This window comes from Lacicoccus qingdaonensis (assembly GCF_900101075.1).
GTDB classification, from domain to species: domain Bacteria; phylum Bacillota; class Bacilli; order Staphylococcales; family Salinicoccaceae; genus Lacicoccus; species Lacicoccus qingdaonensis.
In genome coordinates this window covers 115,344-173,014 of the sequence record NZ_FNFY01000002.1, presented here as the reverse complement: position 1 = coordinate 173,014, position 57,671 = coordinate 115,344, and the positions used below count along the sequence as shown (strand labels likewise).

The window sequence follows — 57,671 nt, the reverse complement described above, 5'->3', positions numbered from 1 at the left end:
GAGTGAATCGGAATGAAAGACAAACTGATTGAGAGACTGACGCGGTATGCAAAATATGATACGCAGTCGGATGCATCCAGTGAAACGACGCCTTCCACTGACAAGCAGTGGGACTTATTGAAAGCATTGAAAGAAGAGCTTGTTGAAATCGGACTGGAAGAGATCACACTGGATGACGAAGGGTATCTGTTTGCATCACTGCCTGCAAACGTGGAAAATGTGCCGGTCATCGGATTTTTGGCGCATGTGGATACCGCAACCGATTTTACGGGTACGGATGTAAAACCGCAGGTCGTTGAATACGAAGGCGGGGACATCGTTTTGAATGAATCTGAAAATATTGCCCTGTCACCGGATGAATATCCCGAATTGAAAAGGTATATCGGGCATACACTGATTACGACCGACGGCACGACGCTGCTCGGTGCGGACAACAAGGCGGGCATCGCTGAAATCATCACTGCGGTGGAGCATCTGAAGAACAATCCTGAAATCAGACACGGCAAAATCCGCGTTGGATTTACGCCTGATGAGGAGATCGGACGGGGACCGCACAAATTTGATGTGGAAGCTTTCGGAGCTGAATATGCCTACACCGTCGACGGCGGCCCGATCGGCGAACTGCAGTATGAAAGCTTCAATGCTGCAGGTGCAGAAGTGACGTTCACAGGCAACAGCGTCCACCCGGGCACCGCAAAAGGCAAAATGATCAACGCGGGCAGAATGGCTGCGGAATTCATCGGCAAGTTCGATGAACATGATACTCCTGAATACACATCCGGCTATGAGGGCTTTATTCACCTGGTCGGCGTAGAAGGCGACGTGGAAAAATCAAATGCGCAGTTCATCATCCGTGATTTCGATAAGGAAAATTTTGAAGCTAGAAAGACATTGATGGAAACGAATGTGAAGATGCTGCAGGAAAAATATGGTGAGGGCCGTGTGGATTTATATATGGAAGATCAGTACTACAATATGAGAGATAAGATTGAACCGAAGATGCATATCGTGGAAAACGCAAGCCGTGCGATGGAATCGCTGAACATTACGCCGGATATCAAGCCGGTGAGGGGAGGAACGGATGGTTCCCAGTTATCCTATAAGGGGCTGCTGACGCCGAACCTCTTTACAGGCGGTGAAAACTTCCACGGTAAATTCGAATATGCTTCGGCTGATGATATGGAAAAATCAGCACAGGTCATCGTTAAAATCGCTGAACTGGCTGCGGGAGAATAGAAAAGAAGTAGAATCCGGTGCGGATTCTACTTCTTTTTGTTGAGTGTGTCGGGTTCGATGACCCTTGCCCGGGTCAGCCCTGGCTGGATCGTCTGTTTGGCTGTCACACGTTTCAGCATGAACGACAGCACCATTGAGATGAACAGCAGCACGGACGCGATGAAGAACGAAAGATTGATGCCGTCGAGCATCGCCTGGTTCATCTGTGCCGATGTCGGTTCTGCGATTCCTGAGAGCCTGAAGTTCGTCCAGTTCTGCATGATGGTGATCAGGAGTGCTGTGCCGACTGCACCGCTGACCTGCTGCAGCATACTGTTAAGGGATGAGCCGTGTGGCGTCAGGCGTGCCGGCAGGTCGTTCATGCCGTTTGTCATGACTGGTGTGTTGACGAGTGTCAGTCCGACTGCCCGGATCGCATAGACGGTGAGCAGATATCCAAATCCGGTATCGATTTCAAGACGGCTGAAGAAAAATGTTGTGACAGCCGCCATGGCAAGGCCGGTGACCGCAAGTCTCCGCGGACCGAATATATCAAAAAGTTTCCCTGACAAAGGACTGAGCAGACCCATTATAAGTGCGCCCGGCAGTAATAAAAGCCCTGTCTCTAGTGGTGAAACGTCCTGGATCTCCTGCAAGAAAATCGGCATCAGTATCATACCGGAGAAAAGCGCCATGTTGTTTACGCCGATGATGATGGCGGACAGTCTGTACATCGGAAAAGTGTACACTTTGAAATCGAGCATCGGGCTTTCCATCTTCGTCTGTCTCATGACATATATATAGACGGCAATGATTCCGACAAGCAATGTGAGCATCACGTCAAATGAAGCCCAGCCGCTGTTTCCGGCAGCACTGAAACCGTAAAGGATACCGCCGAAACCGATGGTGGAGAGTATCACTGAAGGAATGTCCAGTTTGGCATTATATTTGTTCCCGACTTCAGGCAGCTGGAAATATCCGACTGCAAGCACTATAAGCAAGATGGGAATCATCATATAAAAGAGCCAGTGCCACGATAATGTCTGGACGACAAAACCTGAAAGTGTCGGACCGATGGCTGGGGCAAAAAACATGACGAGACTGAATACGCCCATCGCTGTTCCGCGTTTCTCCGGTGCGAAGCTCGTAATCATCACATTCATAAGCAGCGGCATTAAAATTGCAGAGCCGGATGCCTGCAGCATGCGTCCCAGAATCAAGACCGTGAATGTCGGTGAGAAGCCCGCAACTGCCGTTCCCAGGAGAAACAGGAGTATGGAAGTCAGAAATAACTTACGGGCACTGAATTTCTGCATTAAAAATGCGGTCGTAGGGACAACGATGCCCGAGACCAGCATATACGCCGTCGTCACCCACTGGACGGTCGACGTCGTTACGCCGAACTCATCTTTGATCGACGGCAGCGCAACGTTTAAAAAAGTATTGGATAAAAAAGCGACAAAAGCGCCGGAAAGCAGAATGATGATCAGTCTGTAATCCGGTCTCTGTTCATTGTGTGATGACATAGATACCTATCCCCTAAATAAATAGAATACCTATAATTATATTCCGATTGCCGAAATAATCAAGCGTTTCCGCCTATCCGATCCTGTTGTCTATCAATGTATATATATAAAATCCCAAAGAGATTCCAAGAAACAGTGCAAGCGGCAGACTGTATCCGGCAATCATCGGGATCATTCCGAAGACGAAATTGAGCACAAAAACCAATACAGCCATGAGTATTAGAACCAGTAAAGTTTTAGTCATAAAATCAACCTCCTCGCTTCATGCTTAAATAAAGGTATAATATAAATAAATACTGTCACTATGATAAAGAAAGAGGGATTATTATGCAAAAAGAGTTACTTACATTTCAATTAAAATCAGTCAGAGGATGGATCAAGTATCACCTGGAAGATACAGACGATGATCTGATGGATATCGTACCTGCCGGATTCAATAACAATCTGCACTGGCAGTTCGGCCATGTCATCGCGCTTATGGAATCTGAACTCGTCAGGCTGCTGGGTAAAAATGATGATGTGGAAAAACGCTTTAAAAAGTATTTCGGCACCGGCACGAGCCCGGATGACTTCGATGATGAAACGCCGTCGGTGGATGAGATCAAAACATTGCTTGATCAGCAGCAGAAAGAATACGGAGGGCTGAGTGAAGACAGCCTTAAAGAACCGCTGCCAGAGCCGTTCATGGGCATGAAGACAAGCTATGAGCTTGCCGGCTTTGTTATATTACATGAGGGCCTTCATGCCGGAAAAATACAGGAAATGAAGCGATTGCTTGAAAACCAGTATTAATTTACAATTTTAATGTGACCTTTACATTATGATAACAATATTAATGATGATATTATAATGTTGAGGTGAAAAGTATGAGTGCGATATACGATGGTATTGCTGCAGAATATATCAGTAATCGTGAAACGATCCCGGATGAGCTTCTTTCAGGTCTGAAAGCCAGAGGCATCGATTTTTCCGGTGCGAAAATTGCCGACTTCGGTTCAGGTCCGGGGTTTTTGAGTGATCTATTGAGTGCAGAAGGCGGCATTGTGGATGCAGTCGATCCGGTGGAGAAATTCATCGATTACGGCAAAGAGAAATTTAAAGATAATAATAAAGTGAACTTCAACTTAAAACGTGCCGAGTCATCCGGACTGCCTTCAAAAACATATGATATCGTTTTTGTCCTCAGCGGGTGGCACTGGTTCAGACGGACAGAAGCAATCGCAGAAGTGGAAAGAATTTTGAAACCGGACGGCTGTCTGATCATCGCAGATATCCATTTTGAAAGAAAAACCGACGTGATCAAAGAGACGATGAAAATCATCAATCATAAAAGAAAAAAATATAAAGTGGATTCCAGATTATATAAAGAAAAAAATGAAAATCTTATCAGCAACTTTCCTGTCCGGTGGATAAAGGAATGGCAGGACCATAATTTCGATATCAAAGATCTGTATAAGAGAAATTACAAGGTTGAATATGACCGTTGGGAATTGAGCCGGAGGCTCGGGACATACCGCGGTCTGGTGGAATTCAAAAAGAAACACCGTCAAAAAACGCTTAAAAAGATCGACAGGCATCTGAATGAGAATTATAAGGATAAAAAATTTAAAATCGGTCATGAGCTGAGTGTGGCCATTCTTAAAAATAAAAATTAGTAGATCCGGATGAGGCAGGTATGCCTCTTTTTTTGTGGAAATATATGATGGGAACGATTCCAATTGTCTACCAATTTCATCGTTTGAATGAATGGGAAACGACGGCTGAATCTTTAATTCACTCAATAATACATGAAAACGATAACAATATGAATATATATCCACAATACGGTAATAATTTAAATGTAGCGGATTTCGAATGAAATATTTTTATAAAAATTTCTTTTTTATATTTGAATTATCTTAATATTATAAATAGAATAACTTTAGGAATTAAATCACATAAAACTTGAAAAGCATTGGTGTTACTGATATTGTAATAAGTGAAGATAAGTCGTACAAGTATCTGTGAGTAAAATTAATTTCAAAATAAGGAGTGTGAATCAAATGTTCGCATCAGATCGTTATTCAGCAGATTTAAAAATCAAAGAGTATAAGACAATCGCTATGAACAATGCAAAACTTGATAATAAGAAAAAGACTAAAAAGTCTTTCGTAGGCAGACTGGTAAGCATCATCAACTTGTAATCATAAAATGAACCGCCCCTGAAAAGAGGGGCGGTTTTTTATTTGCTGAAATTGAGCTGCCAGGATAATCCGAACCGGTCCTGGACGTGGGCGAAATGGCGGCCGGGGCCGTATTCGTCGAGCGGCACCAGTATTGCGGCATTCCTTTTTAATTTTCTGTAATACAGTTCTATTTCATTCAAATCCCTGCATTCTATATAAAATGACATGCTCGGGGTGAAGTTGAACTCTTCAGGCAGGCTGCTGTCGTTCAGCATAATCTGCTGCCCGTTCAGGGAGATGACCGCCTGCATTATTTTCCCCGTCAATTCCGGAGTTTCCGGCCCGTACTCCTGCAAATATTCAACATCCAGATCATAGAAAACTTCCTTATAGTAATTCAGCGCTTCCATCGCATTGCCGTTGAATGTTAGGAAGGGTAAAAGTGACTTCATGCCATCATTCCAATCTTGTGATTTCACCGTTTTACAGTAACTTATGCTGCATATATATATGGTATACTACAAATGAAGTTTATGTAAAACCGTTTGAAATTTTACGCCATAAATTGTATGGAATTGGGACATGAAAATGAACAAAATTTTTATTTCAGGTGTCATCACAGGCACGATAACAGGATTGCTGCTTGTACTGATGTTCGCATATATACAGATGCAGTCGGGCATTCCTTTGATGGATTTATTATTGAATGTGGATTTCATCTATTCGGGGCCATTGAATATTGTGTTCGAGATTGTGCTGCATTTGATCGTCTCGATCATCATCGCGGTACTGCTGAAAGCAGTGTTTGTATACAGACGGTCATGGTATCTGGCCATTACAGTGATTTTCTTTCTGATTACCGTGGCATTGTATTTCATACTGCAGGCAATCGGCTACAGCGTAACCATCTATGACAACAGAATAGGGTTCACCCTATGGACGATATTCCACATCGGTTATTTTCAGTTGATCTATTATATGTATAAAATCGGCTATTGATTACCTGCACATGTGAGGGCGGGTATTTTTGAAATTTGAAATGGAGGCTAGATTATGCAGAACAGAGCAATGGAAGTGTTGAACGAAATTTTACAGGTGAGGGCGGATGTTTCAGAAGAAGGGGAAAAGCTGTATAATTCCTGGCTTCAATATGATATTCGCGGGCCTTATCAGGACAGTGCACAGAATTTGGCAAACTACATGGCCTTCAGACAGAAAGATATGAGACACCTTCAGGAGGAACTGATCCCCTGGGGTGTCTCCTCACTCGGACGTCTCGAAGTCGATGTGATGGGCACTCTGAACGCCGTCACTAAAACATTGAGCCTGGTCGCAGGAAGCGAGCTGGAAGATGAATCGATCGATTACCGTTCAATGAAAACATTTGAAAACCGTTATAATCTGCTGAATAAACACACTGATGAAATATTCGGCGCAGGCAGCGACGACCGCAACACCCACATCCTGGTGACGATGCCTACGGAAGCGGCGAATAATAAAGAAATGGTCAGTGATCTGATAGAAGCAGGCATGGATATGGCACGCATCAACTGTGCCCATGATGATGAGAGCGTCTGGAAGAAAATGATTGAAAATATCAGGGAAGCGTCAAAAGAGAGCGGGCGGAACTGCCAGATTCTGATAGATATCAGCGGGCCGAAAATCCGTATAAAAAATCTGCTCACATCCAAACGCAATCCGAAGCTGCAGGTCGGGGAGAAATTTCTGCTGTCCAACCAGGAAGCGATGACCTTGTCGAACGGTATAGAAATCGCCATCAATACGACCGTACCTGAAGTGCTGTCCAATGTGGACAAAGGACAGCTTGTGAAACTCGATGACGGACATATTGAAGCGGAAGTCGTTGAAATCAGGGACGCCGGCCTTGTCTGTGAAACGGTGAAAACCGTCAAGGAAAACGGCGTCAAAGTGAAGACGGAAAAGGGGATCAACTTTCCTGACCTCGACATCAGACTTTCCGTTCTGACTGAAAAAGACTACGTGGATTTAAAATTCGCAGCGGCAAATGCAGATGTCATCGCCTTTTCCTTCATCAAATCAGATGAAGATATCGCGACGATTGAGGCAGCTCTGGAAAAAGAATTGACAGAAGAGAAGGCGGAGCTGCCTGTGGTCGCGAAGATCGAAACTGCCGAAGCGATAGATAATATACCGAGCATCATCGCGAGCGGCAGTGCGAGAAGACCATTCGGTGTCATGGTTGCACGCGGCGACCTGGCTGTCGAGATCGGTTATGAAAGACTGAGTGAAATTCAGGAAGAACTGCTGTGGATATGCGAAGCGGCGCACGTTCCGGTAATCTGGGCGACCCAGGTTCTGGAATCACTTGTCAAAAGCGGCATCCCGACACGCTCTGAAATTTCAGATGTGGTTGCAGGATCAAGAGCTGAATGCATCATGCTGAACAAGGGGGACTATATCGTGAGCGGCGTAAACGCTGTCGACGATATTTTAAAGAAATTTGAAAACCACCACCATAAGAAAACCTCGATGCTGCGTGCACTGAATATTGCAGAACAGCAGTTTCAATAGTATTCAGACACAGTCCAGAAGAGGACTGTGTCTTTTTTAGAGCGGACCTGCCGGTGAGGCGATCAAGTCGGTGAGAATGCATGATATGCTCGGAATATGTGGTGGAATCCGATCAAGTCGACGGGAATATGGCATATGCTCGGAATATTTGGCGGAATCCGATTAAGTCGGTGAGAATATGGCGTGTGCTCGGAATATGCTTGATTACCCGATTAAGTCGTCGGGAATGACTTACTTAATCGTACGGGAATTTTATTTTCTTAGTCCAGAGGGGGGATTTTATGAAAAAAGCGTTGGCAATCATAAATAAAAAAGCCGGACAGCGGCGTAATGGTTCTCTTGAAGAGCAGCTGATCCGTCAGTTGAATGCTCAAAATTTTGAGGTGATGATCAAATATACACCTGAAGATGGAGCTGAAGGAATCACCAGGCGGTATGCGTGCGGCAAGGATCTTATCATCATAGCCGGCGGTGACGGCACGATCGGCGAAGTCATCAAAGGCATGTGCCTGGAAGAACTTCAAATACCGATAGGCATCATCCCGACGGGGACGGTCAATGATTTGGCGCGTGTTCATAAGATTCCGCTGGATGCGAAAAAGGCCATCGGCAGGATTGATGCCGAAAATACATATTCTTCAGATACGATTAAAATGAATGATACATATGCAGGCTACTTGATCGCTCTCGGGTCTTTTATGACAGCTTTCGCAAAAATCGGTTCCGGTATGAAAAGTAAGATTGGCAGATTTGCCTATCTTTTTGCCGGAATCAACATGCTGCTTAAATTGAAAAAATATAAAGTGAATATTAAAACCGATAATGAGGAATTTGAAACAGACGCACATCTGACGATAGTGACGACGATGTCTTCTGTCGGCAGTTTAACCCGGCTGATAGAAAACGCTGAAATTGATGATGGTCTGCTGCACATCATCAATATCGAACCGGTCAATCTTGTTGAAGCGGTTCATATCATGTTTCTCGCCGTGACCGGTAAAATTGCCGACCATCCTAAAGTGAACTATTTAATATCTGAAAATGTGGAGATTAGCGTAATCGGGCTGAAGGATATGAATATTGACGGAGATCTACATGATTATGCCGATGCGTCGATTACAGTCATGAAGCGCAGAATCACTTTATTGGACCTTGGCAAATAGTAAGAATAATTCAACATAGGCTCACCGTGTTGAAATATTATACTGAAGGCTATATGATATACCGGTGATTACAAATAAAAAGGAGGCATATCGATGAAGATCAGAAAAAAACTCAGAAAAACCAATTTTGAAAAGAGAAAGTTATCCTGGAACCCCAAGATAACGATGCAGACTTTAATCAACTTCGTGACAATTATTGTGGGTTCCTTTTTATTTGCAATAGGTGTCAACTCATTCATGATTGCCGGCAACCTCGGTGAAGGCGGCTTCATCGGTATTTCGATCATCCTCTACTATGCTTTCGGAATCTCGACGGCAGCGAGTAACCTTGTGCTCAACTTTTTCATACTGATTGTTGGATTTAAATTTTTGGGCAAACGTTCGATGTACTATACGATACTTACGATTCCAATGACTTCATTGATGTTATGGATTACTGAAGACTGGCAGGTCCAGTCCGGGGAGATTCTCGTCAACACGGTCTTCGGCGGCCTGTTCATCGGACTCGGTATCGGACTGATCATCCGTATCGGCGCGACAACTGCGGGGACGACGATCTTAGCCCGCATGGCCAATAAATTTCTCGATGTCAATGTCTCTTATGCACTGTTATTCTTCGACGTCATCATCGTGACCATCGGTGTGCTGACGGTGCTGACGCTTGAGCAGGGGCTGCTTACAATCATCGCGCTGTATGTTGCGACCAAGGTGATGGACTTTATTATAGAAGGTATGAATCCTAAGAAGGCGATCACCATCATTTCGGAGAAGCCGGAAGTGCTGGGTAAAATGATCAATACGGAGATCAGACGCGGCGTGACGATCATGGACGGCAGAGGGTTTTATTCCAAACGGGATAAAGATATTTTATATGTCGTCATCAATAAATCACAGCTGACAAGGCTGAAACGTCTGATCAAGAGATACGACGAAAATGCGTTTGTGGTCGTCCACGATGTGAACAGCGTTCTCGGAAATTACTTCATATAAAATGGAAAAGACAGGCAGATAAGCCTGTCTTTTTTGATCGATTTTTTAAGTGAATCTAAACATTCTCATCTTCTTCAAATAATTTTTGTTCAATTAAATCCTTCTTGGCAATATCTTTTGTGCCTTTGTTCACCCATTTCAGCAGACCTTCCTGATAATGTTTCATCAGCCAGCCGACAATTTTACCGACAAAATATGCGGCCGCCAGAGTACCGATGCCGATCGAGCCGAGCGACCGTACGAAGATAAGACTGATGATGCCGGCGACAATAATATTTAAAAGATCGCTTGTGATTTTGGCTTTACTGAACTGTATATTGAACCGTTCACTGATGACATGAGTGAGTTCGTCATAAGGCATCAAAGGGAATTTCGCATTGAAATAGGCGAGCAGCCCGAGTGAAATGACAAACAGGCTGATGATCAGGAACACCCATCGCATCACCATGGATTCAGGTGCAGGCAGGAGCTGCACGAGGAATAATGTGAAATCCATAAAGAAGCCAAATAAGAATGTAATCAGTAATTGCATGAAAGCTTCTTTCAAATAAAACCGTCCGCTTAAAATCACCTGTATCGTAATAAAAATAATATTCGCTGCAATCGTCATCAGTCCGATGGATATGCCTGTAGATAAAGTGAAGGCATAGGCGAGTGACGACACCGGTGAAACACCGAGGTGCGCCTCGATCGAAAAACTGACCCCGAGCGCCAGCACGAACAATCCAAGAATGTAAAGAAAAAGACGTTTGGCAGTCATAGTAACGTGATTGATAGTAATTATCCTTCTGATATAAAACACTATGTATACAATTTTATCATTAATGGAGACCGGACGGCTGAATTATGTTTTATGAGGAGCCGCATGGGGCGGGATTTGGGTGAGGTGCGTTCAGATAGGTAATGATTTGGCCTTATCTGCACATGGATGGCGGTCTTTTGTGCAGTTGGGGTCGGTTCGGCGTCTATCTGCACGGCAGAGGCCGTTTCCCGTTTAGATGGCAAAGGATTACTCCCCATCTGCACAGCTTGCCGTCTATGCACCTGCTCACTTACGCCGGAAAAACTCCCTGAGTGAGCAGTTCTGAATGAAATCTGCTCACATGAGAGTCAAAATCACCTTGAGTGAGCAGGCGGCGGCAATACCTGCTCACTTACGTCGGAAAATCACTCTGGATGAGCAGGCAAAATAAAAATCTGCTCACTCACAGGCATGAACCGGTGACAAGTGAGCAGATCCTATTGTTTACTTCTTCGAAATACATGAAAGTTATCGAGGGAAGTGATTTGTTCGAAGCCTTTATGAAGATACCAGTTGATTGTGAAAGACTTTGTCACTTTTCTGCCGGAGATGATGTAAACATCATCGACATCCTCCGTTTCCTGCAAATATAGATTCAGCATTTTGGATGCGATGCCTCTTGAAACATAGTCATCATGGATTAAAAAATTATTAATATATTGGGTGAAAGTATTGTCGCCCGAGGAGCGGAGGATTCCAATCAGTCTGCCGTCTTCCCATGCTGTGACGACATAATCTGAATTTTTAATGGCATAATGTAATTCATCATAACGGTCTTCGTACTTTTTAATTTGTTTTGGTTCGAAAAACTCTATTAAAGACGCTTTGGAAATATATTTGTCTGTCGATAAATGAACGATCGCAATCACCCCTCTATTAATACCATATTAATCGAATAGACTGAAAAATGAAAGAAGTAATTGTATTTTAAGAAAGCGTTTTCTATAATTGATATAATATATGTAATTTTGATTGAAAATTGAAAATTTATATTTATTTGGGGGATGCTGATGTTTTTAGCAATATTTAAGGAGACTGCGAAGAAAATTGTACGCAATAAGAAGAACAGGTTGATGCTCATATTGTCTGTCATCGGGATTGTGCTTTATGTATCTTTGGCAGTTACCAATAATGAAAATGTCCTGACCATCGACAAGGAACAGATTGAGCTTGAAACGTATGCCGAATATGGTCAGAAGGAATCGAGGCTGGATGCAGGGGATATTGCGGTCAATTCTTTTACAGGCGTGGATACATACTCTTTGGCCAAACAGAATTATGAACTGAATCAGTCTTTTTTAAAAGCCATCGATGAAGGGGACATCAACCGGCTTGTCGATCTGCAGACATCCAGGACACCGTCATTTCAGATGGAGAATGTCAATGAGTATCTGGATGATGAATATGCCGGTGATTTTCAGATGAAGGAATTTGAACGGGTGGCGATTTTTCAGCAGATGGATGCGCTGGGCGAGCTTGATGATGTGAACACTCATATTTACAACAATAAAAGTGCGTTCCAGCAGCTGCATTCGTTTTTCACAGGTTTCGGCCCGCTGATCATTTTATTCCTGACTGTTTTTGTGGCAAGTGAGATTTTGACCGACGACAGAAAGCACCGGACAATAAAGGCCGGTCAGCCGGTGGGTTTCAGACAATACATTTTTTATCAGTCGGTTACGGTATTCATAATTATGACGGCTGCGACGGCTGCTTTGATTACTTTATTCATATTGGTGACCGGGCTGCTGCACGGCTTCGGACCGCTGTCCCTGGATGTCACGCAGTATGCCTACCAGGATGGATACCGCGGGGAGGAGACGAACTTCTTTAATATTCCTTTGAGCACATTTCTGATTCAGTCCGGTGTACTGACAGTGATTCTGATCTATTTGTTCGTCCGCATCAATGCAGTGCTGTCACTCGTATTCAGGCACGACATCGTTGTCATGATCATCGGATTTTTACTGGTGGCTTTCAACAGAATATATTCGGGCGGCAGTGAGGAAACGGTGCTCGGGCTGCCTGCACATATATTTCCTCAGAATTATTTTGAGTTTGGAACGGTTTTGAACGGTGTGCAGAACTACTTGACGATGTCGGATCAGTTTACTTTCGTGAACGGGATCACAGTGCTGGCAGTGACGATTGCCGTCACAGAAATCATTTTATTCGTCATTGTCTTCTGGATGGACCGCCAGAAGTTTGAAAGGGCGGTGGGCTGATATGCGTATGTTCAAATGGGATTTATTGAAAATATTGCGGGACTGGAAAGTACGCATCCTCCTGATCGCGCTGTTCCTATTCATAGCGAGCTTTTCGACGTTGTATCAAAACCGCTCGATTGAACTGCCGCTTGAAGAGACACGGGAACAATATGATCAGACTTTCGCAATTTTCAATGTTCTGCCGGATGAGGATTTCGAGTCGGAAGCAGGACAGGAAATTTACGATAAGCTTGCCGAACAGCAGGAGATTCTCGGCAACCAGCGCTATATATTGAATCAGAAAGAAGGCAACACGGTTGAAGGGCTGGAGGACATTGTCGACGACTATGTCGAGCAGGGCATCGTGATGACTGAGAACCAGTTGTCCTTTTATGAGGCGGATGATTTTGAATCGCAGGAACTGCTGCTCAGTTTCATCCCGCCTGAAGAAACGCTTGAAGAGGATTTAAGGTTCTTGAATTATCTTCAGGAGGAAAATGTGGAAATCGACTGGAATCCGATGTCACCGTCCCTCGTGCTGTTCAACCTGGTGAACCTGATTTCCGGTGTCGTGACGTTCATCATTGCTGCGATACTCGGCGCAGACCGGTTCTCAAGGGATCAGGAACACAACTGGAGCATCACGCAGGGAATACCGCTGTCCTGGGCTGCCCAGTGGCGGATCAGAACGTTCATTTCCTGGGTGCTGATATGGCTCACAGTCATAGCGGGGGTATTTATTTCCTACTGGATCAATACATTGTCTGCCGATTCTGGGACAATCCGTTATCCCGTGTCGATTCTCGGCGGGGACAATGCTGAATACATCAGCATATTGGAATATTCGCTCCTGGTGACCGGGCTGTCGATGATACTGAGTTATATCATCGTCAAACTGTCCACTGGACTGAGTTTTGTCTTCAGAAATATATATTTGACGATCACTATTGTGATTGCAGTCTTTTATATCCCGGTGCTGATGCTCCAGTTTCCAGCCATGGCGGAGTGGAATCCGCTGACATACATGCAGATTCAGCCGCTGATCAGCGGGGAATATGCGATTTCAGAAAATATCAGCGTGCCGAGAATCATCATAAACTTCATCATTTTATATATCATTTTGGAAATCATTTTTAATTTCATATTCAAGTTGATACCGACACGGTCGGGCAAGCTTGAAAGGAGGAAAAACTAATGACACTTGATGTCAGAAATTTGACCATTAAATATGGTGACCATACGGTTTTAAGCGAAGTGAACTTCAATATCGAAGACGGGTCGATCATCGGCCTGGTTGCGCCGAACGGCACCGGCAAGACGACGCTGTTCAATGCGATCATCCGTTTCATACCGATTCATGAGGGCAGCATTACGATAGACGGCAGGGAGTATAAAAACACTTCGAAAGATATTAAGGCACTGCATAAGATCGTCACGTTCTTCCCGGACCAGGCTGAGCTTTATGAAGATTTCAACGGCTATGAACATATAGAAATGTACCGTGATATTTGGAATAAAGATAAAAAGAACATTGATGACATCATCACGAGGCTGAATATGGACAGCTATGTGAAGAATAAGGTGAAGACGTATTCCCTCGGGATGAGGCAGAGGCTGTGCTTTGCGATGATGATCGCAGCGAACACGAAAGTGATGTTCATGGATGAGATAATGAACGGACTGGACCCGGTGAATGTCGAGCTTGTGAGCAGCGTATTAAGGGAAATCAAGGAAGATGGCAAGATTATCATCGTGGCGAGCCACCTGCTGGACAACCTTGATGAGTATGCGGATGAGATTTTCTTTTTAGATCAGAAAGACGTTTATTATACTTACAACCGTGAAAAGGAAACTGATGAATATATCAAGGGATTCATAGGCAAAGAAAATCTGGGGCAGCTCGGCACCCTGCCTGAGCACACACTCTACTTGAACAATGACCGGATCTGTATACCGACTTCGGGACTGGACAGGGACACGGTGAATGCCGTGCTCAATACATTAAGAGATCTGAGTGACCGGTCGGTCAGCCTCGGGCCGCTCGGGACGAATGAGCATTACCTGCGGATTTATAAAGGGGAACAGTCCCATGAAACAAGTTAGTGTACTGCTCATGACATTATTTCTTGCAGGGTGCGGGTTTTCAGGCATCATGCCCGAGAAGTATGACGGGGAAGCGCTTGAGATCAATGAAGAAGCCGCAGAACTTTATGAACAGGACAATAAACTGCTGCATGCCGGCATGGAGGACCGTTTCCACTTTTTGAATGCGACTGTAGAAAGCACGGCGGATGAAACCGGTGAAGCGGTAACGATTTCCTCAGGCAGCTATGAAATAGGCGAAGACATCGAAGAGGGCAGATACAGAATCGGCGGTGGTGACACCAGTGCCGGCGCACTCGTTACGTATGATCCGGAAGGCACACGTCTGATTGAGATTGCCATGGGCATTTTTACGTCTGATTTAATTTTGAATCTGTCGGACGGTATGCAGCTGGATTATAAATCGAGGGACGCAGAAATCGAACTGGTCCCCGCTGAAGAAGAAATGATGAATGCCGCCCGCAATGAGAGTTTTATCATACCTGCCGGCATTCATGAAGTGGGCAGACATCTGGAAACGGGTGAGTATTCACTTGTCACCGACTATCTGCCTGTTCAGCGGGCTGACGGCGAAAAGGACGTTTATGCCAATTATTCATCGGTCTCTTCTTTTATTGTCAATGAGCCGCTGCTTGAAGAAGAAATGATGGATATTGAGGAATTACTTGTCACATTGAATGAAGGTGATATGATTATTACAGAGTATCCAATAACAATCAGGAAAGAGTGAATCGGTAATGGAAATTTACAATTATCAAAAGCAGGATGTTGAGGCAACACCTGAAAGAGTGTTTGAATTTGTGAACGACGATGCAAAACTGCAGGAAATCTTCAGCATACTGGATAATATTGAATACAGTTCAACAGATAAAAGAGATGAAGGCACCAAATTCCGTACAACTTTGAATGTTAAAGGGAAAACGTACCGCTTCCGCAGTGAAATCATCGAGTATGAGGCGGACAGGAGAGTCACCGTCCGCTCAAGGCTGAAGCAGGGCGATATTCTGACGCAGTTCACTGTCGTTCCGAATAACGGCGGTGTTGACATTTCAGTCCGCTCGGAACTCCGCAACAGCAAGATGGGCGCGAAAGTGCTCGTCACGACGATGAAGCCGGTTGTCGGCATCGTCATGAACCGCGAGCTGAATAAATTCATCGATCACGTTGAAAAATAGATGATCATCTGAAAAACAGGCCTTTATGAAGGCTTGTTTTTTTATTTTGTGCCTGACGAAGTATTTTACTGCTGATTCCAGTACCCCGCCAACTCACCTTAGTTAAAATATTTGACGAAAGGGTGAAAAAATTTTAGAAGCCTTTAAATTTTTATGGTTGTCTATTCAACTTATTGGTATAGTAATGATATAGAAAAAGATTGAATGGAGGTTTACTATGGAAGTCGTTACAGCTGAAGATTATGATGGTATGAGCAAAGAAGCAGCAAAATTTATATATGAGGCAATTGAAAAAAAGCCGGATATCACACTCGGTCTGGCAACAGGGTCCACACCACAAAAAATGTATCAGTATCTGGCGGAAATGCTGAATGAAAACAATATAGACCTGTCGAATGTACACACAGTGAACCTGGATGAATATGTCGGGCTCGACGGGGATGATAAGCAGAGTTATCACTACTTCATGCTTGAGGAATTTTTCAGCAAAGTGAATATTCCTTTGGAGAACACACATATTCCGGATGGTAAAAGTGATGATCTGGATGCGGAAGTGGAAAGCTACGAGAAAATCATCGCAGACCTCGGCGGCATCGATCTGCAGGTGCTCGGCGTCGGCCGTAACGGCCATATCGGCTTTAATGAACCAGGCACTCCGTTCAACAGCAGAACGCAGGTCGTCGATCTGACGGATGTGACGATCAAAGACAACTCAAGATTCTTCGATAAGATTGAAGACGTGCCGACACGCGCACTCTCCATGGGACTTGAGACGATCATGGATACCAAATCCATTCTTTTCCTCGCTTCCGGGGAGACAAAAAGTGAAGCCGTGGACGCATTGCTCAACGGTGAAATCACAGAAGAAATCCCGGTGACAATTTTACAGAAACACGATAATCTGACAGTCATGCTCGACAAAGACGTCCTGGGCGAATAAAGATCATCGGCTGAAGAAGAACGCAGGCTCATTATGAGTCCGCGTTCTTTTTTTATGTTGGTTTTTGAGCGGTGCCCGACATCGTTTTCGTGCCATGTCGGGATAACGCCCCTGCCCCGACATCGTTTTTGCACCATGTCGGGATAACGACCCTGCCCCGACATCGTTTTTGTGCCATGTCGGGGTAACGCCTCTGCCCCGACATCGTTTTCGTGCCATGTCGGGGTAACGCCCCTGTCCCGACATCGTTTTTGCGCCATGTCGGGATAACGCCCCTGTCCCGACATCGTTTTTGCGCCATGTCGGGATAACGCCCCTGTCCCGACATCGTTTTTGTGCCATGTCGGGGCTGGCCCGTGCCTTCGTTTTTCCGCCATGGCACGAGATGCGGTCTATCGTGTCTTCGCTATCCCGCGATGGCACGAGCCGCCCATAAACTCCCAAAATCAAGCAAAAGAGAGCCGTGCCCAGACACCGGGACGGCTCTCTTCAAAATGCTACTCGCCTTTATTAAATTTCCTGATGTTTTTAATGATGCCTTTATCCGTCGACAGGATGCTGCCTTTATAGATGCGTGCGGCAAAGTAGACGGCGATAATGACGGTGATGATGACAATCACCATGCCGATCCAGACGGTCAGGTGTGATGTGTCCGGGTCGAGTACTCTGAGCGGCATGACGAATGGTGTAAAGAACGGGAAGTAGCTTGTGATTATGACGAGCATGTTATCCGGATTGAACAGGTTGAACATTCCGAGATACATACCGCCGATTGACATCAGTGTGATCGGCAGCAGTGCCTGCTGCAGGTCTTCCATCCGGCTCACGAATGAACCGAGCAGGGCGGACACTGATAAGTACAGCACAAGCCCGAGTAAAAGGAAGACCAGGCTGTAAATGATCATCGGCAGAGTGCGGTCATTTGCCTCAAGACCGAACTCTGAAATGATGGCGCCGATGTCCACCAGATAGATCACCGCAATGATTGTTGCGACAAAGAAGAATAACTGGGTCAGACTGACGCAGATGATTGCCAGTATTTTCGCAAACAGATGGTTGACCGGTGATACACTCGAAACGATCATCTCGATCACCCGTGATGATTTCTCCATCGCAATTTCGGTGCCGATCTGACTGGCGTAGTTGATGACGACGAAGAACATGACAAACACGGTGACGTAGAAAATAACGATGTTCAAATAGTTTGGTTCGTCCATTTCTCCGGCCGCGCCGGAATCTCCTTCCTCCATCGATTCCGCCGTCTGGAAGTCGACATCGATTTCAGCTGCCATCAATCCGGCTTCCTCTTCGGTCAAATCCAGTGAATTGACAACCATCTCGCGGTTGACCGAATCGAGTGCCAGTTCAATTTCCGTCTGCTGGGCGCTGCTGATTTCAACTTCGCTTTCGACTGTCGCAGTGATAGGCACGGAATCTTCCACCGTAAGCACTATATCGCCGTCACTGTCCGTCATACTGATATCCTCACTGATTTCAGGGAGGACTGCCGAAAACTGTTCCGTAAATTCTTCGGTCGCCTCGACTTCAACAGTATTGATCGCCTCTGATGAATCGAACAAGTTCATGATCTTGTCGAAATTTCCTGCAAGTACGATCAGCAACATGACGATGATGGTTGTGATGATGAACGACTTCGCTTTGACTTTGGATAAATATGTGTGCCAGAAAGTAGTCTTGAATTTATTCATATTGACGACCCACCTTCGCAATGAAGATATCGTTCAGTGAAGGTTCCATCACCTGGAACCGTTTGAAGTAGCCGATCCTGATGATCTCATTGTAAATATCTTCGGCATACTTCTCCTCTGCGATTTTAATGACATTCTTGTTCCTCTTCTGCTTAAAGTCGAGCACGCCGGGAAAGTCTTTTAAAAATGAAATGTCATGTCTGCCTTCGATGACCAGTTCTTTCTGGCCGAAGTCGGATTTGATATCATCGATGTTTCCGTTGACGACCTGCTGGCCTTTATTTAAAATACATAACTCTTCGCACAGTTCTTCAACATGGTCCATGCGGTGTGTACTGAACAGAATCGTCGCACCGCTCTCATTCAGATTTTTAACCGCTTTTTTCAAAATCTCCACGTTGACGGGGTCGAGTCCGCTGAACGGCTCATCAAGGATGATCAGTTCCGGTTCATGAATGATGGATGCGATCAGCTGGATTTTCTGCTGATTCCCTTTGGATAATTTCTCGATCTTCTTCTGCTTATTTTCAGGGACTTCAAATTCCTCCAGCCAAAAATCAAGCTGTTTATCGATATCCGCTTTCTTCATGCCCTTCAGTTTCGCGAGATACTGGATCTGCTCATCGACCTGGAGCTTCGGATGCAGCCCCCGTTCTTCAGGCAGATAACCGATTTTATCGGTCATCGAATAGTCGATTTTCTTATCATTATATGTAATATTTCCGGCAGTCGGTGTGAGCAGGCCTAAAAGCATTCTGAAAGTGGTCGTCTTTCCTGCGCCGTTGCCGCCGAGAAAACCGTACATGCTGCCGGTTGGCACTTCAATATTTATATCATCTACAGCTGTAAAATCGTCAAATCTTTTTGTTAAATTTGAAAGCACAAGACTCATTTTTATTCCCCCTCGCTAGAAACTAGTTTATCATATCAGGGTATGGTCTAAACAGTTTTAACGAAAATATATATGATAGAGGAATTTATTATGGAAAATAAAGAACGCACAGCTTCCTTCAAGGATTTCATGGGGCTGATGAATCAGACGAAAGTGAATAAAGGCATGTTCATTGCAGGAATCGCACTTTCATTTTTCGGCATGATCGGTTCATTGATCGTCCCGCTTCTGACACAGTCGTTCATCGACGGCTTCAACACCGAAATGTTCACTGCAGGCATCGCAGCCGTCATCATCGCGCTGTTTCTCATAAGCGCCGTGCTCGACGGTTTCGCGTATTATATACTGGCGAAAGTCGGTCAGACGATCATCATGCGCCTCCGGGAACTTGTATGGGATAAATTTTTAAAGCTGCCGGTGAAGTACTTTGATGCCACTAAGAGCGGCGAGTCGGTCAGCCGTCTGGTCAACGACACCGCAATCATCAAAAACCTGATCACTTCCCATTTTCCGCAGGTCATCAACGGCACGCTGTCGATCATCGGTGCGGTCATCATCCTGTTCATACTAGACTGGAGGATGTCACTCATCATGTTCATCGCGGTGCCGATATCGATCGTCATCATCCTGCCGCTCGGCCGCCGGATGGGCAGAATATCAAAACAGCTGCAGGATGAAACGGCATCATTTACAGGCACATCACAGGAAACACTGAGTGAAGTCCGTCTGATGAAATCGTTCAACGGGGAAGGTTATGAACGGCAGACCGGGCAGAAAGGCATCAATGTGCTCTATAAATATGGTATGAAGGAAGCGGTGATCAACGCGCTTCTTTCGCCGATCATGTCGACTGTGATGATGCTGGTCATCATTCTGATCATCGCCTACGGCGGACTGCGCGTGGCGGACGGAACGATGACCATCGGTACGATGGTCGCCTTTTTGCTGTATCTGTTCCAGATCATCATGCCGATGACGATGTTCGCGATGTTTTTCACCGAACTGAATAAAGCCCTCGGCGCCACTGAAAGGATCATTAAAATTCTCGATATGGACGACGAACCGGATGCAGGTACACTCTCTGAAAATACTGTGAACTTCAACAGCCTCGAGTTTGAAAATGTGAGCTTTGGATATATTGAAGATACACCGGTCATTCAGGACATCTCATTCAGGGCGGAGCCGGATCAGAAGGTCGCCTTCGTCGGACCGAGCGGCAGCGGTAAATCGACAATATTTTCACTCATTGAAAGATATTATGAAACAGATTCGGGCCGTATACTGGTCGACGGCACGGATATAACTGATATTCCGCTGCATGATCTGCGCAAAAATATCGGCTATGTCGCACAGGAAAGTGCCATCGTCTCCGGAACGATCCGTGATAACATCACCTATGGTCTGAATGAAGATGAGTATACGGAAGAAGGAATCAGACATGCGGTTGAAAGCTCTTATGCTTCTGAATTCATAGAAGAACTGGATGCGGGCATGGATACAGAAGTGGGCGAGAGGGGCATCAAGCTGTCCGGCGGCCAGCGCCAGAGAATCGGCATTGCACGGGCATTTTTAAAAGACCCTGAAATATTGATGCTGGACGAGGCGACCGCAAGCCTCGATTCTCGTTCCGAACGGTTTGTCCAGGAAGCGCTGGATGAACTGATGGAAGGGCGTACGGTTCTGGTCATCGCCCACCGTCTCAGCACCATCATCAATTCAGATAATATTTACTTTATTGAAAATGGATATTTGACCGGCAGCGGCACCCACGCCGAGCTGATGGATACCCATTCAATGTATAAGACATTTACCGACCAGCAATTTACACAGGATAAGAGGTAATTATTTTGATAGAACTTTATCATGCGTTTGCACCGATTCTGCCGATTTTCATACTGCTGATGATGATCATTGTCATCGTGTTTTTATTTCTGAACAGATCGGCCGGAAAGGATGCACGCAATTTTAAAAGAAGAATGACTTTGATAATCTATATCGGATTTACGGTAACGATCGTCGGGATGATTCTCGTGACATTGATGCCGACGGATTATCCGAATCAGATGATCCAGCTGGTGCCGTTTTCAAGCATCACCGAAACTCTGGAGTACGCGACACCGAGGGCCATCGTCAATTCGCTCCTCATGAACATCATACTGTTCATACCATTCGGTTTATTTTTGTATATATTGACAAGAAAGCCCTTTTTGACGACTGTACTCGCATGCCTGATGTCCATATCCATCGAAGTGCTGCAGTACGTCCTGCCAATCGGACGCATTTCCAACATCGATGACGTCATTTTAAACACTTTGGGCGGAATTATAGGAATGTTGTGCGGGGTACTTGTTTTAAAGTTACAGATTGTTTATAATATTCTCACAACGGGAAAAGGCAATACAAATAAATAAAACAAAAAGGGGTTGTGCAATGTGTATGCAAATTTAACAAATGTTGCACTTTTAGAAAATGAACGTATTGGACCCGGCTTGATCGGAACAATTGAATTTGAAAGCGACGGACAATATATTTTCCAGGGTGCACTGATACCGACGACCGAAAGATTATTCGTAAATCTGGAGAGGGGCGACGAAGGGGTGACCCGTCACGAAATTGATTATACGGATATATCGATTGTCACTGTAGAGCGAAGGGCGCTGTCAGGCAAGATCTTAAATTTTTGGATTGATGATAAAGTGGAAGTCTCCATGAACATATCTTCAGAAAAGAATTTGAACAAATTTTTGGAGTTCTACAGAAAACACAGGGCACGTGCTTTGAAGTTTGAAAAAATGCGTTATGAAAAAACACATCAAATATAAAAAGGACCGGTTATCAACCGGTCTTTTTATTGTATAATGGAGGAGATATTTTTTAGGAGTAGTGGATATGAAAATTAAAGGTTTACTGATAATCATCCTTGTCCTGGTTTTGACCGGCTGCAGCAATTTCAGGGAAGTCAGCGTTTCAGAAGACGGGGAAACCCGGCGTATCATGGTCGATAACTCCGGTGAAATGGAAATTCCCGCAGATCCTGAGCGTATGGTCCTGCTGAGACCGGTGGATGTGTTGAATGCGCATCTTCTCGGTGCTGATATTTCTGCAGTGACAGCCGCAGTCGAGGATAACACTTTTGTAAATGAACATCTGGATGATGTGGAATACATAGAATATGAGGATTTTGAAGCGGTGAGGGATGCCGAACCCGATGTCATCGTCACGAGCAGTCAGGATAGTCACAGTACAGATTATGAAAAAATAGCCCCGACACTGCCTCTGAACTACAGCGGTGAGCTGCTGAGTACATACAGGGACAGGATCTATCTGATTCAGCTGAATAAGATGGGAGTCATTCTCGGAGAACAGGAAAAGGCGGCTGAACTTGCCGACGGCTGGATGGAAAGGATGACCGAGCACCGTCGGGAACTGTCTTTCGATCCGTCCGCCCATGAAGCGGCGGTGCTTGTTGAAGGGGACGACGGCTTTTATCTGTATGATGAATATTCCGCCTATGGGACCGAAGTGATGTATGATGTTTTAAATTTCAATGTGGCTGAAGATGTAGAGGATGCGATCGGCGAAACGCCTTTTGACCAGTTTGAGGTTTCGGAGCTCTCAGGCATCGGCACTGATTACATTCTGGTGAATAAAAGACCGGAAACCGATTCAGAAGCGCTGCGAAAGGAATTGGCCGATGCTATGAATGTGGACAGCGGGAATATATTGATCGTGTCCGCAGATGACTTTATTACGAATGATCTGATGTCCCTTGAAGGGCAGACGAATATCATAATGGAGGCGCTTGAGTAAAGTGGATGCCGTGACGGGTCCGCTTTTTTTATGTATGATGAAATTATTAAGGACGGTGATATGATGATGGAGCAGAATATATATCCGGAAGAGTTCGGATACCATTTCTCATTCAAAAACTTTGAGAAGATATACAGGCAGACGATATCGGCGTTTAAAAAGCAGATGACCTTGGAGGATTTCGTAGAGGCCGCTGCAGATTTTGAGGAAGGCACCGAGCAGTTCACTCTGAAGCACCAGTCGCAGCTGGAACCCGGGGTGAAGCGGTATTGCTGGGTGGACGGCAAAACTGAGCGGATGATCGTGACCGCCTTTAATAATGAAGGTGAAATCATCGGTGTACAATTTGATATTTATGAGAAATTCAAGACGGACCGGGAGCTGACGATCAACAGGTATCAGCTGCCGTTTACCGAGGAATGGTTCGTTCTGTGGGGCGGCACGAACAATTTTGTCAATTATCATTATCCGCACAGACACCAGCGCTATGCGTATGACTTCATCCGTAAAAAAGACGGCAGGGCCCATGACGGCGATCCGGAAACATTGAAGTCGTATTATGCTTTCAACAGCCCGGTTTCAGCCCCGCGGGCGGGAACAGTCGTCAGAATACTGGACGGCATCCCCGACAATGAGACGTTGAAGATGAACCTTGATGCGCCTGAAGGCAACGCCATCATCATCGAACATGATAACAATGAGTATTCACTCCTTGCCCATCTCAGAAACAATTCGATACTCGTCGAAGTGGGTGATACGGTCGAAACGGGCGATATGATCGCCCAGTGCGGCAACAGCGGTGCATCGGATATGCCACACCTCCATTTTCATGTGATGAATGATATTGAACCGCATGAAGCCGACTCCATCCGAATCCAGTTCGCCTCCGGCCGAGAACCCGTGCAGGGTGATACGGTGAAAGGCAGAAAATGATGGAAATAAAAGCGAACGGTCCTTACCGCTTTGGTGAAACGCTGGATTATATGGAGCATCAGGATGACTGTCTGTATAAAGTCATCGGTGATGAAATTTATAAGGCGGAGTGGTTCGACGGCAGGAAGGTGCTGATGAAGCTGAGTGAGTCTGCGGGCGGCGGAGTGATTATAGAGACACCTGTAAATGAAGGCGCGGGCATTGATGAGATTAAAGGCTACTGTGAAGACTGGCTGGATCTTGATTATGATCTGGATGGTTTTTATCAATTTGCGGGGAAGGATAAACGTCTCAGCGGGCTGATCGATGATCACTACGGCTACCGGATGGTCGGAAAAATGGATATTGCCGATGCTTTTCTGTGGTCGATACTCGGTCAGCAGATTACGAAAAGCTTTGCCTACGTATTGAAAAGAAGAGTGGTCGAATACTGTGGCCATCATATTGAATATGAAGGTGAGAAGTTTTATTTGATGCCGGATGCAGGCGAGATTGCCGCTATCGACAGTGAAGTGCTGCGGGAGATGCAAATTTCCACAAGGAAAACCGAGTACATCAAAGACGTGCTCGGAAGCGTCGCGTCCGGCGAGCTGTCGAAATCATATTTGGAAACTTTCGATGATTACGATGAAGTATTCAAACATCTGACTTCATTTCGCGGCATCGGGCCGTGGAGCGCAAACACTGTCCTGATGCGCACGTTGAAATTCAGAAACGCCGTCCCCGTCGGAGATGCAGGCATAAAAAATGCCATCAGACTGGTGGACGGTCTGGACGCAGCTCCAAGCAAAAAATATATAAATGAAATTACAGACCAGTGGGGCCGGTTCGGCATGTACGGCACTCTTTATATGTGGAGCGCTCTACCGGCCAAGTGAGAAGCGGTTTGCCCGATAGGAACGCTCTATCAGCCAAGTGAGATGCGGTTTGCCCGATAGACAGGTCTATCAGCCGTTATTCATCTTTCCCGATCACCATCATCATCATCTTTACTCCGTGCCGGCGTTTCGCGTCTGAAAGCGACGATCAGACTCACGACGACGATGATGACGAGTCCAATCATCAGCGGGATTCTGAAATATTCAGGTATGCTGTCATGCAGGAAATAGTAAATTGCGATCACGGCGATGAAAGTGAGTATGAAATTGAGCCATTGAAAAGCTTTAGTGTCCATAAATCCTCCAATATAATTTTTATGCATTATGATTATTAGTCATCCATTTTTAATAATGTTATCATAAAAGCAAGTCATTTAATTATACGAGGAGGATTTAATCATGAATTATATTATGAGCGTTCAATTACTTCCGCAGCATCCTAGTCAAAGTAAATCATATTCCTATATTGACAGTTCTATCGATATCATTGAAAACAGCGGTCTGACGCATTTCGTCGGCCCGATGGAAACGACGATCGAAGGTGACATCGACGAGCTGCTGAATCTGGTGAAGAAGCTGAACAGCCACCTTAATGAAGAAGGCTGCGACAGTGTCATCACCAACATCAAGCTGGTCCAATCCGATGAAAAAGTGGCGATCAAAGATATTTTGGCAGACTATTATGAGTTTGATGAAGAAGAATAAAACCGATTAAACATGTAACGGGGTGGAAGTGTGGCAAAGTGTCCGATGTGCGGTCATCAGTGGACTTACAGGCAAAAATTGCTGGGATATGCATTAAAGCCCAGAACACGGATAAAATGTCCGGATTGTAAAGAATATATAGAGCCTGCCACAGTATCAATCATTTTCGACTATGTGGCGGTCATCGTGCTGGCGCTCCTTGTCTTCATAGTTATCCCGTTCATGCACCTGCCTGTGGCAACTTCGGTGCTTTTTACAGGGGTGCTGATTGCACTGTATATATTCCTGTTCATACCGCTGACGGTCAAATTCAAAAAATATGATTATAATATGAAAACACCCGGTTGACGGGTGTTTTTATTTTTCGTAATAAACTTCGCCTTTTACGATGGTCGTCGTAAGCGACTGATCTTCGTCATATATAACCAGATTCGCCGGGTGACCGGGCTCGATCAATCCTCTGGAATCCAGCATATCAAGGGATTTCAGTGCATTGTAGGAAGTCATCCTGACTATGTCCGTCCAGCCGCAGTCCGTAAACTCGAACATATTTTTTACGGCCTGTTCCATGGTCAGTACACTGCCTGCCAAAACACCACTTTCAAGCCTGGCTTCGTTGCCGTTGACATAGACATTCTGGCCGCCGAGGTCGTATTCCCCGTCCGGCAGTCCCTGGGCGCGCATGGCATCGGTAATCATGATTATTCTTGAAGAAGTGATATTATCATATGCGAGGCGTACCATTTCAGGGTTCGAATGGATCCCGTCGGCAATGATTTCAACGTAAGAATCGCCTAAAAAGCTGTAGCCGACGACACCGGGTTCTCTGTGATGGAGGCCGCGCATGCCGTTATAGAGATGGGTGATGTGTCTGAGTCCATGGCCCGTGGCATCCTTCAGCTGCTGATAAGTGGCTCCGGTGTGTCCGGCGGACGGCAAGATGTCCAGGTCTCTCAAAGTACCCAGAAATTCAAAATCCGGGTCTTCTTCCGGTGCATAAGTCAAGATACGGATCTGGCGGTTTGATAAGGCCTGCAGCCTGCGAATTTCATCTGCGTCCGGAGGCAGTATGAATTTTGGATCCTGGGCGCCGGGGTGTTCTTTCGAAATGAACGGACCTTCCTGATGGATGCCGAGCATTTCGGCGCCGCCGCTGTATTGATAATCCGCTAAATTTTCAAGGGATGCACTGATATTTTCGAATGTGCCGGTCATCGTCGTCGCGAGGAAAGAAGTCGTTCCCGTTGACGGCAGATGATTGCTGATTTTTTCGATGAAATTTTCATCGGCGTCCATCGCATCCACACCGTCTGCCCCGTGGATATGAATTTCAAATGCTCCCGGCAGAAGGTAATTGTCGCCGCCGTCGATGATTTTATCCGCCTTCGGCACATCAGGCATATGTCCGACAGATGAAATCCTTTCCCCCTCGATCAGCAGCCATCTGTTTTCAAATTCAGCCTCATGTGTAACGATCGTTATATTTTCTATAAGTAAAGACATTGCAGACTCCTTTTGAAATAAAATTCACAAAATAAATTGAAGAAATGAAATATGTGTATTTATACATTTTACTCTATGTGGTATATTTGTGTAAGAAATATCGTATTACATAGTATTTTATCATTTAATTAATTAGGGGGAAAACAATGTTACGCTACATTCAAAACATGGGCCGTTCATTTATGTTACCGGTTGCAGTATTGCCAGCTGCGGCAATTCTGCTCGGTGTCGGATATGCGATCGACCCGGACGGCTGGGGAGAGAATAATTTGGCAGCAGCCATTCTGATCAATGCGGGTAACGCCATCCTGGATCATCTTGCTATGATATTTGCAGTGGGTCTGGCATTCGGAATGTCGAAAGATAAAAGCGGGGCAGCCGCCCTGTCGGGACTGGTGTCATTTCTGGTCGTCATCACACTGCTCGGCCAGGACGCGGTTGCGATGTATACAGGCGCTTCGGCAGATGCGGTGGATCCCGCTTTCGGTGTCATTGAAAACAATGTTCTGATCGGTATCATCACCGGTCTGATCGCTGCTGCGCTGTACAACAGGTTCAGTGATGTGAAGCTGCCGGAGTACCTGGCGTTCTTCAGCGGACGCCGTGCGGTTCCGATCATCGCTTCATTCGTCATGATCTTCGTCAGTCTGATTTTATATTTCGTGTGGCCGTTCCTTTACGGTGCGCTCGTATCATTCGGTGAAGGCATCCTCGGCCTGGGGGCAGCAGGTGCCGGGATTTATGGTTTCGCAAACAGACTGCTCATACCGACGGGGCTGCATCACGCCCTGAACTCCATCTTCTGGTGGGAAACTGTAGGCATCAATGATATTCCGAACTTCCTTTCCGGTACCGGTGAACAGGGGATTACCGGCCGTTATCAGGCGGGGTTCTTCCCGATCATGATGTTCGGCCTGCCGGGTGCGGCACTTGCGATGTACCATACGGCAAAATCCAAGTATAAGAAGGCGGCGGCCTCGATGCTTCTGACACTGGCATTGACATCGTTCTTGACAGGTGTGACGGAGCCGATGGAATTTTCATTCATGTTCCTGGCACCGGTACTGTATGTCGTGCATGCACTCCTGACGGGTGTTTCAATGTTCATCGCAGCTTCATTTGAATGGACCGCAGGGTTCGGCTTCAGCGCTGGGCTCATCGACATGCTGCTCAGTCTGAATAACCCGATTGCGAATCAGCCATGGATGCTGCTTGTGCAGGGTCTGGTGTTTTTCGTTCTGTACTATTTCATTTTCAGGGCTCTGATTCCTGTAATGGACTTGAAAACACCGGGCCGTGATGATTCAATCGTCAGCACTGAAGGTGAAACGGTGGATTCCGATGATGTTCAGGTGAGAGAATCCAGTGCCGATGATAAATATACACAGAAGGCGGATAAACTGCTTGTCGGCCTCGGCGGCAAGGAAAACATCGACACGATCGACTACTGCACGACGCGTCTCCGTATCAACGTCAATGATGATTCGAAAGTTGATGAAGGACAGTTGAAATCGGCAGGTGTCCACGGCGTCGTCAGACCGGGTAAAAACAATATCCAGGTTGTTGTCGGCACTGAAGTGGAACACGTGGCCGAAGAGATGAAAAAACTCGTATAGATCCGAAATTCAGGCACCTCGGATGAGGTGCTTTTTTATTGCTGGTGGATTAAAAGTGATATTATAAGATTTAAGAAAAGGGGAGTGTGAATATGTTTTCATTTCAGCATCCCGTCCAGATCCATTTTGGACAGGGCATATTTTCGGAATTGAATGATGTTTTATCGTCCTATGATCATTCATCTTATATTATAGTGATGTCGAATTCCCAGATTGAAAACGGCCTGGACCGGCTGGTAAAGTCCCAATTGGGAGACAGGATAAAAGATGTCGTCACGGATATCAACCCGAATCCGACGCTCGACAATGTGCAGAAAATCGTCAATGTCATGGAACAGCATGAAGCGGACTGTGTCATAGCGATCGGCGGCGGTTCGACGATGGACGCTGCGAAGGCGGCATGTGCAGTTTATTTGCAGAGCATTGATATCAACCATCTGCTCGAACATGAGGATTTCAGCCGTGCGCTGCCGCTCATTGCGATTCCGACAACGAGCGGATCGGCTTCGGAAGTGACACCTGCAAGTGTAATCAGCGATAAATCGAACGGTTTGAAAGTGCCGCTCATCGGCCAGGGGCTTTATCCGGCAGCAGCGATCGTCGACCCTGAACTGACTTTGACCTGTCCGCCGCGCATAACTGCGACATCCGGCATCGATGTGTTGTGCCATGCACTCGACTGTCTCGGTTCGGCGAATAAAAATCCCGTATCCGATGCGATCGCAATCTCAGCTGCGAAACTGGCGTTTGAAAATCTGGAGCGTGTGTATCACGAACCTATGAACATTGAAGCACGTGAAAACATGGCGCTCGCAAGCATGATGGCCGGCGTGGCATTTTCCCAGACAGGCACTGCAGCGGCACATGCCTTCAGTTATTATCTGACTTCAAATTACGATGTGCCGCACGGGGAGGCGTGTGCATTCACAATGGATGCATGGTATGTGGTCAATGCGGGTCTTGATCCGAGGCTGGATGAACATGCGAAAATGATCGGCTTTTCTGGTGCGGAGGCTTTGAGTGAACGGTTCAACAGCCTGAAAAAAAAGCTGGGACTTGCCCTGACATTTGATGATCTCGGCATCGACCGCGCAGATATGGAAACGATTATTGGACGGGGCCTGGAAGCAGCGAACATGAAGAACAACATTGCACAGCCTGATAAGGAAGAGGTCTTACAATTTTTAAGTGTAAAGTAAGTCTGGTATAATGATTGAAAAATGGAAAAGGAATTGAAAAATGACGGACAAAAAGTACATCAGGGTCGTTGGGGCGGTCATCGTCAATTCGGATGATGAAATATTATGTGCCCAGCGTCCCGAAGGTAAAAATCTCGCCTTGAAATGGGAATTCCCGGGAGGCAAGATTGAAAAAGGCGAAACTGAAACAGAGGCGCTTTTGCGCGAGCTGGATGAAGAGATGGAATGCCGGATCGACGTACTGGATAAAATAACAACGACAGTATACGAATATGATTTCGGCATCGTTGAACTGACGACGTATTACGCAAAAATACTTTCCGGTGAAATCAAAATGCTGGAACATGTGGACATGAAATGGATGAACCGGGAAAATATCGGTGCACTTGACTGGGCACCGGCGGATATACCCGCAATCGAACTGATCCAAAACTACAAGGGAGCTATAAAATAAATGAAAGTCGCAATTATAGGCGCAGGCAATGGCGGCATTGTCGCAGCAGCAGATTTAACGGAAAAAGGGCATGAAGTCATTTTATACCACTCGAAAAGTGCACTGAAAGATCCGCACCCCAATATCATAGACGGGAATGTGAGCTTCAAAGGCAAGCTGATCCATTTCCATCAATATACACAGGATCCGAAACTTGCCGTTTCGGAGGCGGATGTCATCATGACATGTCTGCCGACCAACATCCTGCTTGAGATATTCAAGGAGATCGGTCCGCACCTTAAAGACGGACAGATGATCTATATCAATGGTGCAAGCTCGATGTTCAGCATTCTGATCCATCAGTATTTAAAGGAAATAAGACCCGAACTTGAAGTGTACATCGGTGAATCGATGTCACTGACATACGCTGCAAGATATGACTATACGGCAAATGAAGCGGAAGTCATTTTATACAGTGAACACAACTTGTTCAGTGCGTACCCGGCGGCTCACACGAAAATCATGCTTGAGAAACTGAACACGATGTATGACTGCTTCGTGCCGGCGATAAATATCATGGAACCGGCTTTGAACAACGGCAATCCGGAAAGCCACCCGGCGCCTGCGATATTGAATACAGGCTTTATCGACAACCATGGCGATGAATTTTATTTGTATAAGGACGGCGTGACGGAGCATACGATCAAAGTGATCGAGGAAATCGATGTTGAGCGCCAGCAGATCTGTAAAGCGCTGGGCTTTGATGCGGTCGATAAATCCGAGCGCTCGATCCGGAGCAAATACTTTGAGGAAGGTGCGTCGCTGCAGGAGCAGTACAATACGAGCCCGATTTTAAAAGACCTGCTCGGCCCGACACACCTCGAGAACCGATATATCGTTGAAGATGTGACGAATGGTCTGATGCTGTGGAAGAGTATCGCGGAGGCGGTCGATGTGACAACACCGACCATCGATTCAATCGTTCATCTGACGCGCCTGATGCTGGAAGAAGAATACTTCAAAGACCCGCTGACGCTCGAAAGGCTCGGTCTCGATGCCGGCAAGGATTTAAACGGGCAGGTTTAAAAATATATTTTGATTGAGCAGCCAACCTCTGGATGAGGTTGGTTTTTTTATGGAGTTTTTGACGGTGCCCCGACATGGCGGAAAAACGAAGTCGGTGCAGCGGTGTTCTCCCGACATGGCAGTAAAACGACGGCACGAGGTGAAGCTTCTCGTCCACAATCGACCATTAAATCGCAAGTTTTCCCGCAGTCTTGACCTGGGTCAATTTAATAGAACGAAAAACGTCCTATACTTAAGTCAATAAGAAATACAAAAACTATTTGGAGGTCATTCATTTATGAAAACTAATTTAAGAACAGACGATTTAACGTGTCCGAGCTGCATTAAGAAGATAGAATCCGGGGTCGGCAAGACAAAAGGTGTAAGCGATGTCAGCGTAAAATTCAACTTGAACAAGGTGACGGTGGAGCATGATGACACGGTCAAAGCTGATGATTTGAAATCAATGGTCGAAAAACTGGGCTATCCGGTAAAATCAGTCAATACTTTTGCATAAACGTAAAATATCAAGGAGGGGCTAATAATGGCTTTATGGTTTAACAAACATTTGAATACATTGATGTACACTTCGGGTGCTCTTTTGGTAATCGGGCTTGTGTTCCTGGTTCTCGGGTACTCGGTCGTCAGAGATATAACATTCATTTTGGCGACGCTTGTCGCAATCGGTCCGATACTGCAGCGTGCATGGAGTGCGCTGACGGTGAAAAGTTTCAGCATAGAACTGCTGATCACCATCGCAGTCATCGGGGCACTGATCATCCAGGAATATACCGAAGCGGGTATCGTCACATTCCTGTTCCTGTTCGGTGCATATCTTGAAAAAAGGACACTTGCCAAAACGCGCAGCTCGATCCAGTCACTTCTGGACATGGCGCCGAATGTCGCAAAAGTCATGCGCGACGGTGAAATTGTCGAAGTCGATATCGATGAGGTCGAAGTCGGGGAGACGGTAGTCGTCCAGCCGGGCGGTAAAATCCCTGTAGACGGAAAAATCGTCAAAGGTAAGGCGCAGATCAACGAATCCGCAATTTCAGGTGAATCCATCCTGCAGAATAAAACGCTTGAAGACGAAGTATTCAGCGGCAGCGTCATCGACACAGGATACATCGAACTGGAAGCGACGAAAGTCGGCGAAGATACAACGTTTTCGAAAATTATCGAACTGGTCGAGGAAGCGTCGGAACGTAAGAGCGGCACCGAAAAATTCCTCAACCGATTTGCGCAGTACTACACACCGGCCATCGTCGTTCTCGCGATACTGGTGGGCTTTATTACACAGAACGTCCATCTGGCGATCACATTCCTCGTCATTGCGTGTCCGGGTGCCCTGATCATCGGTGCGCCGGTCGCATATGTCGCTGGTATCGGGAACAGTGCAAAAAAAGGTGTACTGGTCAAAGGCGGCGACACGGTCGACAGGTTTGCGAAGATCGATACGGTCATCTTTGACAAGACGGGTACTTTGACGGAAGGGCGTCCGAGCGTTACGAACATTTCAGTCTATAATGATATGACAGAAGATGAAATGCTGGCATTGTCCGCTTCACTCGAGCAGGTGAGTGAACATCACCTCGGCCGGACGATCGTCAAAGAAGCTGAAGACAGGAAGCTTAAGGGCAAGTATTCAGAAGTCACAGATGCTGAAGCGATCAAAGCGCGCGGTGTCAGCGGCATCATAGACGATGACCACTACTACATCGGCAATAAAAAGCTCATTGACGAACAGCACATCGCCATCCCTGAAGAAATCATCAATGATTATATCTCCGAACAGAAAGAGGGACAGACAGCGATGTTCGTTGTGAAAAATGATGAAGTCATCGGACTGATTTCCATCATGGACAGAATTAAAGAAGATGCACTTGAAGCGGTCAGGACATTGAGGGAACACGGTGCGAAGAAGCTTGTCATGCTGACGGGTGATAACCGTTACGCAGCAGAGAAAGTGGCGGACATCCTCGGTCTGGATGAATTCCACGCAGAGCTGCTGCCGGATGAGAAGATGGCATATATTGAAAATGAGCAGAATCAGAAACGTAAGGTCATGATGGTCGGGGACGGCATCAACGATGCGCCGGCTCTCGCACTGAGTGATGTCGGTGTGGCAATCGGACACGGCGGTACGGATATCGCGATGGAAACGGCGGACGTCGTACTGATGAGTGAAAAACTCAAAAAACTGGCGATCGGTTACACGATGTCGAAATCAACATTCAACATCATGATGCAGAACACGGGAATTGCATTGATTACAGTTGTCCTCCTGCTCCTCGGCGTGGTTTACGGATACATCCACCTGGCGTCGGGCATGCTGATCCATCAGGCAAGTGTACTCGCTGTCATTGTGAACGCAATGAGATTGATGCCGATGAACAGAAAAGAGAATGAAGAAGTATCTGCAAAAGAAGCGGCGGCATAATGGCAGACATCAGACCATAAAATGTTATTGCCTCATAAAAAAGCACTCAGAAACTGAGTGCTTTTTTTAATCGTTCTTATTATGGACTTTGACGTTTGTCCCACGTTTGTCCGCAATTTCTTTCGCTCTCTTTTCTGCATCCGTCTTTTTATCAAAAGTCGCGCTCGCCTGTTTGGCACCGACGGTTTTCACTTTCCATTCATCTTCTTCAAAGTATACCTCGACATTGTTGTCGATCAGTTCCGGCCCGCGGCTGTCGTCATCGTCGTCGTGCTTTTGGAGATCTTTATTCTCCAGCTTCTGAAGCTCGTCATCTGATGCGTCCTTGTACCATTCCTGTGCCTGTTCAGTGCCGATTGGAATCGCACGGTTTTCATCGTAGCCTTCCTCAAGCATCGCATTGATGATATCGATTGCTTTTCTGCGTTCCAGCCGTTCCAGATTTTTCAGCGAGTCCGGATAATCATTCATAGTATAAGCCAAGTTAGTACACTCCTTATAAATAATTTAGTATTATTATACCCGAATAGATTATTTCTAATTGAGGAGGCCGAAATGCTTTTTACTTTCAATGTTGAAACAGCCGCACGGAACACTTTCGTCAATATTGATCACCTGGCATCGGAAGCGCTTGAGAAAAGCGGCATTACGGATGGCATCATCACGGTTTTCACCCCGCATACGACTGCCGGCATCACAATCAATGAGAATGCGGATCCGGATGTCACAAAAGATCTGGTTTACGGTATGGAAAAGACGTTTGACAATAAAAAGGAATATCAGCATGCTGAAGGGAATTCGGACTCTCATATGAAATCCTCCCTGGTCGGTGCGGGTGAGACTCTGATTGTTCACGATGGGGAAATCATATACGGTACATGGCAGAGTTTGTATTTTGCGGAGTTCGACGGCCCGCGGACAAGAAAAGTTTATTTCAAAGTGGTTGAAGGGTAAGAGGCAAAAAAAAGCCTGCACTTTTTAGGAGAAAAGTGCAGGGGATATATTAGGAAATATCACCTATGTAACTATTTACATCTTAACTCAGTTTCGAACAATTGTCCACAGTTTTTTTACATTATCTTTACAAAATTAATATTAGTACAGGAGGTTTTTAAACATGCTCGATTTTATCAAAGGTCTGATCGGACTGCTTTTCAAATTATTTATCATCGGTCTCGCCGTTCTGGCGGTTGGAATTGCGATTATCGTGTTCCTCTTGAAAAAAGATGTGGATGAAATCAAAGAATTCACTGAGCAGCTGAAAAGGGACGGGCTTAAATTCAATCAGTAAAAAAGGCAGGTCATAGTGACCTGCCTTTTTCATTAATCATTGAGTGCCTGGCCGAGTACGGAAATGTTTTCACGCATGATGGACTGATAGGTCGAGTCCGCATCATCTTCATCCGTCAGCACTGCGAGGTTATGGAATTCAAGCGGCTCCGTGTCCGTCGAGCTCTGGATGGTGTCGGTAATGCTTGAAGTGACATTCTGTTCATACAGTATATATCTGATGTTCTGTTCCTCGATGCTGTCGACGATTGCGGTCAGGTCCTGCTGGCTGGGTTCGTCATTGTTCAAACCGTTGATTGCGACCTGTTCGAAATGGTATCTGTCAGCGAGATATCCGATGGATTCATGTGAAATATAAACACTGTCACGGGCTGTGTCTTCTGTCATCTGTTGGAGTTCCGAGTCAATATCACCGAGGTCGGCAGCAAGCGTTTCATAGTTTTCTTCATAAGTGGACGCTTCGTCCGGGTTCAGTTCGATCAGTTTGTCTTTGATCTGTTCAGCCATGGACTGTGCAAGGACAGGGTCCAGCCAGACGTGGGGATCGGTGGCGCCATGATCGTGGTCATGCCCATGGTCGTCGTGTGCTTCATGGTCATCGTGTTCGTGGTCGTGTGCCATCAGATCATCTTCTTCAATATTGTCTGCAGCCGGCAGAAACTCACTGTGGCCGTCCACGGCATTTTTGATGCTGCCGGCGACCGGGTCGAAGTCATCCGACGTATAGATGAAGAGATCGGCTTCGGCAAAATCGATCATATCTTTCTGGGTGGGTTCATAAGTATGGGCATCGACACCTTTCGGATAGATGGTATTTGCGTCGACGCTGTCACCGCCGATCTGTTCGGCAAAGCTTTTCAACGGGAAAACGGTCGTATAAATTTCAATGCTGTCATCTGTTTCCGGCGCTCCGCCGTCTCTATCACTGCATGCGGCAAGGAATATCAACAGTATAATCGGTGTCAGCACTTTTAAGAAGTTGTTCACTGTGCAGGGCCCCTTTAAATGAGAATCATTACGTTTTAAAATTATATCGTAACAGTTACGATTAATCAATCTTTATTTAATAAAAATATTAATATTATCAGTTGAAAAATTATTGTAAAGAATGTAGAATAGATTGGTGACTAAAATGAGGGTCTTAAAAATATACCAATCATCCAGCGTTCTGGATGATCAACTGGCCAGTTGATTAGGAGACAGACCTCACGTTAAATAACTATAGTAGGAGGGAATATTGATGAGAGTAAATGTTACTTTGGCATGTACTGAATGTGGTGACCGCAACTACATTTCAACTAAAAACAAAAGAAACAATCCTGAGCGTATTGAAATGAACAAATATTGCCCAAGATCAAACAAATACACGTTACACCGTGAAACAAAGTAATCACTTTGGAAGGTACAAAGTCTAAATATTTAGATTTTGTATCTTTTTTTATGGATGAAACCCGACTGAGCCGAAATTTGTCCCGGCTGCATGGTTTTTGACATGAATGTTGTATATATATGATACAATTGACTTAAAATAACGATTGAAAAAGGAGTACTGAAAATGACTACAATTATGGATGGTAAGAAAGTTGCTGCTCACTTATCAGAAGAGATCAGGGAAGTTGTCGAGAAATCTCACACTCTTGGCATCACGCCTAAAGTCGCTTTTGTCAGAGTAGGCGATCTTTCCGACTCGATTTCCTATGAAAACGCAGCGGTCAAGCGTTTTGAGAAATTAGGCATTGAAACAGAACGTTTTTCTTTTCCGGAGGATGTTTCGGCAAGAGCTTTCCTGAACCGTTTCAGAGAAATCAATGAAGATTATGATATCAATGGTATTCTGCTGCTTCAGCCGATTCCAAAGCATATCGATATGAAGCGTGTAGTTGAAATCATGAACCCGGTCAAAGATATCGACGGTATGACGCCGGATAACCTGGGCAAACTCATCGCCAAAGAAGAAAACCGTCTTGAGCCGTGTACACCGGCTGCCGTGATGGAAATGCTCAAGTTTTATGATGTCGACCTGAAAGGTAAGAACGTAACTGTTGTCGGTGCGAGTGCCGTTGTCGGCAAACCGCTGTCCATCCTGATGATGAACCAGGAAGCGACAGTGACGACATGCAACCTGTATACGGATGATCTGAAAGCGAAATGTGAAAATGCAGACGTCATCGTCAGTGCTGCAGGTGCCGTGAACCTGATTGATGAAGCGCACGTAAAAGAGGGTGCGATTGTCATCGATGTAGGTATCAACTTCAATGATGAAGGCAAGCTTGTCGGAGACGTGAACTATGATGCAGTCAAAGATAAAACATCATATATCACACCGGTTCCGGGCGGAATTGGTGCAATTACGACGACTGTCCTTGCTTACCACCTGATGCTTGCAACAGACTACCAGAAAGAACCGGTACTGTTCCTGGACAAGCAGTTGTCATAGCATAATAATATTTAAAACATCAATGAAAGAGATGAACACCATCTCTTCGCCATCGTTTTGCTGACCGACGACAATCATGCTCCATATATCGACGGAGATGATTTTTAGGACGACGGAAAAGCGGTGGCCGTCATAATAATATTCAATCCGCACTTGTCTTTTTAAGGCAAGTGCTTTTTTTAACGTCCGGTCGATTTCATCCAGCCGGTCATCAGACAGTTCGGGGCGTTCGATTTTCACCTGATCTTCCTGCAGCTTACGGACATTCTCAAATTGTTCCGGCATCGTGGCAAACGGCGCCCATTTGATCATGCCACGGCCCTCTGGAATATTTGAATTCAGCGATTCTCTCGGCATATCACGATAATCCATCACAATCCCTCTCTTTTTTGTATTTTCCAAGTACTCACATTATACGAACATATGTTCGATTAATCAAGGGGTGGGTTTTATTTACCTATTGAAAAATCATGTTAAAATAAACATAGCAATCGGAAAAAGGTGACAGTATGAAGAAATTAATCGTATTAATCATTTTACTGGCGGCCGTGGTTTTAATACTCGTTTTACCGTTGGCACCCGAGACGAGCGACACAGAACGGGTCATCGTCGACCACACTTTAAAAGTCACTGTCCATCCGGCCTGCTTTGAAGAGGCGGGACTGACAAATTACATAGATGAAGTGTCCTTCAGCAACGCAATGGAAAACTATGGGTATGAAATTTCGGGGGAATGTTCAGAGGAAAAACTGAAAGAAGGAAGGGCCAGTATTTTAAGCAAGATTATGGAATGATAAAAAGTTCTTTAAAATAGATTGTTTTTTCTGACAATTGATGTTATATTATTGACATACCATTTTTTCATTCTTTCAACTATTATTTGGAAATAGCCTTCCAATGTGGAAAAGAAGCCGGACACCGGCTTCTTTTTTGTCGTTTCAGCGGAGGATATGGATGTTTTGTCTGAATACTTCTTGAAAACTGTCCAAAATCGATACAAAAAAACGGACAGAACGTGGCAATCGCCGATTCTGTCCGGTCTTAAGAACTCGAAATTATCTTATCCAAGCGCCTTCGTAATGTTCGGCACGACTTGTTTTTTACGGGAAACGACACCTTCTAATAATGCTGTATCCTCATCGAGTGATACGTCGAATGCTTTTTCAACGACATTGGCATCTGATCCGAGTGCGATGACTGTTGAATCTGATTCCAGAATGTTTGTGATGACGAGGACGAACAGATCATATCCTTCAGCTTCGATTTCTTTTTCCACTGCGTCAGTCAATTCAGATTTACGTGCCAAAACTTCTTCCACATCCACAACGTTGATCTGTGCAATGCGGGTCGTTTTAGAGCCCATTTCAAATGATTTCGCATCACCTGTAATGAGTGCTTCAGCAGATTTATCTTCAGTCGAAGCGCCTGCTTTCAGCATTTCAATACCGTACTCTTCAGCATTCACTTCAGCGATTTTCTGCAGTGCTTCACCTGCTGCGATATCTTCATCGGTCGTCGTCGGTGATTTATAGAGCAGCGTGTCGGAAATGATTGCGGATAACATCAGTCCGGCCATTTCACGGCTGATTTCAAGGTCATTTTCCTTATACATTTTGTGGAGGATCGTTGCTGTACATCCGACTGGTTCCGCTCTGTAGAAGAGTGGGGACTCTGTCTGGAAGTTTGCAATACGGTGGTGGTCCACAACTTTTAAAATATTTGCCTGTCCGATATTTTCAGCGGACTGCTGGAATTCATTATGATCGACCAGGATGACGTCATCGCCTTCGCCGACACTTTCAATCAGCTCAGGCGCAGCGGCATTGAAGTGGTCCAGTGCATATTGTGTTTCTGCGTTGACTTCGCCAAGGCGTGCGGCGACCACATCGTTGCCTGAATTAGTTTCAATATCTGCAAGTACGATCGCAGAAGTGATTGTATCCGTATCCGGGTTTTGGTGTCCAAAAATTTTAACTGCCATTATGAAACTCCTTTTCAATGTATGATAATTTTATTTTAACATTAGAAACATGGACTTGCTATGGTTCAACTGTTGCACCTAAAGTATTTTTAAAGTGCTCGAGGCTCACTTTATGGCCATCGGGGTTGAACGATGCGACACATGATTCAGGGACGATGATGCCGTACCCTGAATTGTAGGCGTCGACTGCCGTGTGCATGATGCAGATGTCCGTGACCACCCCCGTCAGAACGACGGTGTCGATGCCGCGTTCCTTGAGGAGGTGATGGAGCGGTGTGCCGCTGAACGCGCTGTAGCGTGTCTTATCAAGGAAGAACACATTGTCCTGTCCTTCGATTTCTTTATATTTCTCCAAAACTTTGCCGTACAGCTCACGTCCCGGCGTGCCGGCAATGTTGTGCGGCGGGAACAGTTTATGCTCCGGATGGTGTGTATCGTTTTCGTAATGCAGGTCCATCATGAAAAATATATTCTCGCCGTTCTTATCCGCCGCGTCAATTCTGTCGGCAATGCTCTGTTCAAGTGCGATCGCAGGTTCCCCGGCAGTCAATTTTCCGTCCGGGGCCACGAAGTCGTAGGAGTAGTCGATGACTAAAAGTGCTTTTTTCATAAAATCATTCCTTTACATAGTTTCTTTTTGAAATCATAAAAATCACGTTCAAAATAAAGACCGTCAAAATTGCAATGACGAAAAAGAAAAAGTACATTCCGCCGCCGGTTCCTGTAATGACAGCACCGCCGATCACCGGACCGAGTATGCTGCCGATACTGAAGAACATGCCGGCGATCAGGTTGCCGGCCGGCAGGTTGTAAGCAGGCGTCATATCCGCCATATAGCTGATGCCGAGTGAATACATCGAACCGACAAAAATACCTGCGAGGACAAATAAAACCATCAGCATGATGAATGAGCCGCTGAAGACTTCCATCAACAGAAATGTGCCGAGACCGAGCAGCAGCAGTACGCTGATCAGCCTGCTGCGGCCGACTTTGTCACCGAGGCTGCCGATCGGTACCTGGAGCAGAATCGCCCCGAAAGAAAACATCGGCAGTATCCATGTCACTTCGGAAACTTCAAAGTCATTCCTGAGAGCGTACACCGGGAAGTTCGTGTTCAGCGAGCCCTCGAAAATACCGAACAGCATCGGCATCAGAAAGCATGCCCAGCTTGTGATGATGACGGCCTTGAAATTCTTCAAAGTATTGAAAAAGTTGCTCGGAACACCGGCATCGGCCGGTTTTTCACTGCGTGCACCCGGCAGCAGGAAAATGAGCGGCCAGGCAATCATCGTCAGCACTGCAGAAACGATGAACGGCAGCGACTCATTGATGACGACAAGCTCACTGACTTTCGGACCGACCATGAAGCCGAAGGAAAAGAACAGACCGTAAAATGCAATGATTTTCCCCATCCGTTTCGGCGGCGACGACTGGATCAGCCAGGTCTGGGTGCTGAAATGCAGCACGTTGTCAGCGACACCGATAATGAGGCGGAGGACGAACCAGATCCATATATTTTCAAGGAACGGGAATAAAAACAGCGACACGCCGACCGTTGCACCCCCGATGACGATCATCGGAAGGTAGCCGTACTTTCTGAGCGGTGCCTCGATGAACAGTGCAGATACAAATACGCCGATGTACAGTCCGGAGGCATGGAGGCCGCTCAGTGCGGGGGATATGCCGCGGTCTTCGAATATGAATGATATCAAGGGCAGAAGCAGCCCTTGGGAAAAGCCTGAAATACATACTATGATGGACAGTATGATGAATTTTCGTCTGAAACCGTTTGTATCCATGCAAACCTCCGGTGTTGTAATGTTCTAATCTGATGATCCTGTGGTAAAATGATTATGATTTAATTATAACCGATATACATAAGCAATAGGAAGGGTGGACGTAATAATGTACCAGTACGAGGACGACAGTTTTATGCTCCATACGGATTTATACCAAATCAATATGGCGGAAGTCTATTATAATCAGGGCATCCATAACCGCACGGCGATATTTGATCTTTATTTCAGACAGATGCCTTTTGAAAACGGGTATGCCGTTTTTGCAGGTCTGGAGAGGATCATCGATTATCTTTCAAATCTGAAGTTTACGGATTCGGATATAGAGTACCTGCGTTCGCAGGAATACAATGAAGAGTTCCTGGGCTACCTGAAGGGGCTGAAATTCACAGGAAATCTGCGCGCAGTTGAAGAGGGACAGGTCGTCTTCAATAATATGCCGCTTGTGCAGGTGGAGGCCCCGCTCGCTGAAGCACAGCTCATCGAAACGGCGCTGCTCAACATCGTCAACTATCAGACGCTGATTGCAACGAAGGCGAGCCGTATCCGCCAGATTACGCCGAATGAACAACTGATGGAGTTCGGTTCAAGGCGTGCGCATGAATTTGATGCGGCCATCTGGGGGGCAAGGGCAGCGATCATCGGAGGTTTTGACGGCACGAGTAACGTCAGGGCCGCCAAGCTGTTCGACCTGCCGCCGAGCGGCACGCATGCCCACTCGATGATCCAGGCATACGGCGATGATTATGAAGCATTCAAAGCATATGCAAAGACACACGAGGACTGCGTCTTTTTAGTCGACACTTTCGACACGCTGAGGTCCGGGGTGCCGAATGCCATTAAAGTTGCCCGCGAGATGGGGGATAAGATTAACTTCATTGGTATACGTCTCGACTCGGGAGACATCGCATACCTGTCCAAAAAAGCGCGTAAAATGCTGGATGAGGCCGGTTTCACGGAAGCCAAAATCATCGTCTCGAACGACCTCGATGAAGTGACGATTCTGTCACTGCAGACGCAGGGGGCGAGAGTGGACAGCTGGGGCATCGGAACGAAACTGATCACCGCCTACGACCAGCCGGCCCTCGGTGCGGTGTACAAACTTGTCGCGGTTGAAAACAAAGACGGCGAATTCGAGGACCGTATAAAGATTTCCGGCAACGTGGAGAAGATGACGACACCTGCGAAGAAAAATGTCTACCGCATCATCAACAGACAGACCGGCATGAGTGAAGGCGAGTATATTACGGAGTACAGTGAAGAACTGGACACGGATGAACCGCTCCTCATGTTCCACCCTGTGCATACGATCAAGCGTAAGCTCATCTATTCCTTCGACAAAGTGGAATTGCTGAAAGATATTTTTACAGAGGGTAAACTGGTTTATGAATCCAATTCAGTGGAAGAGATAAAGGAACGGCTTGACAGCAATCTTGCCATTTTATGGGAGGAGTACAAACGTTTCTTGAATCCGGAGGAGTATCCTGTCGACCTGTCAAGAAAATTATGGCAGATCAAACAGGATCTGATTGAGGATGCAAGCAATAAAAAATTGGAGTGAATGTAATATGAGACCACGTCAAGAGGAGATTATAAATGCACTGCACGCAAAAAGTGAGATTTCGCCTGAAGAGGAAGCGCGTGAAATCATCGATTTCATCAAAGATTATATGGAAGGACACCTTTTTCTGAAGTCCATGGTGCTCGGCATATCGGGCGGCCAGGACTCCACGCTGCTCGGAAAACTTGCGCAGATGGCGGTGGATGAACTGAACGCGGAGCAGAATGAGGAGAAGTATTCATTCCATGCACTGAACCTGCCGTACGGGGAGCAGGCGGACAAACAGGATGCCATTGATGCAGTGGAGTTCATCAGTCCCTCGTCCGTCCAGAAAATAAACATCAAAGCATCTGTGGATGCGAGTGTTGATGCATTGAAGGAAGCGGGCTATGAACTGTCCGATTTCATCAAAGGCAATGAAAAGGCGCGTGAAAGGATGAAGGCCCAGTATGCCGTTGCAGCAGCGACAGAAGGCATCGTACTCGGGGCCGACCATGCAGCCGAAGCATTGACCGGTTTTTATACAAAGCACGGTGACGGCGCATGTGATATCGCACCGCTCGTCGGACTGAACAAGCGTCAAGGCCAGGCAATATTAAAACATCTGGGTGCGCCTGAACATCTGTATAAGAAAGTGCCGACGGCGGACCTTGAGAGCGACCGTCCGATGCTGAGCGACGAAGAGGCGCTCGGTGTCGAGTATGATGCGATTGATGACTTCCTGGAAGGTAAGGACATCAATGATAAAGATTATGAAACGATCATCAGCTGGTATGATAAAACACAGCATAAGCGTGTGCTTCCATACAACCGGTATCATTCATATAAAAATTAAATTATAACCGGAAGGAAAATGAAAGATGTTCGAAATGATTTCACAAAGTGTTGTATTGATGGTCATTGTCATATTTGTCATCAATATATTTTACGTAAGCTTCATGACTTTACGCACAGTCGCGCTGACTAAAGGTTACCGCTATATGGCGGCTTCCGTCAGCATTTTGGAAACCCTTGTCTATATCATCGGTCTCGGGCTGGTGCTTGATAATCTGGACCAGCCGGTGAACATCATTGCATATGCACTCGGCTTTGGTGCCGGCATTCTGATGGGCCTGAAAATTGAAGAGAAGCTTGCGCTCGGTTATATGGTTGTCAATGTGACGACGGCAGAACGCGACCGGGACCTTCCGGACCAGCTGAGAGTTCTGGGGTACGGTGTAACACACGGCACAGCATACGGCCGTGACGGCGAACGGACGACGATGCAGATATTAACGCCGAGACGCTACCAGAATAAACTGATCGACACGATTAGAGAGCTTGACGATAAGGCATTTATCGTCGCCTACGAAACAAAAACGATCAGCGGCGGCTTTTGGACGAAAGGTGTCAGCAGCCGTAAAGTGGCCAATTACGAACCGGAACATGTCGAGGAAGTTTTAGAGGAAATATATGAAGAGGAAATGGCTGAAGCAAATGGCAAATCCAAAAAAGAAGAAAAAATTTAAAGTTGAAAAAAATGAATCGGTTCTCGACTGTCTGGAGAGAATGAAAGCTGAAGGCTATACGCCTGTCAGACGCTCTGAAGTGCCCGTTTTTAAAGAAGAGAACGGCATGCGCACCGTCAGCCACCAGCAGATAGAGTTCGAGGGCAGACGCATCGAAGATTAGAAGCCGGAAGTTATCTTCCGGTTTTTTTTACGTTGTTTTACAGAAATGATTGAAAAGACGGAAAGAAGCACTTTATTTTCTGCTATAATGAGAGGGCATAAAAATTTAAGGAGCGAGCGTTTATGATTTCACGTTATACGAGAGATGAAATGGCAGCAATCTGGACAGATGAAAATAAATACAAAGCCTGGCTGGAAGTAGAAATTCTGGCGGCGGAAGCATGGGCGGAACTCGGCATCATCCCGAAAGATGAAGTGAAGAACATCCGTCCGAATGCGAAGATTGATGTGGACCGCATACTTGAAATAGAAGCGGAGACGCGTCATGATGTTGTCGCTTTTACAAGACAGGTGTCGGAAACACTCGGCGAGGAGAAAAAGTGGGTGCACTACGGCCTTACGTCGACTGATGTCGTGGATACGGCGCAGAGTTACATAATCAGGCAGGCAAATGATGTAATCGAGAAAGATCTCGAGCGTTTCATCGAAGTGCTTGGCGAGCGTGCAAAAGAGCATAAGACGACATTGATGATGGGACGTACACACGGCGTGCATGCGGAGCCGACGACATTCGGGGTCAAACTCGCTTTATGGTATATGGAAATGAAACGCAACCTGAAGCGTTTCAAAGCGGTAAGGGAAGAAATCGAAGTGGGCAAAATGAGCGGTGCCGTCGGCACATTCGCAAATATCCCGCCTGAAGTGGAAGAGTATGTATGTGAGCATCTCGGCCTCGATTTTGCAGAAGTGTCCACGCAGACGCTGCAGCGTGACCGTCATGCCCATTACATCAGCGTGCTTGCACTGATCGCGACGTCAATCGAAAAATTTGCAGTGGAAATCAGAGGCCTCCAGAAGACGGAAACACGTGAAGTGGAAGAGTCGTTCGGCAAAGGCCAGAAAGGTTCCAGCGCGATGCCGCATAAACGCAATCCGATCGGCAGCGAGAACGTAACCGGTCTTGCACGCGTCATCCGCGGCTACATTTCAACGGCGTATGAAAATGTGCCGCTCTGGCATGAAAGGGATATTTCCCATTCATCGGCGGAGCGTATCATGCTGCCTGACGTGACGATTGCCCTCAATTATATGTTGAACAGATTTACAAGCCTCGTCAAAAATCTGACGGTATTCGAAGACAACATGAAAAATAATATCGATAAGACGTTCGGACTTGTATACTCACAGCGCGTCATGCTGACGATGATCGATAAAGGTCTTGCAAGAGAAGAGGCGTATGACCTTGTTCAGCCGAAGGCGATGGAATCATGGGAGACAAAAGTGCCGTTCAAGGAACTGATTTCAGCAGATGAACGGATCACTGAAGTGCTGACCACAGAAGAGATTGACGGACTGTTCGATGAAAACCATCACCTGCAGCGTGTCGATGTCATCTTCAGACGTGCAGGCCTCGAGTAAAATAAAAAGAGGTGTGGATGTGAATTTTACAACTCGTATACTTATAATCGCGGCAATGCTTCTGGTGCTTGCAGGCTGCGGGAACGGAGAAGCGGAGCCGTCCGATGCGCCGTTCGACGCTTTCAGCAAGACCATCGAAGCATACGATGTCAGTGAGCTTGCCGTACCGACATGGAGAGATGTGGACGGCGTCACGTATATCAATGATATTCTGATCGTCAATGAAGAATACGGTCTGCCGGCCGACTACAACCCGGGTGTCGAACCGGAAGTCATCGAAGCATATACCGAACTGATCGATGATGCAGCGGCGGAAGGGTTTGACCTCGTCATCGTCAGCGGGTTCCGTTCGTATCAGGACCAGGTGGAAGTGTATGATCATTTTGTAGAGACACTCGGACAGGAAGCGGCGGATCTCCGTACGCTGCAGGCGGGACATTCCGAGCATCAGTCGGGTCTTGCAGTGGATATCGGTTCGGTGGAAAGCGCCTCGACCGCTGCAATTCCGTTCGGTGAAACGCCTGATTATGAATGGATGAAAGATGTTGCGCATGAGTACGGCTTCATCATCCGTTATCAGGAAGGCAAGGAAGACATTACCGGCCTCGGCTATGAGCCGTGGCATATCAGATATGTCGGCGAAAAAGCGGCAACAGAAATATATGCACAGGACCTGGTGCTTGAAGAATATCTGGGCATCGATTGAACCGGCGTCATGATAAGTCATTCTTATCATGACGTTTTTTATATAATTTGACGAATTCACATATAATTAATAAAAAGATACCCGTGAAAATGATATAATATTTTTATGAAATTTATTGGGAGTTTTTAATATGTTAAAAGATGCAAAGCATATATTCAAATTGGACCCCGCGAAGGAAATAACGGATGAAGACCTGGAAAAGATTGCAGAATCCGACACGGATATGATTCTGGTCGGCGGTACGGATAACGTGACCGAGGATAATGTTTTGAATGCATTATCCAGAGTCAGGCGGTTTTCAAAATCCGTCGCTCTCGAAGTGACCAACAAGGATGCGGTCATGCCCGGGTTCGATCATTACTTTATTCCGAGCGTCTTCAATACTTCAAATATCAGATGGCAGCACGGCCTGATGCTGGAAGCGCTTCGGGAGTACAGCCACCTGATAGACTATGAGGACATTTCAATGCTGCCTTACATCATTATGAATGAAGACTCGAAAGCATTTGAAAAGGCTGAGGCGAAGCCGGTCACAGCAGACGAACTGCCGCACTATATAGACATGATAGATAAGCTGTACAAAGCGGAGTATGTGTATATAGAGTACAGTGGTATGTACGGCGATCCGGAGATGATGGATATCGTGAGTCAGCATACGGATAACACGCATGTCATATACGGCGGCGGCATCTCATCAAAGGAACAGGCAAAGGAGATGTCACAGTATGCCGATACGATAGTCGTCGGCAACATCATTCATGAAGACGTTAAAAGGGCGCTTCGTACAATCATTAAATAAAATGGAGTTTTTAAAAATGGATTTATCATTGATGAATAAAGAACAAAAAGAAGCAATCCAGCATACGGAAGGGCCGCTTCTTATCATGGCGGGTGCGGGCAGCGGGAAGACACGCGTACTGACACACCGCATCGCCTATCTGCTCGCAGAAAAAGGGGTGCCGCCGTACAATGTGCTGGCCATCACATTCACTAATAAAGCGGCAAGGGAAATGAAGGACCGGGTGCATGCACTCATTCCGAACGCAGACGATGCCCACAAAATATGGATTTCGACATTCCACTCGATGTGTGTCAGAATACTGCGCCGTGATATCAGCCATCTGGGATATGAAAACAGCTTTTCCATCCTGGACCCGACCGACCAGAACTCGGTCGTCAAAAGCATTTTGAAAAACAGGAACCTGGATACGAAACAGCACCATCCGAGAAAGATACTGTCCTACATATCGGATAAGAAAAACCAGCTGATCGATCCGGCGGAAGCCATGTCTGAATCTGTGGGCTTTTCCGACGGCCTGTACAGTGAGATCTACAAAGATTACCAGGAAATCCTTTACCGCAACAGCTCGCTTGATTTTGACGATCTCATCATGCTGACGATCGAACTGTTCAAAAAAGAGCCGCAGGTGCTCGAATACTACCAGAACCGATTCCAGTATATCCATGTGGACGAGTACCAGGATACGAACCAGGCGCAGTATGAACTGGTCAGTCTGCTGTCCCAGAAGTACCGCAACATCTGTGTCGTGGGCGACTCCGACCAGTCGATCTATAAATTCCGCGGTGCGAATATCGAAAACATCCTGAATTTCGAAGACGATTATCCGGATGCGAAAGTGATCTTCCTTGAACAGAACTACCGCTCGACGAAGACGATACTGGATGCAGCAAACGCGGTCATCGGCAACAATACATCAAGAAAACCGAAGGACCTGCGCACCGTACGTCAGGGCGGTAAGAAAATAAAGACCATCCTGGCGGATTCAGAACGCGCGGAAGGCCAGGAGATCCTGAGGCATGTCATGGATCTTTCAAGCAAGTATTCATACAGCGACATGGCTGTCCTGTACCGTGCGAACTCACAGTCGCGTGCAGTCGAGGATGCATTCGTCAAAGGGAGCGTTCCCTATAAGATGATCGGCGGCATGAAGTTCTACAGCCGCATGGAAATAAAGGACCTGATGAGCTATTTGAAAGTCATCCAGAATCCGCATGACGACATCAGCTTTGAACGCATCATCAACACACCGAAGCGGGGCATCGGTCTGAAGACGGTTGAAAAACTGCTCAACTACGGCAGCGTCAATGAACTGAGCATGTACGACGCCATCAAGGAAGCGGACTTCATCGGCATTCCAAAAGGTGCGATCGTCACTCTGATGAAGCTTGAAGACATGATTGAAAATCTGCGCAAAAAATCGAAGTTTCTGTCCGTCACGGAACTGGTGGATGAAGTGCTCGAAGATACAGGGTACATCAGCGTGCTTGAAAAAGAGGATACGCTGGAGTCGAGGAGCCGTATTGAAAACCTGGAGGAGTTCAAGACGGTCACACGGGAATTCGACAACGATAACGACGTGTCGGATGAACTTTTATTCAACTTTTTAAGCGACATGGCGCTCGTCTCCGACCAGGACAGCGTAGAAGCGGACTCGGGGGTCACTCTGATGACGATGCACGCCTCAAAAGGTCTGGAATTCAAAGTGATATTCGTCGTCGGTCTGGAAGAGGGCATTTTCCCGTCACAGCGGGTGATGTTCGACGAAGATGAGCTGGAAGAGGAGAGGCGTCTGATGTATGTGGCGCTGACACGCGCCGAAGATCAGCTGATACTCTCAAGGGCGGATTCGCGCATGATCTACGGTAAAATCGAAAGCAATGTCGAAAGCCGGTTTTTAAAGGAGATTCCGACTGAACTGATCGACGGTGGAGTGGTGGAAATCGATTCGAAGAAAGCGCAGAATCCATTTGCGAAACGCGGCGGACGGACGCATCGTAGAACGCCGACGGTCCTTACGGATAACAGCGGCGTGACTTTCAAAGTCGGTGACAAAGTCGCCCACAAGAAATTCGGAGACGGCATCATTTCCAATATCAAGGGCGAGGGCGATTCGAAAGAACTCGACATCATATTCACCAAAGAAGGGCCGAAGCGTCTGCTTGCCAACTTTGCACCGTTAGAGAAAAAGGAGTAGATGATTCATGGAAGAGAAAATAAAATCATTGCAGGAGCGGCTGAATCGCTATAATTACGAATATCATGTGCTGGATGCGCCGACTGTTCCGGACAGTGAATTTGATAAACTACTCCGTGAACTGATTGAACTTGAAGCAGAATATCCGGAATATAAGAGCGATACATCGCCGACGGTCAGAGTCGGCGGGGAAATTCTCGACCGCTTTGTAAAAGTGGCCCATGATACGCCGATGCTGAGTCTCGGCAATGCGTTCAACGAAGAGGAACTGCGTGCGTTCGACAAGCGTGTCAGGGACAACGCCGGTGAAGTGGAATATGTCTGTGAGCTGAAAATCGACGGTCTCGCGGTCTCCCTTAAATATGTGGACGGCGTGTTCGTCCAGGGGGCGACCCGCGGCGACGGCACGGTCGGAGAAAACATTACGACGAACTTAAGGACGATCCGTGCGATTCCTCTGACGCTAAAAGAACCGATGTCTTTCGAAGTGCGCGGCGAGGCGTATATGCCGAAGCACTCGTTCCAGCGTCTGAACGAGGCGCGCACTGAAAAAGGCGAGGCGCTGTTTCAAAACCCGCGTAATGCTGCCGCAGGTTCTCTCAGGCAGCTGAACTCCAGACTGGCAGCGGAACGCCACCTGTCGATCTTTTTGTACAGCGTCAACAATTTCACCGGCCTTGACGCCGGCACCCAGGACGAGGCGCTCCGTGCACTGGACGACCTCGGTTTCAAGACGAATAAAGAGCGCAGAAAAGTCGGCAGCATCGATGAAGTGATCGACTACATCGACCACTGGACGACGCATCGTGCAGAGCTCGACTACGATATCGATGGCATCGTCATCAAAGTGAATGACCTGGAAACACAGGAGCAGCTGGGGTATACGGTCCGTTCGCCGAGATGGGCGGTTGCCTACAAGTTTCCGGCGGAGGAAGTCGTCACTGAAATTGAAGATATCGAGCTGACTGTCGGAAGGACAGGCGTCATTACACCGACTGCACTGCTGACGCCGGTGAAAGTCGACGGCACAACAGTCGCAAGGGCTTCACTCCACAACCATGAAATGATAGAAGAGAAAGATATACGCATCAACGACAAAGTCATCATCAGGAAAGCGGGGGACATCATCCCCGAAGTCGTCAGCGTAATCATGGATGCGAGGACGGACCAGCAGGTCTACAACGCCCCGACGACATGTCCGAGCTGCGGTCATGAGACCGTCAAGCTGGACGAGGAAGTCGCAATCCGCTGCATCAACCCGGGCTGCCCGGCTCAGCTTGTCGAGGGCATCATCTACTTCGTATCACGCGGTGCGATGAATATCGACGGCCTCGGCGAAAAAGTCGTCAGACAGCTGTATGATGCGGAACTGATCAAAGACATCAGTGATCTGTATGATCTTAAATATGACGACCTGATTGAACTGGAACGCATGGGTGACAAAAAAGTCACCAACCTGCTGGGCGCGATCGAGGCATCGAAAGAAAGAGGCCTCGGCAAAGTGCTGATCGGGCTCGGTATCCGTTTCCTCGGCGCCAAAGCATCTGCCCTCATCGCCGAGGAGTTCAAGGACATCGATACGATCATTTCAAAGGAAGAAGAGGACTTTATTCAAATACCTGAAATCGGTGAAAAGATAGCGAAATCCATCGTCACCTATACACATAATCCGGACTTCCAGGAACTGATCGAGAAGCTGAAAAGTCATGGCGTGAATATGACCGAGGAAGTCGTCGTGCCTGAAACGACGACGTTTGAAGGGATGACATTCGTTCTGACCGGGAAGCTTGAGCAGCTGACACGGAACGAGGCGAAAGCCATGATTGAAAATGCCGGAGGGAAAGTGACGGGCAGTGTGTCCAAAAACACGGATGTCGTCGTTGCCGGCGAGGATGCGGGCAGTAAACTGGAGAAAGCGCAATCCTTAGATGTTACAATATGGAATGAGAATGAATTTATTGAAAATATGGAGTAATCATTATGAAATTTAAATCACTATTGATATTCATGGTTTTTGTGTTCGCTGCCTGTGGATCGGACGTGGAGCAGATGAGTGACCAGACGACAGATGAAGAGGAAAATGTGACGAGAGTCCCTGCTGCGGAACGCGAGGAGACGGTGACGGACAGCAATGGTGAAAACGGCTATTATCAGACGGTGATACCATATGAAATTTCACCTTCAAGAGGGTTGACGAGCAGCAATATGGTTTCAAGCTATAATATCGAAGCATTTGAAAAAGGGCTGTTTGATATAAGCAGGAACGTCTTCCCGACAGATGAGTATGTCTTCCGGGAAGGCCAGATATTCACCGAAGACATGGTCAGAGGATTTCTCGAAAGGGAGTATACCCGTGAAGAAATCGAAGAGATGTCGGAAGATGAGCTTGAAGAGAGCAATGCCTTCAGCAACCTTGGGCTCAACCCGTCGACTGAAGGCCTGACGGACCCGGAAGAGATTGCCGAAGAGGCGCCGCTCTACCTTTCCCACATTCTTGAGCAGAACTATCTCATCCAGGATGAAGAAGGGAATACGACGCTCGACGGCATCACGATCGGGCTCGCGATGAACAGCGTCCACTATTATCAGCGGGAAGAATACGGGACGACATATTCCGTAAGCCTGGATCGGGATGAAGTCGAAAGACAGGGCAGGCAGATGGCGAATGAAATACTTGAAAGACTGAGAGCGAACGAGCAGTACAGCGATCAGACGATCACATTCGGCATCTTCATCCAGTCGACGGACACATCAATCACTCCCGGAAACTTTACATCATATGCCGTTGCAGAAGGCGGCGAGGATGAATTATCCTCATTTACGGAAGTGGAGGAAGAATACGTCCTCTTCCCGTCATCAGAAGGCGCGGAAATCAGTGAACAGGTCAACAGTGACTATCAGGTGTTCAATAGAAACCTGTCCTCATATTTTGACAACTTCACGACATCCATCGGCTACGGCAGATTCATTGACGGTTCAATGAAATCCCTGACGATTGAGATTCCCGTCCAATATACCAGCCAGGGAGAAATCATCGGCATCACACAATACGTCGAAGGCCTGATGGGAGAACACTTCTCCGGCTCCAGGGTCGAAGTGTCGATCGAGGATAAGAATGAAACATACTCACTCATTACAAAAGATGAAAACGACCAGATCAATACCCATATTTACGAATAAACTGCTTAAAGACGCCCGCCGGCCATGCGCCCGGCGGGTATTTTCGGTGCCTGGATACTGATCAGGCGTATGGCTCGTGCCATGGTAGTGAAACGACGACGGCACGAGGCGTTCCCCCGACATGGCACAGAAACGATGTCGGGAGCCACGCTGAGGACTCTCGCCAATCACCAGCGGCAAAAAAAAAAAGTACCCGCTCAATCGAGCGGGTACTCTCACAAAATCCTTAAGATTTTAGTTTGCTTTAAGAATGCGTTCTGTCTCTTCGAATTCTGTTGTCATTGCTTCAGTAACTTCTGCAGGTGGAGTAGACATCTTACTCACTACGATACCGGCGATAGTTGAAAGGATGACACCAGGGATCATTTCGTACAATCCTGTACCGAATGTACCTGCTGCAATCCAGATGATGACTGTGGCAGCACCTGTAACGATTGCTGCGACTGCACCGTTTCTGTTCATGCCTTTCCAGTGAAGTGCAAGAACGAGTACAGGTCCGAATGCGGCACCGAAGCCTGCCCATGCGTTGGCAACGATGTTCAGAATGACTGATTCGTCGTCCCATGCAATGATGATTGCAACGATTGAAACGAGAATGACTGAAATACGGCTTGCCATTACATACATCTTATCCAGCTGTTCTTTGGATTTCGTCTCTTTTGAAATCATTTTCTTTCTTACGAGTTTATAGAAATCCTGTACCAGTGAACTTGATGTTACAAGAAGCTGGGATGAGATTGTACTCATGATGGCAGAAAGAATCGCTGCTAAGAAGAAACCGCCGATGATCGGGTGGAAGAGTACCTGGCTCATAAGAATCAGGATTGTTTCCGGGTCTTCTACGGCATGCTGAGTCTCATCGATGAATGCGATACCGAGCAGACCAGTCAGTGATACACCGACCAGGCCGATAGCCATCCAGCTGATACCGATGCGGCGTGCTTTCGGCAGAAGCTTGTGCGTTTTGATGGACATGAAACGAACGATGATATGCGGCTGGCCGAAGTAACCGAAGAACCATGCCAGGTTACTGATTATGGTGACGAATCCAACCCCGCTGATCAGTGATAAGTAGTCAATGTCGTTCAATGCCCCGATCTCTTCAATCTGGACGAACGGCTCAACACCGTTGCCTGTCAGGTAGAACCACGTAACGATTGGTATCAATACAATCGCGATGATCATTATCGTCCCCTGGAAAAGGTCGGTCAGACTCACTGCCAGATATCCGCCGACAAATGTGTAGAATATTACAATTGCCGCCGTGATGAATAATCCCCAGTGGTAAGGCATGTTGAATGCGTTCTCTGCCAATTTACCGCCGGATACCATTCCGCTCGCAGTATAGACTGCGAAAAATATGACGATGACAATACCGGCAACGATTTTAAGTATGTGGTTATTATCTTTAAAACGATTTTCCAAAAAGTCCGGTATTGTAATGGAGTTTTCGGATACTTCGGAGTATACGCGTAGTCTTGGTGCAAGTACTATGTAGTTTACGTAAGCACCCAATGTCAAACCGATTCCGATCCAGGCACTGGATAAACCAACACTATACATATCTCCCGGCAGCCCCATCAACATCCATCCGGACATATCCGAAGCACCTGCGGATAACGCTGTTACCCACGGTCCGATATCTCTGCCACCCAGTGTGTATTCATCAAGACTGGATGTGGATTTTTTATAGGCATAAACACCTATTCCAATTAAAAGTGCAAAATAGAGCGCGATCATTACCATCTCGATCCATCCTGCAGTAAAACTAAAACCATTCATTGAATTTAAAATCATTTCCTCGCCTCCTGTTAAGTACAATACATAAACAAATTAAGTAATGCAACAAACGATTTTACTGTGCAGTGAAACCAAATTGAGACAACCCTTGATAAGATAAGGGTTAAAGCGTGTGTAAACATACACAAATAAGTTTACAATATTTGTCTGTAATATACAAGTCGTTTTTCCAATAAAGTGAATAATGAAAAAATTAGCCTCAAATACGGATTATACTGATATAGATTAGATTTTTATGATGATATTTGATAAAATTTAAATGTTGTTATAAAAACTGGAGGGTTAATATGTCTGAAATTACTACAGATGTTGTGAAACACGTTGCAAACCTTGCAAGAATCGATATTCAAAATGAAGAAAAAGCACAGGAATTCACCAATGAACTGGATAAAATCGTTGATTACGCAAAACAGCTTGATGAGCTGCAATTATCCGAAACAGAACCGATGTTCCACGCGCTGGATCTTAAGAATGTGATGCGTGAGGATGTAGCAAATGAGCCCCTTTCTCAGGATGAGGCTTTAAGCAATTCAAAATCCACAGAAGACGGACAGTTTAAAGTCCCTAAAATGCTGTAAGGAGGCAGACCGTGAATATTTATGAACTGACAGTAGAAGAACTATATGAAAAAATCGCACAAAAAGAACTGAAGCCTTCGGAAGTGGTCGGTGCTTTATTCGAAGACATTGAAAAGATCGACGACACTCTGGGCTCTTTCCTGTTTATAAATAAAGAGAATGCGCTGAAGCAGGCAAAAGAACTGGATGAACTTCAGGCACAGGATAAAATGGATGGCGCGTTATTCGGCGTGCCGATGGGCATCAAGGACAACATCATCACCAAAGATGTGCTGACAACATGCGCGAGCCGCATGCTGGAAGATTTCCATCCGATATACGATGCGACTGTAATGGAGAAACTGAACGGAGCGTCATCGGTATTGATGGGTAAGAACAATATGGATGAGTTTGCCATGGGCGGTTCGAACGAGACGTCGTACTTCAAAAATGTACGCAACCCTTGGGATACGGACGCTGTACCGGGCGGTTCATCGGGCGGTTCGGCTGCTGCGGTGGCTGCAGGCCTTGTACCTTACTCACTCGGCTCCGATACAGGCGGATCTGTCAGACAGCCGTCGGCATTCTGCGGCGTGGTCGGTATGAAACCGACATACGGCCGTGTATCACGTTACGGCCTGGTTGCATTCGCTTCCAGTCTGGATCAGATCGGACCGATCACGAGAAATGTCCGTGACAACGCGAAAATTTTAAATATCATATCAGGTACAAACCACAGGGATGCAACGAGCATGCCAAACGTGGACCAGGACTTCTTAGAAGGCATCGATGCAGATCTTTCAGGCAAGAAGATTGCCGTACCGGAAGAATTCCTCGGCGAAGGCATCGATCAGGAAGTGACTGATGCTGTTGAGAAAGCAATTAAAACATTTGAAGAAATGGGTGCGACTGTCGACCGGGTTTCATTCCCTCATATTAAATATGTCGTTTCTGCATACTACCTGATCGCCTCAAGTGAAGCGAGCTCAAACCTGGCACGCTTTGACGGTATCCGTTACGGCTACAGGGCAGAAGGTACAGAAACACTTGAAGAACTTTACAGAAAAACACGAGCTGAAGGGTTTGGCGAGGAAGTCAAGCGCCGTATTCTGCTCGGCACTTTTGTACTCAGTGCCGGCCACTATGACCAGTACTACATCCGCGCACAGAAACTGCGCAGCAAGCTTGAAGCGGATATGCTGAAGACTTTCGAGGACTATGATCTGGTCATCGGACCGACAACGACAAGTGCTGCATATGATATCGGAGAAAAAATCGACGATAAATTAAGAATGTACAAAGAGGATATTTTAACGATTCCGGCAAACCTGACAGGCATGCCGTCAATCTCGATTCCGTGCGGACTGAGTGAAAAGAAGAGACCGATCGGCTTACAGATCATCGGCAACCACTTCGAAGAATCCAAAGTTTACAACGCAGCATATAAATTTGAAGAAAAATATAACCTTCACGAAGAATTAAAAGAAGTACAAAAGGAGCTGAGATAAATGCATTTTGAAACAGTTATCGGACTTGAAGTCCACGTTGAATTGAAGACGGCAAGCAAAATGTTTTCAGATGCACCGGCTCATTACGGCCAGGAACCCAATTCAAGTCTGAGTGTCGTAGATTTAGGGTACCCTGGAACATTACCTGTACCGAACAAAGAAGCGATCAATTATGCAATGAAAGCCGCGATGGCGCTGAATATGGACATCGCAGATGTGACCAACTTCGACCGTAAAAACTATTTCTACCCGGATAACCCGACAGCATACCAGATTTCACAGATGGATGATCCGATCGGGCAGAACGGCCATATCGATATCGAGGTGGACGGTGAAACGAGAAGGATCGGCATTACAAGACTTCACCTGGAGGAAGATGCGGGTAAGTCCACACATAAGGACGACTATTCACTTGTGGATCTGAACAGACAGGGCACACCGCTCGTCGAAATCGTATCAGAACCGGATATCCGCACGCCTGAAGAGGCATATAAATATCTGGAAAAACTGAAGGCGATCATCCAGTATACGGGTGTATCCGATGTGAAGATGGAAGAAGGTTCACTCAGATGTGATGCCAACATTTCACTCCGTCCTTACGGCCAGGAAGCGTTCGGTACGAAGGCAGAGCTTAAAAACCTGAACTCATTCAACTTCGTAAGACGCGGCCTTGAGCATGAACAGGTCCGTCAGGAAAAAATCCTGCTCAAAGGCGGAGAAATCGAACAGGAAACACGCCGTTACGATG

General features: G+C 46.4%; 62 protein-coding genes (1 of these 62 only partly in view). 46 read left to right on the top strand and 16 right to left on the bottom strand.

The annotated features are described in order from the left end of the window. Positions 1-12: 12 nt before the first annotated feature. Entirely contained in the window at positions 13-1,236 is a 1,224-nt protein-coding gene (gene pepT / locus BLR15_RS02335; protein WP_092984282.1) for a peptidase T, read from the top strand. A gap of 26 nt (positions 1,237-1,262) precedes the next feature. Here pepT and BLR15_RS02330 read toward each other — a convergent pair whose 3' ends face one another. Both BLR15_RS02330 and BLR15_RS13965 read right to left on the bottom strand, forming a co-directional pair. Then, on the bottom strand, positions 1,263-2,741 hold the full coding sequence (locus BLR15_RS02330; RefSeq protein ID WP_092984280.1) for an MDR family MFS transporter: 1,479 nt from the start codon (positions 2,739-2,741) through the stop codon (positions 1,263-1,265). A 73-nt stretch (positions 2,742-2,814) separates the two neighbouring features. After that, positions 2,815-2,985, bottom strand: coding sequence for a hypothetical protein (locus BLR15_RS13965; RefSeq protein WP_176754033.1), 171 nt, complete (start codon positions 2,983-2,985; stop codon positions 2,815-2,817). Positions 2,986-3,068: 83 nt separating this feature from the next. Between BLR15_RS13965 and BLR15_RS02325 the strand changes: the two genes are divergently transcribed. From BLR15_RS02325 to BLR15_RS13960, 3 genes are all read left to right on the top strand, one after another. Continuing rightward, positions 3,069-3,533, top strand: a complete 465-nt coding sequence (locus tag BLR15_RS02325) for a DinB family protein (protein WP_092984278.1) — start codon at positions 3,069-3,071, stop codon at positions 3,531-3,533. 74 nt (positions 3,534-3,607) lie between these two features. Next, positions 3,608-4,396, top strand: coding sequence for a class I SAM-dependent methyltransferase (locus BLR15_RS02320; protein WP_092984276.1), 789 nt, complete (start codon positions 3,608-3,610; stop codon positions 4,394-4,396). Between the two features lie 387 nt (positions 4,397-4,783). Continuing rightward, on the top strand, positions 4,784-4,924 hold the full coding sequence (locus BLR15_RS13960; protein ID WP_176754032.1) for a hypothetical protein: 141 nt from the start codon (positions 4,784-4,786) through the stop codon (positions 4,922-4,924). A 38-nt stretch (positions 4,925-4,962) separates the two neighbouring features. On the opposite strand, the gene BLR15_RS02310 is transcribed toward BLR15_RS13960, so the two are convergent. Then, a complete protein-coding gene (locus BLR15_RS02310; protein WP_092984272.1) occupies positions 4,963-5,358 on the bottom strand; it encodes a VOC family protein in 396 nt (131 codons plus the stop codon). Between the two features lie 136 nt (positions 5,359-5,494). Here BLR15_RS02310 and BLR15_RS02305 point away from each other — a divergent pair, with 136 nt between their 5' ends. The 4 genes from BLR15_RS02305 (at position 5,495) to BLR15_RS02290 (ending at position 9,612) form a co-directional block, all read left to right on the top strand. Then, positions 5,495-5,905, top strand: coding sequence for a hypothetical protein (locus tag BLR15_RS02305; RefSeq protein WP_176754031.1), 411 nt, complete (start codon positions 5,495-5,497; stop codon positions 5,903-5,905). Positions 5,906-5,959: 54 nt separating this feature from the next. Beyond that, on the top strand, positions 5,960-7,459 hold the full coding sequence (locus tag BLR15_RS02300; RefSeq protein WP_092984268.1) for a pyruvate kinase: 1,500 nt from the start codon (positions 5,960-5,962) through the stop codon (positions 7,457-7,459). Between the two features lie 281 nt (positions 7,460-7,740). Then, the gene (locus BLR15_RS02295) at positions 7,741-8,622 is read left to right on the top strand and encodes a diacylglycerol/lipid kinase family protein (RefSeq protein ID WP_092984266.1); all 882 of its coding nucleotides are present in this window, start codon (positions 7,741-7,743) and stop codon (positions 8,620-8,622) included. A 93-nt stretch (positions 8,623-8,715) separates the two neighbouring features. Next, a complete protein-coding gene (locus BLR15_RS02290) occupies positions 8,716-9,612 on the top strand; it encodes a YitT family protein (RefSeq protein ID WP_092984264.1) in 897 nt (298 codons plus the stop codon). Between the two features lie 55 nt (positions 9,613-9,667). Here BLR15_RS02290 and BLR15_RS02285 read toward each other — a convergent pair whose 3' ends face one another. Beyond that, positions 9,668-10,372, bottom strand: coding sequence for a YczE/YyaS/YitT family protein (locus BLR15_RS02285; RefSeq protein ID WP_176754030.1), 705 nt, complete (start codon positions 10,370-10,372; stop codon positions 9,668-9,670). A 479-nt stretch (positions 10,373-10,851) separates the two neighbouring features. Next, positions 10,852-11,283, bottom strand: a complete 432-nt coding sequence (locus tag BLR15_RS02280) for a GNAT family N-acetyltransferase (protein ID WP_176754029.1) — start codon at positions 11,281-11,283, stop codon at positions 10,852-10,854. A 141-nt stretch (positions 11,284-11,424) separates the two neighbouring features. On the opposite strand from BLR15_RS02280, the gene BLR15_RS02275 reads away from it, so the two are divergent. From BLR15_RS02275 to nagB, 6 genes are all read left to right on the top strand, one after another. Then, positions 11,425-12,639: a hypothetical protein gene (locus BLR15_RS02275; protein ID WP_092984260.1), complete on the top strand. Its 1,215-nt coding sequence runs from the start codon at positions 11,425-11,427 to the stop codon at positions 12,637-12,639. A gap of 1 nt (position 12,640) precedes the next feature. Then, positions 12,641-13,816 (top strand): hypothetical protein, encoded by a 1,176-nt coding sequence (locus BLR15_RS02270; protein ID WP_092984258.1) that lies wholly within the window; start codon positions 12,641-12,643, stop codon positions 13,814-13,816. Next, positions 13,816-14,724, top strand: a complete 909-nt coding sequence (locus BLR15_RS02265; RefSeq protein ID WP_092984256.1) for an ABC transporter ATP-binding protein — start codon at positions 13,816-13,818, stop codon at positions 14,722-14,724. Before BLR15_RS02270 ends, BLR15_RS02265 begins: the two co-directional genes overlap by 1 nt. Then, a complete protein-coding gene (locus BLR15_RS02260) occupies positions 14,711-15,454 on the top strand; it encodes a hypothetical protein (protein WP_092984254.1) in 744 nt (247 codons plus the stop codon). Before BLR15_RS02265 ends, BLR15_RS02260 begins: the two co-directional genes overlap by 14 nt. 7 nt (positions 15,455-15,461) lie before the next feature. Then, the gene (locus BLR15_RS02255; RefSeq protein ID WP_092984252.1) at positions 15,462-15,899 is read left to right on the top strand and encodes an SRPBCC family protein; all 438 of its coding nucleotides are present in this window, start codon (positions 15,462-15,464) and stop codon (positions 15,897-15,899) included. Between the two features lie 217 nt (positions 15,900-16,116). Then, the gene (gene nagB, locus BLR15_RS02250) at positions 16,117-16,839 is read left to right on the top strand and encodes a glucosamine-6-phosphate deaminase (protein WP_092984250.1); all 723 of its coding nucleotides are present in this window, start codon (positions 16,117-16,119) and stop codon (positions 16,837-16,839) included. Between the two features lie 497 nt (positions 16,840-17,336). Here nagB and BLR15_RS02245 read toward each other — a convergent pair whose 3' ends face one another. Both BLR15_RS02245 and BLR15_RS02240 read right to left on the bottom strand, forming a co-directional pair. Further along, entirely contained in the window at positions 17,337-18,548 is a 1,212-nt protein-coding gene (locus tag BLR15_RS02245) for an ABC transporter permease (RefSeq protein WP_092984248.1), read from the bottom strand. Further along, positions 18,541-19,440 carry an ABC transporter ATP-binding protein gene (locus tag BLR15_RS02240; RefSeq protein ID WP_092984246.1) on the bottom strand — a complete coding sequence of 300 codons (900 nt, stop codon included), beginning with the start codon at positions 19,438-19,440 and terminating at the stop codon, positions 18,541-18,543. The genes BLR15_RS02245 and BLR15_RS02240 overlap by 8 nt, the downstream gene beginning before the upstream one ends. Before the next feature lie 90 nt (positions 19,441-19,530). Between BLR15_RS02240 and BLR15_RS02235 the strand changes: the two genes are divergently transcribed. The 6 genes from BLR15_RS02235 (at position 19,531) to BLR15_RS02210 (ending at position 25,061) form a co-directional block, all read left to right on the top strand. After that, the gene (locus BLR15_RS02235) at positions 19,531-21,282 is read left to right on the top strand and encodes an ABC transporter ATP-binding protein (RefSeq protein ID WP_092984244.1); all 1,752 of its coding nucleotides are present in this window, start codon (positions 19,531-19,533) and stop codon (positions 21,280-21,282) included. Between the two features lie 5 nt (positions 21,283-21,287). Further along, complete coding sequence (locus BLR15_RS02230) at positions 21,288-21,851, top strand: VanZ family protein (protein WP_092984242.1); 564 nt, start codon at positions 21,288-21,290, stop codon at positions 21,849-21,851. Positions 21,852-21,872: 21 nt separating this feature from the next. After that, entirely contained in the window at positions 21,873-22,262 is a 390-nt protein-coding gene (locus tag BLR15_RS02225; protein ID WP_092984240.1) for a PH domain-containing protein, read from the top strand. Positions 22,263-22,329: 67 nt separating this feature from the next. Next, positions 22,330-23,250 (top strand): ABC transporter substrate-binding protein, encoded by a 921-nt coding sequence (locus BLR15_RS02220; protein WP_092984237.1) that lies wholly within the window; start codon positions 22,330-22,332, stop codon positions 23,248-23,250. A gap of 30 nt (positions 23,251-23,280) precedes the next feature. Continuing rightward, positions 23,281-24,183: a M23 family metallopeptidase gene (locus BLR15_RS02215; RefSeq protein WP_245696483.1), complete on the top strand. Its 903-nt coding sequence runs from the start codon at positions 23,281-23,283 to the stop codon at positions 24,181-24,183. Then, the gene (locus tag BLR15_RS02210) at positions 24,180-25,061 is read left to right on the top strand and encodes a DNA-3-methyladenine glycosylase family protein (RefSeq protein ID WP_245696481.1); all 882 of its coding nucleotides are present in this window, start codon (positions 24,180-24,182) and stop codon (positions 25,059-25,061) included. Before BLR15_RS02215 ends, BLR15_RS02210 begins: the two co-directional genes overlap by 4 nt. 80 nt (positions 25,062-25,141) lie before the next feature. On the opposite strand, the gene BLR15_RS02205 is transcribed toward BLR15_RS02210, so the two are convergent. After that, positions 25,142-25,357 (bottom strand): hypothetical protein, encoded by a 216-nt coding sequence (locus BLR15_RS02205; protein WP_092984235.1) that lies wholly within the window; start codon positions 25,355-25,357, stop codon positions 25,142-25,144. Between the two features lie 103 nt (positions 25,358-25,460). Between BLR15_RS02205 and BLR15_RS02200 the strand changes: the two genes are divergently transcribed. After that, entirely contained in the window at positions 25,461-25,766 is a 306-nt protein-coding gene (locus tag BLR15_RS02200) for a thiamine-binding protein (protein ID WP_092984233.1), read from the top strand. Positions 25,767-25,796: 30 nt separating this feature from the next. Next, positions 25,797-26,114: a TIGR04104 family putative zinc finger protein gene (locus BLR15_RS02195; protein WP_092984231.1), complete on the top strand. Its 318-nt coding sequence runs from the start codon at positions 25,797-25,799 to the stop codon at positions 26,112-26,114. Positions 26,115-26,123: 9 nt separating this feature from the next. Here BLR15_RS02195 and nagA read toward each other — a convergent pair whose 3' ends face one another. Further along, complete coding sequence (gene nagA, locus BLR15_RS02190) at positions 26,124-27,269, bottom strand: N-acetylglucosamine-6-phosphate deacetylase (protein ID WP_092984229.1); 1,146 nt, start codon at positions 27,267-27,269, stop codon at positions 26,124-26,126. A gap of 146 nt (positions 27,270-27,415) precedes the next feature. Here nagA and nagE point away from each other — a divergent pair, with 146 nt between their 5' ends. From nagE to BLR15_RS02160, 6 genes are all read left to right on the top strand, one after another. Beyond that, positions 27,416-28,885: an N-acetylglucosamine-specific PTS transporter subunit IIBC gene (gene nagE / locus BLR15_RS02185; protein ID WP_092984227.1), complete on the top strand. Its 1,470-nt coding sequence runs from the start codon at positions 27,416-27,418 to the stop codon at positions 28,883-28,885. A gap of 92 nt (positions 28,886-28,977) precedes the next feature. Next, a complete protein-coding gene (locus tag BLR15_RS02180) occupies positions 28,978-30,084 on the top strand; it encodes an iron-containing alcohol dehydrogenase family protein (RefSeq protein WP_092984225.1) in 1,107 nt (368 codons plus the stop codon). A 40-nt stretch (positions 30,085-30,124) separates the two neighbouring features. After that, complete coding sequence (locus tag BLR15_RS02175; protein ID WP_092984223.1) at positions 30,125-30,538, top strand: (deoxy)nucleoside triphosphate pyrophosphohydrolase; 414 nt, start codon at positions 30,125-30,127, stop codon at positions 30,536-30,538. Further along, positions 30,539-31,603, top strand: coding sequence for an NAD/NADP octopine/nopaline dehydrogenase family protein (locus BLR15_RS02170; RefSeq protein ID WP_092984221.1), 1,065 nt, complete (start codon positions 30,539-30,541; stop codon positions 31,601-31,603). A 277-nt stretch (positions 31,604-31,880) separates the two neighbouring features. Then, entirely contained in the window at positions 31,881-32,099 is a 219-nt protein-coding gene (locus BLR15_RS02165; protein WP_092984219.1) for a heavy-metal-associated domain-containing protein, read from the top strand. Positions 32,100-32,126: 27 nt separating this feature from the next. Beyond that, positions 32,127-34,022, top strand: a complete 1,896-nt coding sequence (locus BLR15_RS02160; protein ID WP_092984217.1) for a heavy metal translocating P-type ATPase — start codon at positions 32,127-32,129, stop codon at positions 34,020-34,022. 66 nt (positions 34,023-34,088) lie between these two features. On the opposite strand, the gene BLR15_RS02155 is transcribed toward BLR15_RS02160, so the two are convergent. Continuing rightward, positions 34,089-34,505, bottom strand: coding sequence for a DUF2188 domain-containing protein (locus BLR15_RS02155; protein ID WP_092984215.1), 417 nt, complete (start codon positions 34,503-34,505; stop codon positions 34,089-34,091). Positions 34,506-34,577: 72 nt separating this feature from the next. Between BLR15_RS02155 and BLR15_RS02150 the strand changes: the two genes are divergently transcribed. Both BLR15_RS02150 and BLR15_RS13955 read left to right on the top strand, forming a co-directional pair. Further along, positions 34,578-34,976 carry a secondary thiamine-phosphate synthase enzyme YjbQ gene (locus tag BLR15_RS02150; protein ID WP_092984213.1) on the top strand — a complete coding sequence of 133 codons (399 nt, stop codon included), beginning with the start codon at positions 34,578-34,580 and terminating at the stop codon, positions 34,974-34,976. Positions 34,977-35,139: 163 nt separating this feature from the next. Beyond that, the gene (locus tag BLR15_RS13955; RefSeq protein ID WP_176754028.1) at positions 35,140-35,313 is read left to right on the top strand and encodes a hypothetical protein; all 174 of its coding nucleotides are present in this window, start codon (positions 35,140-35,142) and stop codon (positions 35,311-35,313) included. 32 nt (positions 35,314-35,345) lie between these two features. On the opposite strand, the gene BLR15_RS02145 is transcribed toward BLR15_RS13955, so the two are convergent. After that, a complete protein-coding gene (locus BLR15_RS02145; RefSeq protein WP_092984211.1) occupies positions 35,346-36,299 on the bottom strand; it encodes a metal ABC transporter solute-binding protein, Zn/Mn family in 954 nt (317 codons plus the stop codon). Between the two features lie 253 nt (positions 36,300-36,552). Between BLR15_RS02145 and rpmG the strand changes: the two genes are divergently transcribed. Together rpmG and BLR15_RS02135 are read left to right on the top strand one after the other, a co-directional pair. After that, entirely contained in the window at positions 36,553-36,702 is a 150-nt protein-coding gene (gene rpmG / locus BLR15_RS02140; RefSeq protein ID WP_082238318.1) for a 50S ribosomal protein L33, read from the top strand. A gap of 165 nt (positions 36,703-36,867) precedes the next feature. Continuing rightward, on the top strand, positions 36,868-37,749 hold the full coding sequence (locus tag BLR15_RS02135) for a bifunctional 5,10-methylenetetrahydrofolate dehydrogenase/5,10-methenyltetrahydrofolate cyclohydrolase (protein WP_092984209.1): 882 nt from the start codon (positions 36,868-36,870) through the stop codon (positions 37,747-37,749). On the opposite strand, the gene BLR15_RS02130 is transcribed toward BLR15_RS02135, so the two are convergent. Continuing rightward, complete coding sequence (locus tag BLR15_RS02130; RefSeq protein ID WP_092984207.1) at positions 37,744-38,121, bottom strand: YolD-like family protein; 378 nt, start codon at positions 38,119-38,121, stop codon at positions 37,744-37,746. The genes BLR15_RS02135 and BLR15_RS02130 overlap by 6 nt on opposite strands. A gap of 137 nt (positions 38,122-38,258) precedes the next feature. Between BLR15_RS02130 and BLR15_RS02125 the strand changes: the two genes are divergently transcribed. Next, positions 38,259-38,543 (top strand): alpha-amylase, encoded by a 285-nt coding sequence (locus BLR15_RS02125; RefSeq protein WP_092984205.1) that lies wholly within the window; start codon positions 38,259-38,261, stop codon positions 38,541-38,543. Between the two features lie 266 nt (positions 38,544-38,809). Here BLR15_RS02125 and BLR15_RS02120 read toward each other — a convergent pair whose 3' ends face one another. Genes BLR15_RS02120 through BLR15_RS02110 form a run of 3 tightly spaced genes read right to left on the bottom strand, consistent with a single transcriptional unit; the run spans position 38,810 to position 41,529 of the window. Then, a complete protein-coding gene (locus BLR15_RS02120; RefSeq protein ID WP_176754036.1) occupies positions 38,810-39,733 on the bottom strand; it encodes a manganese-dependent inorganic pyrophosphatase in 924 nt (307 codons plus the stop codon). A gap of 55 nt (positions 39,734-39,788) precedes the next feature. Continuing rightward, positions 39,789-40,340: a cysteine hydrolase family protein gene (locus BLR15_RS02115; RefSeq protein WP_092984201.1), complete on the bottom strand. Its 552-nt coding sequence runs from the start codon at positions 40,338-40,340 to the stop codon at positions 39,789-39,791. 4 nt (positions 40,341-40,344) lie between these two features. Beyond that, positions 40,345-41,529 carry an MFS transporter gene (locus BLR15_RS02110; protein ID WP_092984199.1) on the bottom strand — a complete coding sequence of 395 codons (1,185 nt, stop codon included), beginning with the start codon at positions 41,527-41,529 and terminating at the stop codon, positions 40,345-40,347. A gap of 106 nt (positions 41,530-41,635) precedes the next feature. Here BLR15_RS02110 and BLR15_RS02105 point away from each other — a divergent pair, with 106 nt between their 5' ends. From BLR15_RS02105 to BLR15_RS02060, 10 genes are all read left to right on the top strand, one after another. Then, positions 41,636-43,087: a nicotinate phosphoribosyltransferase gene (locus BLR15_RS02105; protein ID WP_092984197.1), complete on the top strand. Its 1,452-nt coding sequence runs from the start codon at positions 41,636-41,638 to the stop codon at positions 43,085-43,087. 7 nt (positions 43,088-43,094) lie between these two features. Next, entirely contained in the window at positions 43,095-43,922 is an 828-nt protein-coding gene (gene nadE / locus BLR15_RS02100) for an ammonia-dependent NAD(+) synthetase (protein ID WP_092984195.1), read from the top strand. A gap of 34 nt (positions 43,923-43,956) precedes the next feature. Then, complete coding sequence (locus tag BLR15_RS02095; protein ID WP_407927509.1) at positions 43,957-44,595, top strand: DUF2179 domain-containing protein; 639 nt, start codon at positions 43,957-43,959, stop codon at positions 44,593-44,595. Continuing rightward, on the top strand, positions 44,564-44,758 hold the full coding sequence (locus tag BLR15_RS02090) for an NETI motif-containing protein (protein ID WP_092984191.1): 195 nt from the start codon (positions 44,564-44,566) through the stop codon (positions 44,756-44,758). Before BLR15_RS02095 ends, BLR15_RS02090 begins: the two co-directional genes overlap by 32 nt. 122 nt (positions 44,759-44,880) lie before the next feature. Further along, a complete protein-coding gene (gene purB, locus BLR15_RS02085) occupies positions 44,881-46,176 on the top strand; it encodes an adenylosuccinate lyase (protein ID WP_092984189.1) in 1,296 nt (431 codons plus the stop codon). A gap of 19 nt (positions 46,177-46,195) precedes the next feature. Continuing rightward, the gene (locus tag BLR15_RS02080; protein ID WP_245696479.1) at positions 46,196-46,882 is read left to right on the top strand and encodes a M15 family metallopeptidase; all 687 of its coding nucleotides are present in this window, start codon (positions 46,196-46,198) and stop codon (positions 46,880-46,882) included. 130 nt (positions 46,883-47,012) lie between these two features. Then, a complete protein-coding gene (gene pcrB / locus BLR15_RS02075) occupies positions 47,013-47,681 on the top strand; it encodes a heptaprenylglyceryl phosphate synthase (RefSeq protein WP_092984187.1) in 669 nt (222 codons plus the stop codon). Position 47,682: 1 nt separating this feature from the next. Further along, positions 47,683-49,878, top strand: coding sequence for a DNA helicase PcrA (gene pcrA / locus BLR15_RS02070; RefSeq protein ID WP_245696502.1), 2,196 nt, complete (start codon positions 47,683-47,685; stop codon positions 49,876-49,878). Positions 49,879-49,885: 7 nt separating this feature from the next. Then, positions 49,886-51,853 (top strand): NAD-dependent DNA ligase LigA, encoded by a 1,968-nt coding sequence (ligA, locus tag BLR15_RS02065; RefSeq protein WP_092984185.1) that lies wholly within the window; start codon positions 49,886-49,888, stop codon positions 51,851-51,853. Between the two features lie 5 nt (positions 51,854-51,858). Then, positions 51,859-53,058, top strand: coding sequence for a CamS family sex pheromone protein (locus BLR15_RS02060; protein ID WP_092984183.1), 1,200 nt, complete (start codon positions 51,859-51,861; stop codon positions 53,056-53,058). Between the two features lie 234 nt (positions 53,059-53,292). Here BLR15_RS02060 and putP read toward each other — a convergent pair whose 3' ends face one another. Beyond that, complete coding sequence (putP, locus tag BLR15_RS02055) at positions 53,293-54,855, bottom strand: sodium/proline symporter PutP (protein WP_092984181.1); 1,563 nt, start codon at positions 54,853-54,855, stop codon at positions 53,293-53,295. A 290-nt stretch (positions 54,856-55,145) separates the two neighbouring features. Here putP and gatC point away from each other — a divergent pair, with 290 nt between their 5' ends. The 3 genes in view from gatC to gatB are tightly spaced (at most 11 nt apart) and all read left to right on the top strand, a layout consistent with a single transcriptional unit that may run on beyond the window. Then, entirely contained in the window at positions 55,146-55,436 is a 291-nt protein-coding gene (gene gatC, locus BLR15_RS02050; RefSeq protein WP_092984179.1) for an Asp-tRNA(Asn)/Glu-tRNA(Gln) amidotransferase subunit GatC, read from the top strand. A gap of 11 nt (positions 55,437-55,447) precedes the next feature. After that, a complete protein-coding gene (gene gatA / locus BLR15_RS02045; protein WP_092984177.1) occupies positions 55,448-56,923 on the top strand; it encodes an Asp-tRNA(Asn)/Glu-tRNA(Gln) amidotransferase subunit GatA in 1,476 nt (491 codons plus the stop codon). Next, positions 56,924-57,671: the 5' portion of an Asp-tRNA(Asn)/Glu-tRNA(Gln) amidotransferase subunit GatB gene (gene gatB / locus BLR15_RS02040; protein WP_092984175.1), read on the top strand. It continues 695 nt past the right edge of the window; only the first 748 of its 1,443 coding nucleotides appear in the window; the start codon lies at positions 56,924-56,926; its stop codon lies beyond the right edge, outside the window.

What these genes read in the sequence shown, in the direction of transcription:
- pepT (WP_092984282.1), top strand. Translation starts at nt 13, where the DNA reads ATGAAAGACAAACTGATTGAGAGACTGACGCGGTATGCAAAATATGAT.
- BLR15_RS02330 (WP_092984280.1), bottom strand. Translation starts at nt 2,741, where the DNA reads ATGTCATCACACAATGAACAGAGACCGGATTACAGACTGATCATCATT.
- BLR15_RS13965 (WP_176754033.1), bottom strand. Translation starts at nt 2,985, where the DNA reads ATGACTAAAACTTTACTGGTTCTAATACTCATGGCTGTATTGGTTTTT.
- BLR15_RS02325 (WP_092984278.1), top strand. Translation starts at nt 3,069, where the DNA reads ATGCAAAAAGAGTTACTTACATTTCAATTAAAATCAGTCAGAGGATGG.
- BLR15_RS02320 (WP_092984276.1), top strand. Translation starts at nt 3,608, where the DNA reads ATGAGTGCGATATACGATGGTATTGCTGCAGAATATATCAGTAATCGT.
- BLR15_RS13960 (WP_176754032.1), top strand. Translation starts at nt 4,784, where the DNA reads ATGTTCGCATCAGATCGTTATTCAGCAGATTTAAAAATCAAAGAGTAT.
- BLR15_RS02310 (WP_092984272.1), bottom strand. Translation starts at nt 5,358, where the DNA reads ATGAAGTCACTTTTACCCTTCCTAACATTCAACGGCAATGCGATGGAA.
- BLR15_RS02305 (WP_176754031.1), top strand. Translation starts at nt 5,495, where the DNA reads ATGAACAAAATTTTTATTTCAGGTGTCATCACAGGCACGATAACAGGA.
- BLR15_RS02300 (WP_092984268.1), top strand. Translation starts at nt 5,960, where the DNA reads ATGCAGAACAGAGCAATGGAAGTGTTGAACGAAATTTTACAGGTGAGG.
- BLR15_RS02295 (WP_092984266.1), top strand. Translation starts at nt 7,741, where the DNA reads ATGAAAAAAGCGTTGGCAATCATAAATAAAAAAGCCGGACAGCGGCGT.
- BLR15_RS02290 (WP_092984264.1), top strand. Translation starts at nt 8,716, where the DNA reads ATGAAGATCAGAAAAAAACTCAGAAAAACCAATTTTGAAAAGAGAAAG.
- BLR15_RS02285 (WP_176754030.1), bottom strand. Translation starts at nt 10,372, where the DNA reads ATGACTGCCAAACGTCTTTTTCTTTACATTCTTGGATTGTTCGTGCTG.
- BLR15_RS02275 (WP_092984260.1), top strand. Translation starts at nt 11,425, where the DNA reads ATGTTTTTAGCAATATTTAAGGAGACTGCGAAGAAAATTGTACGCAAT.
- BLR15_RS02270 (WP_092984258.1), top strand. Translation starts at nt 12,641, where the DNA reads ATGCGTATGTTCAAATGGGATTTATTGAAAATATTGCGGGACTGGAAA.
- BLR15_RS02265 (WP_092984256.1), top strand. Translation starts at nt 13,816, where the DNA reads ATGACACTTGATGTCAGAAATTTGACCATTAAATATGGTGACCATACG.
- BLR15_RS02260 (WP_092984254.1), top strand. Translation starts at nt 14,711, where the DNA reads ATGAAACAAGTTAGTGTACTGCTCATGACATTATTTCTTGCAGGGTGC.
- BLR15_RS02255 (WP_092984252.1), top strand. Translation starts at nt 15,462, where the DNA reads ATGGAAATTTACAATTATCAAAAGCAGGATGTTGAGGCAACACCTGAA.
- nagB (WP_092984250.1), top strand. Translation starts at nt 16,117, where the DNA reads ATGGAAGTCGTTACAGCTGAAGATTATGATGGTATGAGCAAAGAAGCA.
- BLR15_RS02245 (WP_092984248.1), bottom strand. Translation starts at nt 18,548, where the DNA reads ATGAATAAATTCAAGACTACTTTCTGGCACACATATTTATCCAAAGTC.
- BLR15_RS02240 (WP_092984246.1), bottom strand. Translation starts at nt 19,440, where the DNA reads ATGAGTCTTGTGCTTTCAAATTTAACAAAAAGATTTGACGATTTTACA.
- BLR15_RS02235 (WP_092984244.1), top strand. Translation starts at nt 19,531, where the DNA reads ATGGAAAATAAAGAACGCACAGCTTCCTTCAAGGATTTCATGGGGCTG.
- BLR15_RS02220 (WP_092984237.1), top strand. Translation starts at nt 22,330, where the DNA reads ATGAAAATTAAAGGTTTACTGATAATCATCCTTGTCCTGGTTTTGACC.
- BLR15_RS02215 (WP_245696483.1), top strand. Translation starts at nt 23,281, where the DNA reads ATGTATGATGAAATTATTAAGGACGGTGATATGATGATGGAGCAGAAT.
- BLR15_RS02210 (WP_245696481.1), top strand. Translation starts at nt 24,180, where the DNA reads ATGATGGAAATAAAAGCGAACGGTCCTTACCGCTTTGGTGAAACGCTG.
- BLR15_RS02205 (WP_092984235.1), bottom strand. Translation starts at nt 25,357, where the DNA reads ATGGACACTAAAGCTTTTCAATGGCTCAATTTCATACTCACTTTCATC.
- BLR15_RS02200 (WP_092984233.1), top strand. Translation starts at nt 25,461, where the DNA reads ATGAATTATATTATGAGCGTTCAATTACTTCCGCAGCATCCTAGTCAA.
- nagA (WP_092984229.1), bottom strand. Translation starts at nt 27,269, where the DNA reads ATGTCTTTACTTATAGAAAATATAACGATCGTTACACATGAGGCTGAA.
- nagE (WP_092984227.1), top strand. Translation starts at nt 27,416, where the DNA reads ATGTTACGCTACATTCAAAACATGGGCCGTTCATTTATGTTACCGGTT.
- BLR15_RS02180 (WP_092984225.1), top strand. Translation starts at nt 28,978, where the DNA reads ATGTTTTCATTTCAGCATCCCGTCCAGATCCATTTTGGACAGGGCATA.
- BLR15_RS02175 (WP_092984223.1), top strand. Translation starts at nt 30,125, where the DNA reads ATGACGGACAAAAAGTACATCAGGGTCGTTGGGGCGGTCATCGTCAAT.
- BLR15_RS02170 (WP_092984221.1), top strand. Translation starts at nt 30,539, where the DNA reads ATGAAAGTCGCAATTATAGGCGCAGGCAATGGCGGCATTGTCGCAGCA.
- BLR15_RS02165 (WP_092984219.1), top strand. Translation starts at nt 31,881, where the DNA reads ATGAAAACTAATTTAAGAACAGACGATTTAACGTGTCCGAGCTGCATT.
- BLR15_RS02160 (WP_092984217.1), top strand. Translation starts at nt 32,127, where the DNA reads ATGGCTTTATGGTTTAACAAACATTTGAATACATTGATGTACACTTCG.
- BLR15_RS02150 (WP_092984213.1), top strand. Translation starts at nt 34,578, where the DNA reads ATGCTTTTTACTTTCAATGTTGAAACAGCCGCACGGAACACTTTCGTC.
- BLR15_RS13955 (WP_176754028.1), top strand. Translation starts at nt 35,140, where the DNA reads ATGCTCGATTTTATCAAAGGTCTGATCGGACTGCTTTTCAAATTATTT.
- rpmG (WP_082238318.1), top strand. Translation starts at nt 36,553, where the DNA reads ATGAGAGTAAATGTTACTTTGGCATGTACTGAATGTGGTGACCGCAAC.
- BLR15_RS02135 (WP_092984209.1), top strand. Translation starts at nt 36,868, where the DNA reads ATGACTACAATTATGGATGGTAAGAAAGTTGCTGCTCACTTATCAGAA.
- BLR15_RS02130 (WP_092984207.1), bottom strand. Translation starts at nt 38,121, where the DNA reads ATGGATTATCGTGATATGCCGAGAGAATCGCTGAATTCAAATATTCCA.
- BLR15_RS02125 (WP_092984205.1), top strand. Translation starts at nt 38,259, where the DNA reads ATGAAGAAATTAATCGTATTAATCATTTTACTGGCGGCCGTGGTTTTA.
- BLR15_RS02115 (WP_092984201.1), bottom strand. Translation starts at nt 40,340, where the DNA reads ATGAAAAAAGCACTTTTAGTCATCGACTACTCCTACGACTTCGTGGCC.
- BLR15_RS02110 (WP_092984199.1), bottom strand. Translation starts at nt 41,529, where the DNA reads ATGGATACAAACGGTTTCAGACGAAAATTCATCATACTGTCCATCATA.
- BLR15_RS02105 (WP_092984197.1), top strand. Translation starts at nt 41,636, where the DNA reads ATGTACCAGTACGAGGACGACAGTTTTATGCTCCATACGGATTTATAC.
- nadE (WP_092984195.1), top strand. Translation starts at nt 43,095, where the DNA reads ATGAGACCACGTCAAGAGGAGATTATAAATGCACTGCACGCAAAAAGT.
- BLR15_RS02095 (WP_407927509.1), top strand. Translation starts at nt 43,957, where the DNA reads ATGATTTCACAAAGTGTTGTATTGATGGTCATTGTCATATTTGTCATC.
- BLR15_RS02090 (WP_092984191.1), top strand. Translation starts at nt 44,564, where the DNA reads ATGGCAAATCCAAAAAAGAAGAAAAAATTTAAAGTTGAAAAAAATGAA.
- purB (WP_092984189.1), top strand. Translation starts at nt 44,881, where the DNA reads ATGATTTCACGTTATACGAGAGATGAAATGGCAGCAATCTGGACAGAT.
- pcrB (WP_092984187.1), top strand. Translation starts at nt 47,013, where the DNA reads ATGTTAAAAGATGCAAAGCATATATTCAAATTGGACCCCGCGAAGGAA.
- pcrA (WP_245696502.1), top strand. Translation starts at nt 47,683, where the DNA reads ATGGAGTTTTTAAAAATGGATTTATCATTGATGAATAAAGAACAAAAA.
- ligA (WP_092984185.1), top strand. Translation starts at nt 49,886, where the DNA reads ATGGAAGAGAAAATAAAATCATTGCAGGAGCGGCTGAATCGCTATAAT.
- BLR15_RS02060 (WP_092984183.1), top strand. Translation starts at nt 51,859, where the DNA reads ATGAAATTTAAATCACTATTGATATTCATGGTTTTTGTGTTCGCTGCC.
- putP (WP_092984181.1), bottom strand. Translation starts at nt 54,855, where the DNA reads ATGATTTTAAATTCAATGAATGGTTTTAGTTTTACTGCAGGATGGATC.
- gatC (WP_092984179.1), top strand. Translation starts at nt 55,146, where the DNA reads ATGTCTGAAATTACTACAGATGTTGTGAAACACGTTGCAAACCTTGCA.